Genomic DNA, 57,671 nt, shown 5'->3' on the forward strand with positions numbered 1-57,671 from the left:
ATAGCAGTGAAGTCCACAGCTCTGTGTTCGGGAAAAGATATGTACGTCAATTTCGAGCACCTACCTTGTCCTTTACCGATCCATTATTAGAATAAAATGCCGGACGTTCCGGTAGGGAGATCTTAACGATTTGTCCCGATTCTCTTGCCTGCAGACAGCAGTCGGAAGTTACGGCCGCGACGTATCCATCCCATGCTGTCGGTCCGTTGACTTCATCTTGCAGCGTTGAAAGGATCCAATCCTGCAGCTCAATGTCATAGGCTTCGATGAAGCGCTGCTTCCAATCGGTTAAAATTTCGGTCGAAAGCTTCGCGTCGCTTCGCAGAACCACGCTGGAAGGATCTGGCAAGTTCGCGATTCCTCTTTCCCCTACGACCTGGCATTGAATGTCGTATCCGTATTGGCAATTGACGAATATTTCCCCGTCTATGCGAGTCCCATTCGCTGTTTCCAGCAGCACGATAAGCGGGTCCTGCAAATGGTTCGACGCATGTTTTGTTTTTCTAGGCGAAACGATTTGAACGGAAACATAGTCATCGTTAAGCAGCCAACGAAGTACATCGATCTCATGGATGAACGTATCGACGATAGCCATGTCGCTCGTATAGGAATCGGGAACTGCCGGATTGCGGTGCGCACAGTGAACCATTAGCGGCTCACCTATTGCTCCGCTGTCAATTACCTTCTTAAGAGCCCGATACCCTTGATCATAACGACGCATATAACCGACTTGCACTAACGGCTTACCGAATTTCATTTCAGCTTCGACAATACGCTTGCACCCTTCAGCCGTCGTAGCAAGCGGCTTTTCGCAAAACACCGGCTTCCCAGCTGCAATCGATGCCAGCACAAATTCCTCATGGGTTGGCCCCCATGAAGTTACCATGACGGCACCGACTTCCGGGCTTTGAATCAGATCATGCCCATTATCATAGATTTTGGCTTGAAGTTTTTGGTTAAGTACGACTTGCCTTGCCTGATCGGAATTCACATCCGTTACCGCAACAATTTCGGCACCGGTTAGCGTATTCGTAATTCTGCGAATATGATCTTGACCAATAGCTCCTGTGCCGATGACTCCAATTCTTACTACCATGTAGGTTTCCTCCTCAAATGTACATCCGGCATGGTTTCCATACCTCGATTCAAAGACCCGTCTTCTCTTTGATATACCGCCGGGCCTTAAGCGCATATTCAAACGGATTCGCTTTTGCGGGATCCTGTTCGGCTTCTACTACAAACCATCCCTCGTACTCATATTCCGCAAGCTTGGCAAAGATCGGAACGAAATCGATGATGCCGTCTCCCGGAACGGTGAACGCACCTTCCCTTACCGCTTGCAGAAAGCTAAGTTGATCGGCCTTTACTTTGTCTACTGCTTCTCCACGAATGTCTTTCAAATGTACGTGTTTAATTCGCGGCAAATAGGTTTCCAGAACTTCATAAGGATTTTCCCCGGAAAACACAAGGTGGCCCGTATCATACAGCAAAGAAACGCGATCCGGATCGGTCATTGCCATGAGCTTGTCGATTTCCACGGCCGTTTGGACTCCGGTTCCCATATGATGGTGGTACACGACAGTCATATTCTTGTCTTTGGCCAATTCCCCCAACCGGTTCAATCCGGAGGCGAGTGTCTGCCAATCGTTATCGCTAAATACGGGTTTATTCGCAAATAACGGTATGTCCAACCCTTGGATACTGTGGCCTTGTTCCGAGACGACAATGACCTTGGCGCCCATCTCGTAAAGAAAGTCCCGATGCTGGACAAAAGCGTCAACCGTCTCCTGAAGCGGCTTTGTCGTTAAATAGGAACTGAACCAGGCACTGGCGATCTCCAGATTGCGTACAGCAAGAACATGTTGTAACGTCACAGGATCACGTGGATATTTGTTTCCGACCTCGCTTCCCGCAAATCCGGCAAGAGCCATTTCGCTGATGCATTGCTCGAAGCTGTTTTCCCTCCCGAGCTCCGGCAAATCGTCGTTTGTCCAAGCGATCGGCGCAATCCCCAATTTAATCTTATCTTTCCGGAACATATACCCCGCCTCAATCCTTATTTATTGACTGCAAAAAAATTTCGAATTGCCGCTTCTGTTTTTTCTTTACCCACCTGAATCGTTCTCGCTGCATCCCATTCCCAATATTCCGGTCTAAACAATTCGATAGACACCATTTCGCGGTAACCGATCTCCGCCAAAGTACTCATAATCTCATCCAGGTTAACTCCGCCGTCCCCGGGCCAGACACGATGATGATCTCTTAAAGCCCCAATAGGCAGATCCTCACAGTCGTCGATATGGAATACAAAGATTTTCGACGCATCGGCACCTTTCAAATCCTCGATTCTCGAGCCCATAGCATGGAAATGGAAGCAATCAAGGACAATCCCGACATTATCTCTATTCGTTTCTTGGATGATCTCATAGGCCTGACCAAAGGTATTGACCGAGCAATTCGGGTAGCCGATAAATTCCAGTGCCAGCTTGACACCATAGGGCTGCGCAATGTCTGACAACTCCCGCAGCGCTCTGACTGTTTCTTCCTGAATTTGAGTTATCGTATAATCGCCGATATCCAAGTTCGGAACGGCAATCACCGTTTTGCAATTAATGATCTCCCCAATTTGGCAGGCGAAGAGCAGTTCATCCTTGATTTCCTGAAAGCCTTCTTGATCCCGATAATTAATGAATACCAACGCATTGAAAGCAAACGGCTTGATTCGATTGTGGTCGAAGAATTGTTTTAAATCTTCAACCGTATGCTGCTGCAAATATTCCCTAAGCTTATCAAAGCGAATTTCTATCAAATCGTAGCCATTCTTTTCGCACAGCTCCAAGTCATTCTCAAGTGTAGAATTTTGCAGAGTAGTGGCTTGATTAAACGCAATTTTCATCGGGATTCCTCCAAGTTAATCGATTACTCAATAATGTCTGGCCGTTTTCAGCTTGCTCTCCTTCAGTTGAAAGGCCTCTTGTATGCTCTCGTTATTCGATACGGCCGGGATGCCTACATGCCACCACGACTCATAACCGTTCGTCATCGTCTTCGGCAACACTTTAATGTCGATAAGGGTAGAGACGGTCTGTTTTTTCGAATCTTCAATCGCTTCCCGCAATTGTTCCGAGTTACGGACCTTATACGTTTTCACTCCGTATCCGGCTGCGCTTTGCGCAAAATCGATTGGAATCAGGTTGCCGTCGAGTTGATTCGTCTGAGGGTTGCGATAACGGAATTCCGTACCGTAGCTTCCCATGCCATTCTCCATTTGCAAATTGTTGATGCATCCGTTTGACGCATTATCGAACAGGACAACATTGATTTTCTTACCTTCTTGAATGCTGGTTACCAGCTCGGAATGCAGCATAAGGTAGCTTCCGTCGCCAACCATGGCGTAGACTTCCTTCTCCGGCTCGGCCAGTTTAATGCCAAGTGATCCGGAGACCTCGTACCCCATGCAAGAATATCCGTATTCCAAATGATAGGTATTGGGACTACGGGATTCCCACATTCTTTGCAGGTCCCCGGGAAGACTTCCCGCCGCCGCAATAATAATCGAATCATCAGCGATAAGCTGGTTCACCATAGCGACAACTTCGGTTTGCGTAAGCGTGGATTGAAAAGCGTCCGCAAATTCAGGCAGCACTTCATCCAGTTGACCTGGAATTTCCGGCTTAAATCCTGAGGCAAAGAAACGAATTCCGCTTAATCTATTCAATTCCGCTTTCCATGCCGCTTTTAGAGATTCGATCTCGCTGGAATAGCCCGAGGCGTAACCTGCGTCTGATAATTGTTTCTCCAAAGCTTCAAGAGCTAACTTCGCATCCGCTACGACCTTAACGGAATCCAATTTGAAGGCATGATATTCGGAAACGTTGATGGACAAAAACTCTACTTCGGGATTCTGAAACAGCTGCTTCGAGGAGGTGGTGAAATCGGAATAACGCGTACCGATCCCAATGACCAAATCCGCATCTTTAGCTAGAACGTTTGCAGCCATGTTGCCGGTAATTCCAATACCCCCAACATTGTACGGATGGGAGCTTTCGACCGCACTTTTGCCGGCTTGCGTTTCCCCATAAGGAATATGGAACTGCTCGGAAAATCTTTTCAGAGAATCTGCTGCCTCTGAATACCGAACGCCGCCGCCGCAGATCAGGATCGGCTTTTTCTTTCTTTGTATCAATTGCACCGCATCGCTTATCTCCGCGGGAGTCGGAATGCGCCGATCAATCCGGTGAACTCGCTTTTTAAAAAAATATTCGGGATAATCATAAGCTTCCCCTTGCACATCTTGAGGCAGGCAAATTGTGACTGCTCCGGTATCAGCCGGATCGGTAAGAACGCGCATCGCATGAATCATAGCCGTCATTAACTGTTCTGGGCGGTTGACCCGATCCCAGTATTTGCTGACTGCGCGAAATGCGTCGTTAGTAGTCAAAGTAAAATCATGAACATGCTCCACCTGCTGCAGTACAGGATCCGGCTGCCTGGAGGCAAACGTATCGCTTGGCAGAAGCAAGACCGGAATATGGTTAGCAGAAGCCGTTGCAGCGGCGGTTACCATATTGGCCGCTCCCGGTCCCACGGATGAAGTACAGGCCATAATTTGTCTCCGATGCTTTTGTTTGCCGAAAGCAACAGCGGCCTGCGCCATTCCTTGCTCATTTCGCCCCTGATATACTTCAAGATGTCCAGGATCTTCTTCCAACGCTTGCCCGATTCCAAGCACGTTGCCATGTCCGAAGATAGCGAATATCCCTTTTACGAATTTCTGTTCTTTTCCGTCGAACTCCACATATTGCTGATTTAAAAATCGGACCAGTGCTTGCGCAGTCGTTAAACGAACTGTTATCATCTCTCTCCACCCATCCTGCTTATCGAAGCAATTCATTATGAATTCGATTGAGGTTATAGCGGCAAGATTCATCCGCTCTTTCTTCCTCGCCGAATACGGCAAGGGTTACGATGCCATCAAACTTGATTTCACGCATTTTGTTGAAAAGCATATCCCAATTGATATCTCCTTTACCGATATCAATATGTTGGTGGACCGTACAATTGGACCACGGCGGATTCACTACATAACGCAGACAAGAAGATGCTTTATGATTAAACGTATCTGCGATGTTGATATGCTTGAGTAATGGACCTGCATAGTCGAACATCGCTGAAATATCTCCTTTCCCTTCATCATAGAAAAAGGTGTGCGGTACTGCATAGAATAAACCTATGAAGTCTTTATCCAATGCGCGCAGCAGATCTACAGCTTGATCGTTGCGCTCAATGAAATCAAAAGGATGTGCTTGAATGTGAAGTTTGATGCCTTCACGTTCGATGATCGGTAAAATTTCTTCCATAGAACGCATAAACATTTGCTCGCACTTATATGGCTTATCGTTGTGTCCCGTAAACTCAGAGTTCATAACTTCCACACCAAGCTCTACAGCAATTTCAATGCAGCGCTTCCAGTTACGTACGGCTGCTTCACGATCCTCATCCTCCGGGCCGGCCCAATGCTGCATCGGCAACACCGAGGACAATTGCACACCCGTATCGCGGAGCGCGTTCTTTAGCTCCCGAATACGATCCTTATCGACACGGGGATACTTGTAAAAAGGCATGAAATCTTCACGCGGGGAAAGTTCCATATATTCGAATCCCAATTCCGCCGTCTTTTCTACCATTTTTGGAATCGGAAGATGCCGATACATATAGGGATCCAATGCAATTTTCATTTCCAACAACCTCCAAAACATATTTTTGAATCAGCTGTAAGCAAGTTCCATTATCTTTTCCTGATTAGCTTCGGCCCGAGTCAGCTCGCCCTTCTTTTTGCCTTCATGCATAACCATAACCCTGTCGCTCATGCCCAGCACCTCCGGCAGCTCGGATGAAATCATGATAATTGCTTTTCCTGTTTGTGCCAGCCTAGACATCAATTTGTGAATTTCCGATTTGGCACCTACATCGACGCCCCTGGTTGGTTCATCTAAAATAAGAATATCCGGATTGCTCAGCAGCCATCTCGCTAACAATACTTTTTGTTGATTGCCGCCGCTTAAATTTTCAATTTTTTGATCTAAGCTCGGGGTTTTGATACTCAGACGTTCAACGAACAGGTTGCACATCTCTTTAATCAAATTTTCTTTCAATAGTCCCATTTTGTTGATGAACTCATCGATGCTGGATACGATCATATTTTCTCTAATGGTTAATGGCAGAAACGCCCCGGTTATTTTGCGGTCTTCGGTCAAAAGGCCAATCTTATGCTTGATAGCGTCCCTAGGAGATTTGATCGCGACTTTCCTCCCGTTCACATGGATTTCACCGGAGTCCGGAGGGAATATCCCGAAAATACTCTCAATGACTTCCGTCCTGCCCGCTCCCATGAGCCCGGCGATACCTAAAATCTCGCCCTTCCTGACCTCAAAGCTAATATTTTGAAACTTCCCTGAGCGGGATAAATTTGTTACGGATAGCGCAACTTCCCCGATTTCTGCCTCTTCTTTATGAAACACCTGCTTGATCTCTCGGCCGACCATCATACGGATCAACGTTTCCTGATTCGTCTCGCTAGCAAGATTCGTCCCAACGTACTGGCCATCTCGAAATACAGTGATTTCGTCGCAAATACGGAATATTTCATCCATTTTGTGAGATATATAAATGACAGATACACCATTTTGTTTCAAGGAGTTGATGATTTCAAACAGTTGGTCTACCTCTTTGTCTGTAATGGCCGAGGTCGGTTCATCCATAATAATCAAATCTGCGTTATGGGATATCGCAGCAGCAATCTCCACCATCTGAATGTTGGCGATACTAAGATTTATCATTTTGGTTTTGGGGTCGATATCGATATTTAATTGATTTAGCAGTTTCCGCGTTTCTTCAATCATTTTTTTCTTGTCAATCAATCCGGTGGGGCCTGTTAGTTCGCGTCCTAAAAACACATTCTCGGCTACGGACATTTGCGGAATCGGCGTTAATTCCTGATGGATCATGGAAATGCCCTTGGATAAAGCATCTTTTGATCCGGATAATTTGATTTCCTTTCCTTTGAATGTAATCGTCCCGCTGTCCGGTGTATAAATTCCGAAAATAATTTTCATTAGCGTCGATTTTCCAGCTCCGTTCTCGCCCATTAGTGCATGTACGGACCCTTTTCGGATCTTGAGCTGGATATTGTCAAGCGCTTTGACGCCCGGAAATTGTTTCGAAATATGATCCAGTTCCAAAATATACTCTTTGCTCATATTGGTCATCCTTTCACAACCTGAACTGCCGCACGGTTTCCTGCAGCTTAACGGCTGTATTGATCAAGATATTCGCATGCACCGAATTTTGCTGCAGAAAAGCAAGCTGCTCTTCCGTTGCGGATGTCACGTTTTGCGTACCTGCGGCAATCTTCCACGTCAAACCTGACATTTGTTCCATCGAATGTACGATTTCATTGGAGCGTAAGGAAAGAAAACTTAAACCTTCCGTTACCTAGTCAATCTGTTTACGCACTGACACTCGTCGCGTTTTGCTGTTACCGTCGGTTTATTTCCGCTTGTTTTTTCTGGAGTCAAAATAAACGGCAGTAACAATAATGAGGCCCTTTACAATTTGCTGCCAGTAGGAAGAGACGTTCAACAAATCCAAACTGTTATTCATAACCGCAATGATTAAGGCGCCGATCACCGTTCCTCTAATCGTTCCGATACCGCCTGACAAACTGGTTCCGCCGATAACTGCTGCCGCGATGGCATCAAGCTCATAATTGAGCCCTGCCGTAGGCTGCCCTGAAGCAATTCTGGAAGTAACGATGATTCCAGCGAGACCTGACAGCAATCCGGCATAGGTGTAAATCAAAATTTTGAATTTATCTACATTCACCCCGGCAATGACGGCCGCCTGCTCGTTTCCGCCGATCGCATATACGTAGTTACCGAACTTCGTCTTATTCAACAACACGGACGAGACTATACATACGACAACAAAAATAATGATGGGTACCGGGATCCCCAGCAAATCCCCTTGGCCGATAAATTGGAACGGTTCCGACAAATTGCCGATAGGTCTGCCGCCGCTATACAGCAGGGCCGCGCCCCTGGCCGCCGTCATCATGCCAAGCGTGACGATGAATGAAGCGATTCTTCCTTTGGCGATAATAAAACCATTAATCAAACCTGTCATTAAACCAATCCCAAGACCGATGAATATGGTCAAAGCTAGCGGAAACTGTCCCGGGTGAGCGGCGCTAGCCGTGACAACCGCAACAAGCGCAACGACCGAACCCGATGATAAATCGATACCTGTTGTAATAATGATCATGGTAACGCCGACTGCAATAATACCGTTCATCGTCATCTGCCTGACAATGTTCAGTAAATTCTCGGAAGACAGAAAGGTAGGCGATAAGAATGTCATGACCACCATCATAATCAACAATATCAACAGCATGCCGAACTGGCTTAGGAACGTGCGCGACCTTACTTTGAGATTTTGCTGTAAATCCGTTTTCCTTCCCACTTCAAACGTTTCATTCATTGCAGTTATCCTCCAGTACTTTGCAATAATCAGAGCGAAATTGGGATATGGGACATACGAAAGGACAATTCCAAAATGAAGTGTCCTTTCATATACAACTCAGAAGTTATTTGTCGCCGTCAGATACTCTTGCCGTATCCCATTTTTTCTGAATTTCGTCGACATTATCTTTTGTTACCAAAACATAAGGAACATAGTTCGTTTTGTTAACCTGTTCACCTTTAGCCAGTTTATAAGCCGTCTCCATTCCACCTTTCCCTTGTCCCATTGCATCCTGGAATACGGTCGCCTGCAATTCACCGCTCTTGATAAAGCCTAATCCGACCGGCGTTCCGTCAATGCCGAATACCTTGATTTGATCCAGCTTGTTCGCAGCTTTTAGCGCCATGATCGCACCAATCGCCATTTCGTCATTATTGGCAGCTACCGCATCGATATGCTTACCGGAATTAAGCCAGTTTTCCATCAGGCTCATGCCCTTAGCCCGATCGAAATCAGCGGATTGATCCAAAACAATTTTGATGTCGGGATATTTCTCCTTGATTACCTGCTTATACCCAGCCGTTCTTTGAATCGCAGCTTCGTGGCCGTTTGAACCTTCCATCACCGCGATGTCCCCTTTGCCACCCAGAACCTTCCCAACCTGAGTCATTTCTAGAATGCCCGATTCAATCGATTGACCACCGACGTAAGCACTCGCCTTGTCCACGCCATCAAAGGTTCGGTTGATAATCACAATCGGAATCTTAGCCTTGTTTGCCTTATCAACGATTTGTTGGATCGATACTGTATCTACAGGCACAATCGCGATAGCGCTTACTTTTTGGGAAATAAAAGTCTCAACTTGACTCAATTGCTTATTTGCATCGTTCTGGGCATCAACATAAGTTGCATTGAAGTCTTTATGAGCATCGCCAAAGTCTTTCATCGAACCGAGAAGATAACTAAGCCATTTGTCATTAAAGGTCGGCATGGAAACACCGATGGTAAACTTGCTCGCTTTATCTTGCGGTGCCGACGTACCGGATTGAGCGGCAGGTTGTGAAGTCTTGGAACCGCATGCGCTAAAAATCATTGCCGAAACTATCAATCCAATAAGTACAAACATTCTTTTCCTAAGTTTCATTGGATGATTCCCCCGTAGCTTAGAGTTTTGTTTGCTGTCTGACCCGATGCTAGATGTTTACTTATGTAAAGCCACTTACTATAAAGAGCCTCACCCCCTTTCATAATTCAGAAACAAAACAGACAGCGATACTACATGGCTCTAAATTTCAAGAAAGCTCACATTGTATACGCTTCCATTAAGTCCATACCTGTTTTAATGCCTATTCCCGAGAGGGGAAGCAGCCACTTTTACCAGGAATTAGAACTGCACTTTTTTTTGATTACGCTTACAAGCAATTTTAAAAGTAAACCCCTAACATGTTTTGCGTTACTCACAAATGAAGGAATTTGAAGGAAATCGATTACCCAAAATACATAAGAAAAGCTATCTTTTTTTGCTGGAGTACAATTTACCTATATGGGATGCACTCTAATAATCAAAGAGATCGACAATTATATGTTGGGGTAATCGGTTTCCCTCTTGTTGTTAATCTTATCCCATTTTTAAGATCTTTGCAATATTATTTTTCCATCTTCGATCTTACTCTTCACTTACCATATTGTGAAACAGAATTACGTACAACTAATTCGGGTAACATTTTAATTTTTTGCTTAGCATTGCCTGATCGATCGATTTTATCGACGATCATATCCATCGCCTTATGCCCTAATTCATTAATTGGCATGGCGATAGAAGTAAGTTCGGGAGTAACAATTTTACAAAGTTCGGTGTTATCGAACCCAATAATGGATAAATCCTTAGGAATTGAAAGTCCTAGTTTTTTTGCAGCTTGCATAACTCCGATCGCCATAATATCGTTGCAACCGAATATCGCACTGACCCCATTTTTGTTCATCTTAAGCATTTTTAACGCGGCTTTCTCCGCATCGTCGATTTTCGATCCTTCGATGGTTTCCACTAACGCTCTGTCCAACTTTATTCCGGCATTGCTAATCGCGCTTTCGTATCCCCTAATCCGTTCCCAGCAGCTTATTGAATCTGTAGCAATAACACCTATCCGGGTATGCCCATGAGAAATTAAATGCTCCGTAGCCAATACTCCCCCTAGATAGTCATCTACGGTAACGCTGTCAGTAATAACGTCTTGACGCTCGTGAGCGAAAAGAACAACTGGGACCTGATCAGCCAGCAATTCTTGAAGCAATTCTTTGTTTGTGAATTTTGAAGCAATGATAAAGCCATCTACCCTCTTTTGTCTTAGCAACGATATGTGCTGTTCTTCTTTGTCAGGATCGTTATCCGTGCTGCACATAACAACACTAAATCCGAGTTCTCGCCCGCGGTCTTCAATATATTTCAAATACTGTGCATAAATTGGATTATCCATATCCGGGATCAAAAGAGCAATTTGATAAGTGCATTTCCCTTTCATTGCGGACGCCAAAACATCAGGACGATAATTAATTTCATTCATTATTGTCCTTATTTTATCTCTTGTTTTTTCGCTAATTCTGCCCGTGTGATTGATCACTTTGGAAACAGTGGCAGAAGAAACTCCCGCAGCTTTTGCGACATCGTATATTGTAGGCTTCATATTGTTCAACATTCCTATTCAAGTTATAGTGTTTGGAATAGAATATAGCCGGTCACCTCATCATAATGGGGAAATCGGTTACCCTCTTCTTATTTCACATTATAACATTAAGGACATTTTTAGAACAGTGTAATAATATTATCGTCTAGCACGCCTTTATCCTGTGTGGGGAGACGTAATAGACTGTCTTAAGCGAGCGTAATCGGCACGTCACCATCACGATTAAAATCTTTGTTTTTTCTTCTTGTTGTTTTAGCTCTTGTATGAGCCAGATTGGATAAATGCTTCGATTCCTTGAACAGTCAAATCGTTCGCAACCTTTCAATAAAAACTATTTGATGTAATAACAGAAAGTATCTAATTGCAATACAACAAAAGCGTCATAAAGGCTTTGGTGCAACTATTGAAACTAATCAAAGTCGCCACCATATTGTTGTTTGACTATGCTGTCAAACCAAACAATGTATTGATTAATTCATCTGCGGTGAGGGCAGACGAATGATTGCATTCGACCTGCCCTTTCCTTATCATATGCATGACTTCAATTCCCGCGATTGTCTTCTCGGCAGTTTTGAAAGACTTGAATCCCAACATTGGTTTTACTATTTTCTTTACGAATCGATGATCTTGTTCAATAATTTCTGTTGACGTAGTAATGTTTTTTGATTCATAACTTTCTCGTCCTCTAATTGCTAAACTGGAGTAGGATAAGCTGGTTTTTTATCGACGGTGATCACGCGCGGTGATTGATTATGAGGTGAAGTCAACGCCTTTTTGAAGAAACGTTTGGCCTCAGGAACATCTCGATTTTCAGACAGCATGAAATCAATCGTGTTTCCGTTTGAATCTACTGCTCTATAAAGATATTTCCACTGTCCTTTGACTTTTATGTATGTTTCGTCAACGCGAAATGAATCGGTTTGTTGGCTTCAAATAGGGACGGATTCGCCTATCTAATTCCGAGCCAAACTCATGAACCCATCGCATGATCGTTGTATGAGCGATATGTAAACCCCGTTCTTCCATCATCTCTACTAAATCACGATAACTTAGACTATATTTCAAATACCATCTTACCGTTAGCAAGATAACCTCTGATTCATACTGCTTCCACTTAAACAAATCTAATTCCGTTTCCAAAATAAATGCCCCATTCCATGACTTCATTTCAATGATGTTATCATGAATTAGAGCTTTGCACCACAACCCCCGAATAACGTCCCGGTAAAGACACCGGAACGTTACTGCTACAATTATACTATCCTATGTGTTAAAGACCGTCCGCAAGCCCGTAAGCGTCTTGCTCTACCTCGGTCACACCCTCCCATGTTATAGGATCCGCAAAATGCAGGGCTATGATGGTATCGATCGAATCCCTGCCTTCCACGGGAACCGATATTTCGATCGCCGTCTCTGTCTCTTCCACAATGGCATTATTAGAAGTAATATTTTCCCATGCGGCGATAGACTGACTCAACTTAGGCAAAACCAATTTTTCGCTAGGCCAATCGATAATGTGAAGATACACAATATTTTGCGAATAGGTTGCTCCTCCCCATTCCCCCAGAATGAACGGCCCTCCACGGGTTTCATACAACGTATATCCATAACGCTTTAGCCAATCTCCCGCCTGCCTGAGCAAAGCAATTTGCCTATCCTCTATCGCACCATCCCCCGTTGGACCGACATTCAATAAATAGTTTCCGTCGCGGGTAACCGTATTAATAAGATGGTGAATGCACTCCTGCAATGTCAGCATGGGCGCATTGGGGATATAGCCCCATGACTGTGTCAAACAATCGTTGGAGTCCCATGGTTTATCCGTTCGCATGCCGCCAATTCTACGTTCCCGTACGTGAAAGTCTCCTTTCCAACCAGAGCGATTATTGATCATAATGCCGGGTTGAAGCTCACGTACCATCGCATTTAATTTCTCCGACTCCCAGAAGTAATTGACTTTGAAATAGATATCGTCCGTGGCAAAGTCATCATTCCTGTACCAACCCTTCTCGACTTCCCAGTTAATGCCCCCATGCGCGAGCCATTCCCCATCATACCACAGGAGGTCGATTTTTCCGTAACCCGTCATCAACTCTCGGATATGCTCCCAACACTGCTCTTTCATTTGCAGCGCACTTTCCATATACATCTCCGGAAAGAAATATCCGGGAAAGCGCCAATCCATTGGCGAATAATACAATCCGACCTTGAGACCCTCAGCTCTGCAAGCTTCCACGAATTCTGCAACCAAGTCTCTTCCGGCAGCCGAATTCACACTATTGAAACTGCTAGCTTTACTCTCAAATAGGCAGAATCCGTCGTGGTGCTTGGTTGTCAAAACCATATACTTCATGCCGGCTTCTTTCGCCGTACGTGCCCATGCTTTAGGATCAAAACCTTTAGCGTCAAACTGTTCTGCTAGACTGGCATATTCCGATACATCCATGCGTTCGTTAAACATCACCCATTCGCCTCTGCCGAGCAGAGAATAGAGGCCCCAATGAATAAACATCCCGAATTTCGAATCGCGAAACCATTGCATATCCGCTTCCGATAAAAGAGGAACTTCAACTGGAACATAATTTTTCTTCATTTCATGGAGCAATTTCACGCTTAATCTCTCCTATCTACCTATTTTTTTTCGCACTTAACCTTTAACACTGCCCATCACAATTCCCTTGGTGAAATACTTCTGAAGGAAAGGATAGATGACGAAAATTGGCAGCGCGCTTACAAATATTTCTGAAGCCTTGATCGACTTTGAATTCAAATTAGCGAAAATCTTGATTTGATCTGGCGTCATATTGGAAGTATCAGGAACGGTAAGCACAGTATATAAATACGTTTGCAGTGGATAGCCTTCCTTATTGCTCATGAATATAAAGCCGTCAAACCAGTTATTCCAGTGAAATACAAAGGCGAACAGAAGAAGCGTGGCCAAGGAAGGCTTGCATAAAGGCAGCAATACTCTTACGAGTGTTTGAAAGTGGCCAGCCCCGTCCAAATAGGCGGATTCCTCGATCTCTTTTGGAAGACTTCGGATAAAATTCATCATGATTAAGATGTGGAACACTTGTACTGCCGGAACAATAACAAGAGAACCCAAATTGTTGTATAATCCAACCCATTTCACTACCATAAACCATGGAATGAGGCCGCCGCTGAACAACATCGTAATAATGAAATACCAGATAAAGAAAGGCCGGCTGCGGAATTCGCTCTGCTCTCTAGATAACGGATAGGCGGCAAGAATGGTGCACACCATCATCGCTATAATACCGAGCACTGTTCTTTCTATAGAAATCCATAAAGACCTATAAAAATCCGCATTGCTCAAGATATAACTATAGGGCTGGAAAGTAAATCCTTTCGGCCATAAAAAAACTTCCCCTGCGGATACGTAGGTGTTGGAACTGAACGACATGCAAAGTATGTTCCATAAAGGTACGAGACTGATCAGCGTACCAATTGCAAGCAAAGAATAATTGGAATATACGAACAGTTTCCGGCCAAACGATTTGTTTTCATAACCCATTACTGCATCCGAATGGCTCATCTTCATTCCCTCTCCATCGGCCGGCAGTGTCTAGAAAACACGATATCCGGTCCATTTATTAGTCAGCCAGTATGATACGGAAATCATCAAAAAAGAAACGATGGATTTAAACAATCCCACAGCTGTCGCAATGCTGAATTGCCCCTGCTGTATGCCTTGCCTGAAAGCGTAGGTGTCAATAATGTCGCCGGATGAATAAACAACCGGACTGTATAAATTCAGAATTTGATCCTGACCGGCGTTCAAGATGTTGCCCAGACTGAGAATGCCGACCAGTATTACCATGGGCGTTATAGCGGGAAGCGTTAAATAGATTGTCTGCTTCCACCTCCCTGCGCCATCGATTACAGCAGCTTCGTACATGGATACATCTACCGACGTCAGCGCCGCCAAGAATATGATTGTGTTATAGCCGATTTCCTTCCATAAGTCGGAAACCACGACTGCATACGGAAATTGACTCGCCGTACCGAAGAAGAATGTCGGATGCGATATACCGATTTGATTCAGAAGATGATTGAACGCACCGTCTTGCGGCGAGAAAAAATCAAGCAATACGCCTCCCACAACGACCCAAGAAAGGAAAAAAGGCAGGTAAGTAATCGTCGTCGCCAGCTTCCGAAACCAATTCTTTGTAACTTCATTTAAAAGCAGGGCAAAAATAAGCGGGACGAGGAGCTTCACAACGATTTTCATAGCCGAAATGAAAAACGTATTACCAATCACGCTCTTTGTGTCCGGCGATATAAATAAAGTGCGAAATACGTCCAGTCCGACAAACCTGGAATGGATAAGCGAATAGAGGAACCCGTGGCTGGAAGGCACGAAATCCTGAAACGCCATGACGATCCCTGCCATCGGGATGTAACTGAATACAAAAACAAGAATTGCCGGAATCATAATCATTACATATAAAGGTAGTTCTCTTTTCATCTGCGATCTTTGCACGGTGTCTCCGCCTCCTGCATTTAGCGGTAAAAAAGAAGCGGAAAGCCGCAATTGCCTAAGCAACTCCCCGCTTCTAACAGCTTATTTCACTTCACTTTGAACATATTGCAATATTTCCGAGCCGCCTAATTTACCCCAGTTTTCCGCCATTTTATCCCACTCATCAACTGATGCCTGACCGTAAATGATTTTCGCAACCATTTCCTCGGCCATTTTCTTGTACGTCGGAACTTTTGAAACCATCAAGTCGCTAGGAACTTTGAAGAAGGCATTCTTCATTACGTCCTTCTCCTGAACGTCTTGGAAATAGTATTTCCCTGCAGTGCCGTCAGCACCGCTGTAATTTTGCCATGCTGTCCATCCGTTCACATAGGTCGGATCTTTTTCAAATTTCTGTTCGTCGTCGTAGAACTGCTTTTGCTCGACATTCAGTTTCGATGGATCCTTGGCTTTGATCGCTGCGGATACAGCCGCGTAATCCTTAGATAGCTTGTACGGATCATTTACAACAAACGGTGCGCTTTGTACGGAATTGCCGAGATTATTGGTTTGATCCGGATTGGCGAAATGGACGGGATCTGCTTGAGCACCGTAAACTTTCTCCACATACCAGTTGATCATCTTCACGATAGCTTCCGGATTTTTCGCATTCTTGGAAACGGCTACGTAGACGTTCCCCGGGCGATACCCATACGGCTGTACCGGCTGTCCGTCACCGGAAGGCATATTGACAACAATCCAATCCGCTTTCGGATCTTTAGTTCTCAGATCGGGCAGCGGCCATAGAGCTTGCCACCAGCGACCCGTGAACATGCCTACTTTGCCTCCGGTAATATCTTGAGCCAGCTTGCCGCCAGCATCGTCAGTACCAAAGCCCTTGTCTAAATACCCTTTTTTGTACATATCCTGAAGCAACGCCAGCGCTTGCTTCACGCCAGGCTTGCTGCCCGACCAGACCACTTTGCCCGAGCTATCTTTCTCATAGAATAAGGAACCGTCAAACCAGTCGCCAGGCTGAGCATGGAACATTTCGAACACGCTATCGGCGCCGCCCCAGTCTCTTATCAGATTGTCCTTGCCGGCGATGCCGAATCCGTAAGTATCCGCTTTGCCGTTTCCGTCGGGATCCCCGTTTGTGAACGCGTCAGCGATTTTGACGAAATCCTCCACGGTTTTTGGCGGTTGCAAATGAAGCTTGTCCAGCCAATCCTTGCGAATCCATAGCGATTTGATATCCGCTCTTATTTCACTAGCTGACAAAGGCAGCAAAAACTGTTTGCCGTCTTTAGTAATCGTACCGTTCATTACGGTGCCGCCGTCGCTGTAAAGAATTTTCTTCGCTTCCGGAGAAAGATATTTATCAAGATACGGCTTCAGGTCCAAAAGTTGATCGCCTTTAATCAAGGTGCTTGCTTGCGTTCCCGTTATTTGCGGCAACAGATCCGGAAGATCGGAGGAAGCGATGGACACGTTCATTTTGTTCTCGAATTGGCTGGCATCGGATGTCCAAGCATACTTGATGTTGACACCTTGGTCTTTGAGAAAATTGGTCCAGGAGTTGTTTTCGAGCGATTGTCCATCCTGGTACTTCATGTTTTGATTCGTGCGTTTTACCGTCGTGATGGTAATAGGTGTGGTGTACTTGCCCATAGGATCTGCCGTAGCGGAAGATGGTGCAGGTTGTGTCGTAGACTTGCCCGCCGCATCTGCGGTTTTGGAACCAGTGCCCTCGTTATTGCTGCAGGCATTCAATACCGAAAGCGTCAAACCGGCTGCAAGAAGAACTGAAAGCGTTCGCAGCTGTTTTCTCATGTAAATCCCCCCGACTGAAGTATGAAAGTAGCTTACATGTCTAAGTATAGAGTGAATGCGTTTCCATCTCTATTCGCATCTTTTTACCTTTTTAACGTCTTTTGACCTGTTTGCAGCCGTTTCGCTAATAGGAAACAAACGACTCTCTGAATTCCTGCGGAGTTTGCCCGACAGCGTTTTTAAAAAAGCGCGTGAACGATTGTTGAGAATCATACCCGACTTCCAGCGAGATTTCATGTATTTTTTTCGTGCTCTTTTTCAGTAAATCTTTGGCCTTTTCGATTCTTTTATCCGTTATATAGTCGGATACATTCTGATCCGTTGCTTGTTTAAAGAGCCTTGACAAATAGGATGAATTTAAATAAAGAAGACCTGCCAATTGGGTCAGAGAGAGGTCTTCGTGCAAATGTGCGTCGATGTATGTCTTTAATCGGGAGATCGAATCCTCCTCGCTCTTGTTCGCTTGTTCCGTCTGCAGCGCAAACAACGCATCTGCAACACGCAGCAGATACTCCGCTGCCGCATTCCAGCTCGGGTGATCGTCCGTCCGGAATAACGGGTGCAAATCGACGATTTGTTCCATAGCCTCTGCCAATTCAAAACGGTTCATAAAATGAGTCAGCAATACCGCAGTACGAAAATAGATTTCGATCGCCGGCATATCATCCCGGCTTTGCGCTTCGCGTACATGATCCAGAAGCAGATCCAGCGCTTCGACGAATTCCCGCTTCCGCCCCAGCTCCAGATGCTCCTCCAGCAACTTGAACTTTCCTATCTGTTTTAAAGCAGCCTTGCTTCCGGCGGACCGTTTCTGCTCCGTCAGCGGCAGCGATCGATCGCACAAAATCATTTCCGTCCCCATACCGATCCGGTTGTTCAGCATCTGCTTGAGCATTCTATACACTTCGGAGATTTCCGTAAATGAGAAGAAATTCCCACTTATTGCAAAAGAAACGGTTACTTCGAGCGAGCTCCTAATTACCGATTGCACGCATTCCAATGCCCCGGTCACCAAGGTGACAGCTCTTCTCCTATCGGAAGCCTCCATTTCTGGAGGTATTTGCAAGAGCCATACGGAAGTAGCATGTTCAGCGATAAATCCGAAGCATGAAAGAGCTTGAGGAAAGTAGCTAGCGGCAAGTGCCTGAAGAACATAACGGCGATCGTTTCTGTCAGCGGTGCCGGCTTTAGGCGGCTGTGAATCAAACCGGCCGATGATCATCAAGGTAGGGTTTGATGCTGATAACGGAATTTCCAGCTCCTTCAATTGCTGATCGGCTGTTTCCGGAACATCATAGTAGCCGTAAAGGCAATCTTGCATCATTTCATTCTGAAGGAGTGGCCGTGCGGCTTCTATTTGCTGTTTAGCTTGCTTCATGTAATCCGATAATCGATGGCTTTCCTCAATTTCCTGCAGAACCTCCCGAATGGTACCGACAATTTGATCGTCATTCGCCGTCTTCAGCATAAAGCGCACACCACCTTGCTGTATTGCGGCGTAAACATAATCGAATTCTCTATACCCTGTCAGAAATACGACACGGCAGGTGGGCCAGTTCGCCGTTATCCGATTCAGCAGCTCTAGCCCGCTGACGCCGGGCATCTTGATATCTGAAAGCACGACATCGATCTTGGCAAGATCCAGCCATTCCTGCGCTTCTTTGGCCGAATAAGCCTTGTATACTTCCAGCTCATCCGGCATCTCCTGACGGAATAGATCCGCCAGCATATCCGCAATTAAAACTTCGTCGTCCACAATCAAAAGTTTATACATGGGTTCATGCTCCTAACTCTGCATCTATGGGGATCGTTAAGGTTACTTTTAAGCCGCCAACCTCGCTTCGACCAAGGCTTAGGCCGTTTTGTCCGCCGAAACGGTACTGCAATCTCTTATGAATGTTGAGGAGTCCTGTGATTTCATGAATTGCCTCGGAGTGGGATAATTCTGTTTGCAGTCTTTCCAGCTTTTCATCCGTCATCCGCTCGCCGTTGTCTTCTACGATGATGAGGAGCGCACTCGTCACCTTATGAAAATGAATGGCGAGCAAGCCGTTCTCTTGCCTGTCTTCGAGGCCATGCTCGAAAGCGTTCTCGATAATGGGTTGAAGAATCAGCCTAGGTACCAGAATAAATTCGAGGCCGTTTGGAAGCTCATCGAACCGGACACGAATTCGGTTCGAGAACCGCATCGCCTGAATTTCAACATAGGTTCTGGCGTGCTCCACTTCCCTTTCCAAAGGAACCTCATCTGAAGAGCTCCGCGTCACGAATTGAAAATAGTTGCCCAAATGACGCGAGAATAGTTCCGCCTCCTCGTTATATCCGTATTTAATCCACCTGTGGAGGACAAAAAAGCTGTTATATAAAAAGTGCGGATTGATTTGTGTTTGCAGCTGCTTGAACTCCGCTTGCTTCAGCAGCAACCCCTGCTTGTACACTTGGTCGATCAAGGCGTTGAGATTGCCGATCATGGCGTTGAATCTGGTGAATATGTGACGAAACTCATCCTTGCGGCTGTGCTTGATTTCGACTTTCATATTGCCGATTTCAACTTGATAGAACGCTTTAACCAATGTCGTCAGCGGCGCATGAATAAATCTGTACAACAGCAAGGCGAAGAACACAATCACAAACAAAGCAGTCATGGAATACAGCCCGAACATCCATCGGTAATGGTTGATCTTCTCGTACAGTTGGTCGACCGTCACATATTTCACGATGGTCAAGCCCCACTGCTTGCTAATGCCATAAGTAAGTGCATAATGTTGCTCGTCAATAGAAGCTGGTACATAACTGGATCCGGCACCCGAGTTCCGGTTATCGCGATTCCGAACGTACGACGGCAATGGATCGGCTTCAGTTTGGGATTCATCAACAAATACGGCGATGCCCGGTTTCCCACCGATTAGAAACGCGTGGCTTCCCCGCTGGGTCTGCAGTTCATGCAGCATTTGCCGTATGTCACTCTCGGACAAAACGATTGCAACGACTGCAGAAGGTGTTTGAGAATCCTCCGTCAGGACAATAGAAGATGAAGCGAGTAACTGTAACTGCCCGTTTACATGATAAAGCTGCGCGTGAGGCTCGGCAATGATGGCATGAATGAGCTCTTCATCGGACTCGCTCATATTGTCAATGATTAAATTGCTGACTCTTTTATGAAGCGCAGGCAGAAACACTTTCACCTCGCTTACATACCTGCTGCTGGATTTAATCGCAACGATTCGTTCCTGTACGCGCTTCAAGTTCATATCCCTCTCATAATCGGACAGCTCCGTATAAGCAACCTCCAACGAATTCAGACTCGTATCGTTAAACAGATCGAATTGCAACAGCCGGATCCGCTGCAGCTCCCTGTCCAAATTATCCCTGTAAAAATCCACTTGCGCTTGGGACGATGTTGTGATGTCATCTTTAACTGCTTGCAAGCCCCAATTATAAACACTATAACCTAGACCGAGTAGCGGAAATAAAACAGCGAGAAAAACGAAAACAAGCCTCGCATAGATCGAATGCCCCGATGTTTTCATCCTGTAAAGCAGATTGTTCATTCGCATTTGGAAATAATCCGCCCCCCTTCGACATGGAGTTTTTGTTTTACATCATATCATTGAAAGATGGAATTGTCCGTAGCAAAATCCCCTTCGCAATCAATGCAGTTATCTGCATGATCCCGGAGGGGATTAACGTTTCTTTATTAAAATGTTACTCTGTCAAATACGGCTTCATTTTTCTTTATGACTGCACTATCAGACAGTGTGCGGATGTATTGGTCCAGTTTTGCTCTCTCTAAATTCTCTTTTACGCTTTCCTTTACATCGCTAAACGCACTATAACCCGAATCTTCCTTATCGACAACTTTGATGATCTCAAATGTACTGTCCGTTTGAAACGCTTTGCTGATCTCACCAGGTTTCAATGCCTGTGCTGCATCGAATATTTTCAGCAGCGTACGATCACGCTTCGGAAAGTGGTCCGGCTCGAATGTATACGTACTAAGTGAACCGTCCTTATTGAATGCTTTGGCAACGGTTTCAAAGCTCTCCCCATTCGTCAGGCTTTTTACCGCTTCTTGAATCCTTTTTCCAGCTTCATCTTCGCTCAGATCCGTATCTCCGTTTGCAAACCGAAGTTCAATCTTCAGGATTTTTATTTTATCAGGAAGCTTATAGTTCTTAGCTTTAATTTCTTCATAATATTGTTTCAGATTATCATCGCTGACGTCTATGATCTTTTCTTCTTCCAAATGTTTTGTCACAACGTCATCGTTCTTGCTATCTAAAACAGTATAATACTGCATCAAGTCAATTTTCTGAGGACCGTAAATGGTTTCTTTTTTTTCTACCTTCGATTTCCTATCTGAGTTTTCGCTATAAAGACCTTTTTGAATCGATGCATAATCGGTATCCGAAATTAATTCATATTTTTTATCAAGGGAAAGCTTTACTTTTCTTTGGACGATTTCCTTTAAAGCAGTTTCCCTTAAAACAGCAAGGGGATTTTGCCCGTCAATGCTGCTGTCCCAGAACGCATCATTGTCAATGTAATCGTGTTTCTTAGAGAACTCCATAAACACGCTTGCCTTCAGCCTGATCATCGTATCTCTCAGTTCCATAACCGAAATGGGTTCGTTATTAACAGAAGCTGCGGTCTCCGTAGCCTTAAGCTCTGGTTGCCGCATGAAGAAATAAACAGAAATTGCGCAGCTAATCAATACTGCAGCAAGAAGTGCCCCCTGGAACAGTTTGTGCTTATAAATCGATCTCTTTCCAGCCATTCCACCCACCACCTGTAACTATTAAATTTCAGTCAAACAGGCTGGAAGCCTGTTTGACTGAAACGGGGTCATTGCTTAATTCTTAGTGAACGATACATCATCCATATAAACAAATGGATAATTGCTGCCATTATCGACTTGCGTCCAGAAGCCAATCGTGCATTGCCCGTTCGTAACATTAATATTGGATACAGTCACCTGTTGGTACGTTGACGAGTCAGGAATCGCTGCAGACAATGTGCTTCCGCCAAAGTCCTTGGCCTCCAATTGACTGGCAGTGAACCCGTTTCCGCTTCGTCTTACCCAAGCGCTCAAGGTATAGGTGCCGTTGGTCAGTCCTGTAAACGTCTTGTAGGTGTAAACATTCCAGCTTCCCGTCTGACCGTTATAGTGCGTCAGATGATAGGTACCGCTATGGGACCCTCCGGTACTTTCGGTATAAGAAGCGCTGGTCGTGCCAGTGCCGCTCCATTCCGTCCATCCCGTTGGCGTCTGCGTAGCTGCTCCATCCGCTTCAAATCCCGGATTTACTGCCAGATTTGTGCTGCCAGCGGTGATATCAACCCGATCCACGGATACATAATAATTGCTGCTTGCGCTGGATTTCGTTCCCGTTACGCGCACTTTCAGCGTATGCTGTCCACTGGACAGGACGCCGCTATCGTACAGCGTAACACCGGTAGTACGGTTGCTCAGATAAGTGTCTACTATAGTCTCCGGTCCATTGTCGATCGAAACGGCAGCTTGGCCTCCGTTCGTATCGGCAGTGCCCACCCATTTGATCCCTGTACCGTTGAACGGAATTTGGAAATAATCGTTTGCACTCGAGGAGTAATGATCTCCCGCCGAGCCTGTTGTCCAGCTTCCCGAATATTGGAACTGTTTGCTGCCTGTGCCAGTTACCGTATCTTCAACACTGGAAAGTGTTGCGGTATCAATGCCTGGTCCTTCGTAAGCGCCCATGTTGTGCGTGCTTCCTAAGGCATTCCCATAATAGTCACGGGAACCGATGTTCAAGCCTTCCAAAGATGCAAGGTTAAGCCCTGCAGAGAGCGCTGGGGAACCGGTCTTCAGTTTATAGGCCGTAACGGCAGTGAGATAATTGTGATTGATGATTTTTTCACCGTTGCCTGGATTAACGAGCATCGGATCTGCGTTCTTGCCTACGAGGACGTTATTGATCTTTTCCTTTCCGGTGCCATTTACCCATGCCGAAAAGCTTGTATAACCATTTGCAGTGAAACCGCCGTTGCTCTGCCACCAGATATTTCCTGTGTATGTGCCGGCGCTGGTGGCGGGATCGTCTTGTAAGATCTTCGTGCCTGTCGTCTGGAAGATGTTGTTATGGAAGTGTACGCCAGACATGTCCGTTGGATTCGATGGTGCGTTCCAATCTTGTACGTTGAGGACAGAACTAGCTGAATAGATGGTGTTGTTATAAACCTCAAAATTAAATTTCGCATTATTAGGTTTGGAAGCTACCGCAATCCAAATGGGGCTAGGCCACGCATGGTTATCAAGCTCGCTTATATTATACCGGTATACGTTGTTGCCTGATCCTCCGTCCGTTGGCGAATATGAAGTGAAAGCCGGCCCGTAGTTGGCGTAGGAATAGGTATATTGCTGCGTGCAGTTGTTGCCGTCGATGTCATAGCCGCCGCCGTCTGCCCCGCTGGTGGACGTGTTTTTAAAGGCCAAGGAATTTTGGATTAAACAACTGTTTGAAGACCAGAAGAAGATACCTTCCGGTCCGTTCCCGTGCCCGGCCGGCTGGTCCCATCCGTTATAAGAAGCTGAACTGTATTCGATGGTGCTATTCGTGGTGTATAACAATTCGATTCCGTCGCCCGACTCATTTGAAGCTAGCGTAGGGTCTCCGGGATTATTATTGGTTACGCTGTTTCCTACGTAAATGTGATCGCTCATTGCGCTCCACGTGCTCTGATCAGCTAAGATACCCGCTCTTCCGTTATCATGCGCATTTACATAGGTGATATTGATGTGATCCGATGTTACAAGCCTAACGCCGGCATACTGAAAGCCGCTGGCTTCCATGTTAGTTACACTGCAATAGTGGCAGGATGTGAAGTCTACACCTTTGCCGCCCGAATTCCCTGAATTTCTTCCGTTACCGATCACATTGATATTTTTAATGTCGATCCCCGTAGAGCCATTCAATGTGATGGCCGAACCTGTTCCGCCGTTAATGGTGGCCCTTCCGCCGCCATAGGAGTCAACTGTCACTCTCGTAGTGCTATTGCCCCCGTCGCTGCTGTTGAACTGCAAGTTGCCATTGAAGGTCGCCCCACCCTGGAATAGGATGGTATCGCCAGGGGCAAAATTAATACCGTTCACCTTGCCGATCGTTTGCCACGGGGAACTTGAGCTTGTGCCGGCGTTGTTATCATTGCCGCTTGGACTTACATAATAAGTCGTTCCTGCTGCATTTACGGCGGCAGGTGCGCAGAAGACACACAGGTTGAATACAAGAAATGCTGCTAAAACAAATTGAGCTTTGAATACCTTAAACATTTTCCTCTCATCCCCACATCTCAGACTTTTACTGCACTTTGCGAAGCTTCATCTCAACTTGTATATATCACCTCCCTTTCGTGCCGTTCTTCGCCTCATAACTGTACTAGGCAATCATGATACAGGAGAATAACACATTGAAAAGAAAAATTATTTAAAATTTAGAGCAGCTTCTTAGCTTGACCTTTATTGAAGTGCCCATAGACCTAAGAATAACCCGAAAGCGTTTTCAATTCTGTTCGCATTTCTTTACTTTTTTAACGATTGTTTGCCTAATTAACACTCTAAAATCAAAGGTTTAGACTTTTCTTGTGCTATCATTTACCAGATCAGGTTTCATTTTTGTTACTTATTGCTTGATTCATACCTCGCAACACCCGGAATTGCTCCGGTGTAAGTCCCTCGGCCAGCCGAAACCTTCGAATAAAATAAGAGCTTTGCGAGAATCCCAGCCGCTCTGAAATATGCTTCACGGTCCAATCGGTAGAGGACAACAACTCCTTGGCTTTTACCAACCGGCTTTCCAATAAAAATTCGACTGGCGGTTTCCCCATGACCTGATGAAATTGCCGGCTAAAATAATAGGGGCTGTAGCCTGAAAATGCGGCCATTTGTTCCAGCGACAGAGGTTCATAGCACTGTGCGCTGATCCAATCGGCTACCTTCAACATCTTTTGCCTCAATCCTCTGGCCGGAGCTCCGAATAAATCCTCGCCATTTTGCAGCAATTCAACGATAATTTCATACAACAAGGCAGATATCTGCGTCTCCTGCTCTTGTATGAACGACTCTCCATGCGCTAACAAGCTATCGATCAAACCAAGTAATCGCGCGGTCCCTTCCCAATTAAACAGCCACACTTTTCCACCCATCTTCCCTTCAAATAATGTGTGCAAGCCCACACCAAAGAAATGAACCCACTGTATATCCCATGGGTCTTCCGCATCCGAATGGTACTCTTGAGGCATTTCCGCTCCGTAAAGAAAGCCTGTTCCTGCGGTAAGCCTCACTTTCTGGTTCCCTTGCACCACGTATCCCGTTCCGCTCACAACTACATGCAGATTGTAATAAGGCATCTGAGAGGCTGTTCTTTTCTCCTTGTGATTCGTTTCCCCATAATAATGTCCGAACGACTCCGGATAGCAAATATATCGGCTGAAACGGGGATGGGGCAAATAGTGGTTAATCCTCATAGATCCTCCTGGATATCGCAAAATAATACTATACTTCGCAAAATCATGTGATTTACCATTCATTTTTTAAAGAATAAAATGTTTTATAGGCACTATTATATCAACAAAATAATAATACTCATAGTCTGAAAGGATGTGCCAACGATGTGGTTTGGCGTGGATTATTATCCGGAACATTGGCCTGAGGAGCGCTGGCCTCTGGATGCGAAGATGATGCGTGAAGCGGGAATGAACACCGTGCGTCTTGCGGAATTTGCATGGGCATTGCTGGAGCCTGAGGACGGCTTGTACGATTTCGCATGGCTCGATCGGGCGATCGATGTGCTAACGCGGGAAGGCATTCAAATTATATTAGGAACTCCTACGGCCGCTGCGCCCAAATGGCTGATGGATAAATACCCGGATATGTATCCTGTAGACATCTACGGACTCACCAAGGGTTTCGGAACAAGAAGACATTATTGCCCCAATAACAAAATTTACAGACAATATTCCGTGATTATCGCAAGAAGGATGGCCGAGCATTACAAGGATCACAAGCATATCGTCGCCTGGCAGATCGACAATGAATTTGGAGGAGCTTGCTATTGCCAAAGTTGTCTGCAAGCCTTCCGACTGTGGCTGAGGAACAAATATGGCACGATTGATAAGCTTAATAAAGAGTGGGGCACAGTATTCTGGAGCCACACTTACCGGCACTGGGATGAAGTCATCCTTCCCGCTTATTCGTCTAGCGATGGCTTCAGCCAAAATGCCGGCGCCCGGCAGTTGCTGTCCACGCCGTATAATCACAATCCGGGATTGTTGCTAGATTACCAGCGCTTCTTCTCAGACGCAACGGCGGAATACCAGCGCCTGCAGATCGACGAAATTCGGGCTTGCAGCAACTTGCCGATTACCCATAATCTGATGGGACACTTCAGTGAGCTGGACTATTTTGACCTTGCCAGGGATCTGGATGTCGTCTGCTGGGATAACTATCCGAACAATATGTGGGGCAAATCCTCCTACACCCAAGTGTCGATGGCGCATGATTTAATGAGGGGACTGAAGAACAAGAACTTCTGGATGATGGAGCAGCAGAGCGGTCCCTGCGGTTGGCACATGCTGGGCGACACGCCAGAGCCCGGACAGCTCCGGTTATGGACCTACCAGGCGGTCGCGCACGGAGCGGAAGCCATGGTCTATTTTCGCTGGAGATCCTGTACGGTGGGCATTGAGCAGTATTGGCACGGCATTCTGGACCATGATGGTATCGGCCGCAGAAGGTACAGGGAAATCAAAGCTATCGGGGCGGAAATATCAGCTCTCAGCGATCTAATCGTTGGGTCTGAGAATGTAAGATCCGCAGCGCTGATCAAGTCTTACGACAACTTCTGGAGCCATCGCGGACAGCCGCATAATGTGAATTTCGATTATAACGGACTGCTTGACGCATATTATTCGGCAGTCGCCAAGCAGCATGTGAACCTCGACGTCACCAGTGTAGAGAGCGACTTCTCCAAATACAAGCTTGTGATGATGCCGGCGTTCAATCTCGTAACAGAAGCAATCGCAGCGAAATGCGAAGCTTTTGTCGAACATGGCGGCGCTCTCGTGCTTACCTTCCGCTCAGGCACCCGCACATGGAACAATCAGATGACCACGCTGACGATTCCCGGCTTGTTCAAGCAGCTAGCCGGGGTAGAACTGGAAGAATTCGATTCCGTCAACTTCGGCAGAACGGTCCGCGTTCAGAGCGCTTTCGGTGAAGGCACCGCCTCCGTATGGTGCGACGTGTTGAAAACCGATGGCGCAGAGGCCATAGCGACGTATGCCAGTCATTATTATGCAGGCGAAGCTGCGGTAACCGTCAACTCATTCGGGAAAGGCCGCGTATACTATGTGGGATGCGACCTAGACGAAGCAGCATTGGGAGCCTTGATGGAGCTGATTGTGAAAAAGGAAGGCATCCCCACCACCCTGTCTGTTCCGACTAATGGGCTTGAAGCTATCGAGAAAGTGAAGGACGGCCAGGCCTTTCTCATGCTGCTGAACCACAACAATGAGCATGTGGAGTGTCCGCTTAACGGCATCTACGAAGATGCAATGAACGGTACAAAAGTGAAGGACCGCATCACCGTGGCTCCTTACGGCGTGCATGTCTTACTGAAGCAATAATCGACTAGACCAAGACATGCAAATAGGGCCCAACCAAGCAGGTTCGACTGCGGGTTGAGGCCCTTTTGCCATTACCACTGTTCTTTTATGGAACCAAGAGTAATCCGTTTGCGTTGCAAATAATAAAACTGCCAAGTATAACCTTTCTTTATTAGATAAGCTTTGAAGCCAATCCAAGCAATTTATTGATCCAGTCAACAACGGAAATAGCAGGTTATATTTTAATCTGCTGTTTGCTTAGTATATGAAAGGCTTCAATTCCCGCTATTGTTTCTTCGGCAGTCTCTCCTTCCCGATGCAACGAGCTGCGAAAGTCGCCAGCTTCGTCCCCTTGCTCGGTGAGAACGACTCAATCGATTTGATCTTCCCAATCGTTCCGATAGAGAGTAAATCCTCCAGATCTTCAAATTTATAAATGGGGGTTGGGGCATTAAATCCGTTCAACTTCCTCTACCGACGGCTGCTATTTTAAGACTTTACGGACATGATGCGTCTGCGCTGCATGCGGTTAACGCACCACGGAGAATGGTTCAAAACATTGCTTAAGTTGCGATCACCTCGGGCTACATTGCGAATTTTCGTGATATTCTTACGCCCAGCACATGAATAATTCCGTTCAAGGGTAAACAGATGGCCAAGCTGTGGTTTAGAAAATTCCAGTTTTAACGCAAGAATGAACTTGACGATAGGCAAGTAGAGGGATACCTTAAGAGCGGGACATCTCCTTTTCTTGGGAATTGTGGGCTTGGTAACCGACAATTAAGCAACAAACTTTTCCATTCCTTCGTTTTCGTATTCATATTGACGAGCTGATCGCCCGCTGGATTTGACCCATTCGTTTCCAAGGCCGAAAGCGGCCATTATGAGGCCTACTAAGCCGTTTGAACTGAATTTATTGTTTACAATACCGAAGGAGAATCTGCTTTTGCCGTTGCCGTCCAGATCCTGCGTCGGAAACACCCTGGACGCCATCCGCAAACCCATCCACCGTCGTCGGCATTTTCAGAACTAGCTTCAAGCATCAACCTAATACTTACGGAATTGAAATTGTCCAACAACCTCCAGAACTTGTTCATACCATTCAATTCGTATTTAGAAAGAAGAAGAGGGCATCCCCTCTTCACCGCTTCGCTTTATAAAACTCATGATAAAGCTTCATGAGTGCCCGCTTCTCAATCCTTGAAACATAGCTCCGCGAAATCCCAAGCTCCTTCGCAATCTCCCGCTGCGTCCGTTCTTCCCCGCCAAGTTCCAAGCCAAACCGGCCAACAACGACTTCCTTTTCCCGGTCATCCAGTATATCTAAATTTTTATAGATCTTCGACTTCTCAATCTTCAGCTGCACCTTATCCACGACATCATCGGCTTCCGTCCCGAGAATGTCAATCAAGGTGATCTCGTTCCCCTCTTTGTCCGTGCCAATGGGATCGTGCAGCGACACATCCTTGCGCGTCTTCTTCAACGAGCGAAGATGCATGAGGATCTCGTTCTCGATACAACGAGCCGCAAATGTAGCCAATTTCGTCCCTTTGTTCGGCGAGAACGATTCGATCGCTTTAATCAATCCAATCGTTCCGATGGAGATCAGATCCTCCAAATCTTCCCCTGTATTGTCGAATTTTTTTACTATATGCGCGACCAGTCTTAAGTTATGCTCAATCAGCATGTTGCGAGAGTAATCATTTCCCTCCGCCATCAACCGTAGATGCTTCTCTTCTTCTTCCTCGGTAAGAGGTTGTGGAAACGCATTATTTTTGACATAGGATACAAGCAAGGTTAGCTGCTTGATTAACAAAGCAATTGCGCCAAACAATCCAGGCATTCCAGCCACCCCCTTGAGGTTTTGCGGATCATCGCTGCTTCGGAAGCCTCCGCGTAGAGATTAGTATTAGTCTATGTGGGTGAGGGCCTAGAAGTGCACGTACACAAAAGATTACCTGAATTACACAGTTAATTTAGGTAAAGCATTTAAGTTCGTCCTCTATTTGAACTAACCCGCAATCCAGGTCACGTTCTGATAATAAGCTCTGCCTCCAAATAGATTAAGACCGAAATTTCCACTGCTGAATTGCGAATCATTGACATCGATCACTGGCGTTGAACTGCCGTCAAAGTAAACTTTGATGTTCGTTCCGCTGGTCACAATTTTGACATGATAGGTTTTACCTTGCTGCAACAGCATCGGCACTCCGGCAATAATTTGCGAGCTGGTAAAGCTGCCGTTCAGTTTGTAGAGCAGTCGCAGTGTTTTTAAGCTTGGATCCACATTGAAGTAGTAGCCGTTCGAGCCGCTGGCATCGCCTCTGAAAATGATGGAGCCCGCCCCTCCGAGCGTATCCAGCTTCATATCAGCTTCATAGGTGAAGTTACCGCCTGTTACTGTGGACATATAGTTGCTGTCCAGATCAAAATAGCCGGCAATCCCGTCCGCAGTCGGAATCCATTTCGCTTGATTGGTCGAAGACCATCCTGTCAAATTCGTGCTGAATGCAGGACCGACCTGTACGACCGTAGTACCCACAATCGAGCCGGACTGCGTAGTTGCCGTAATAATGGCTCGCCCTGGACTGATGCCGCTGATATTGGCACTGCGGGAATCCACGGCTGATACGGTCGCAATAGAAGCATTGCTGCTGCTCCAAATCAAATTCTTGTTCGTTGCGGAACGCGGCAATACCGTCGTGTAAAGCTGCTGCGTCGAGCCAACGCCGATTTCCAGTTTTGGTTTATCCATCACAACTTTTTGCGGAATGGTTCCGCTGGCCGGTTCGTTGCGCCATGTATTTGCAAGCGGATACACATTCATGGAAACTACAGTCACATTGCCGCCTGTCGAATAGAAATTCAAGCCGTCACGGGCCGAATCCGGCAGGATAATGTCGGAGAAGACGACCTTGCCATCATTGCCGAAGACCTCTACGGAGGATTCGTCGACATAGATGTGCATTTTCACACGGTTGCTAACCGGATTCACAACGACGTCATTTCGTGAAGCGAAATTGGCCGTGAAATCAGTGCGACCTGAATTCACGCGGTCCAGGAACATCTTGGAAGCAGGTGGCTGATAACCTACAACGGTTTTCTGATTTCCAAGCTCTCTTAGACTAATTCCGAACTCAGATGCTGCACCGGTTGCAGGGAGCTCGAATTCAGCCTCAATCTCGTAGGCGTTACCGGACAAGCCGGATAATAGATTCGTGCTTGCAGGTGTTATGGTTACGTTGTTAAACGTTGTGGCTGTGCCACGCAGATTATTCATTTCAATAACCGGCTTCTGAGCAAGGCGCACACCTTCAGGATACGTTACCAGTGTTAGCTCGCGCGGTATCGACAATTGACCGTGGAACGGAACCGTTGGTTCACTGAATGGATTATCCCAGTTGCTCATCCAGCCGATCTCAATTCGGCGGGCATTCGATGGAATGTCCGAAAAAGTCACAGCGGCATACATATCTTTGCCATATTCGCTTCTAAGCGCAGTGCTGGCGGGATTGTCGCTGGTAAAAGTCGAACCGTCGAAGGAACCTACGAAATATTCAGACGAGGAACCATTCGTTTGCGTCGCAGGACCTGTGCTGATCGAAAGCACCCATTTCTTGTTCGTCGCCACCCCATCTACCCCAAGCTGGAAAAAATCAGGGCATTCCCATGTACCGCCATGCAGATAGGCACCGAAGCCAAATGAGCTGGTATATGTCCAGGTCAAAAGGTTGGTGGACGTGTAGAAGCGGATATTGTCCCCTCCCGATACCACCATCACCCATTCGTTATGATCGCTATCCCAAACAACCTTAGGGTCGCGGAAATCCCATCCGCCATTCACGCCGCCGGGATTTTGCACAATCGGATTCCCTGAATACTGCTGCCAGGTTCTCCCTTTGTCGGTGCTGTAGGCGAGGCTGATTTTCTGATTGCCGCCGACTTTGTCGGGATCATAATTCGTATAGAAAGCAACGAGTCCGGAGCCACCGCCAAACAGTCGTGTTACATTATTCGTATCCACGACCGCCGAACCTGACCAGGCATTGCCCAAGTCATTAAAAGGAAGAGCGATAGGAAGACGTTTCCAGTGCATAAGATCGGTGCTTACCGCATGCGCCCATCGACCTTCATCCTGATGAAAAAGATGATATTCACCTGCATAATATACGAGTCCGTTGGGATCGCTTGCCTTGCTTGACTCCTGCGTATAGTGATATTGAGGACGGTACAATTCATTCGAGTAAGCACTTAAATCCGTAACATTCACATTTTGAAAATAGGCCGTTCCGTTATACGTATTCAGTCCTATGCTTCCGCTTGAATACGTGCTGTCTGTCGCATCGATGGCCGGAGTCATATAACCGTCTACATATACTTTGATGGATGAACCGCTTGCGACGATCTCGACATGGTACGTTTTCCCAGTATCAATCGTACGGGCTGAAGCGGCGACCGTCGTCCCGCTGCCCGCTTTGAATAAGCGGATTTGATCCAGGTTAGGATCAATGTTCAGCACATATCCGCTTGTTGCATTAGCGTTTGCGCGGAAGAGCAGCCCGGCAGTTGCGAATGGTGAGCCGGCATCCACTTTCAAATCGCCTTCAAGCACGAAATCGAAAGCTGTATTTGCTGATATTCGAAAAGTGTCGGCGGCTCCGGCGCTCACTCCTTTCACTCCGTCCAGATCAGGAGTCCAGTTTCCGTTAATGGACGTCCAGCCAGTTAAATTCGTGTTAGCGTCGCTGATCAGAATTTTTTGGAATTTTGCGCTGCCGTTAAAGACATTCAGCCCGACAAGGCCTGACGAATAAGCAGAATTCGTAACCGTCAAAATTGGATCGTAGCCATCCGCCTGCAAATAATTGGTTTGCAAATAGACCTTGATGACATTTCCTTCGGCTTTAACCTTCACATGGTAAACTTTTCCGATACCTAGGGTGACAGCTTGTGTACCGAGCGTAGCATTGTCACTGATATTAAACAAACGGAGTCTGCCGAGATTCGGGTCGAGTTGCAGGCCGTAGCCTTGCGTCGCGCCGGCATCGGTACGGAAAAGCAGAGTGGAAACAGCATATGTATCTTCAATGAGAACATCCGCTTCATATGTAAAATTGTCCGAGCTTGTTGATGAGATCGCATATGCATTTTGTCCGCTAGCAGCCGTCCCTCTCCAGCCTTGCGTTGTAGGCGTCCATGTGCCTGAAGCCGTATTCCATCCGGTTACATTCGTTGTCGTTTCATATTGGTAGACATTCTGGAAATAAGCCGTTCCGTTATACACATGGTAGCCCAGGTTCCCTGTGGAATACTTCGTATCATTGACGGAAATTACCAATACGCTATCTAAGTATACGTTGATGAGCGAACCATCCGCAGCGATCTTAACATGGTAAGCTGTTCCTGTATGAATCGTCGCTGCGTATGGAGTCCCAACATCAGCGCCCGTAGCGAAGTCGAAGAGCCTCACACGATCCAGATTCGGGTCAACGCTGACCACGTACCCTTTGGATCCGTCTTCACTGGCTCTGAAGGCAAGAGAGCCTACGCCGAATGCAGAGGCGCTGTCTATCGTCACATCAGCTTCGTACACAAAGTTTGTTCCAGCGGTTGTCGTCGAAATCGCGAAAGCGTTCGCATTCGCTGCGCTTACTCCCTTTACTCCGCTCCCTGCCTGGATAGACCAAGTTCCGGATATTGGTGTATAGCCTGGCATATTAGAGTTGAGGCTTGAAGCGTACGCTGTCGTAACGCCTAACGATGCCGCACTAGTAACGGCAATAATTAGAAGAGCTCTCAACATCCATTTGAACCCTATTCTCATACATTCTCATCTCCTAAATTATTCGAGTAACAATAAATGTAAGCGCTTTTATTCCTTTGTGATAAGGAGTAAGAAAAGCGCTTCCTCGCGCTAATCTCGCAATCGATGACCTGACGGAATCGTATTCCTCGACCTCCTGCCGTTCCATTTCCGCTTCAAATTCATAGGAAACGCCTGTGAATATCACCACCAAACCTACCTTGCCACCAAAAAATCCACTCGTATCCTTCTCGTCTACAACTGCGCTGCCGGACCAAATCTCCCCCTGAGGGTAGCGGGCAAGCGCCACAGGAAGATGCTCCCAATGAATAAGATCTTTACTTACAGCATGCCCCCATTGACCCGTATTTTGATAAAATTGGTGATATTCGCCCTCAAAATTGACCATCCCGTTCGGATCGCTCATGTTGCCTGATAATGGGGATAAATGATACTGCGGACGAAATTTTTCTGTGTAATAATTCGGATTACTGTCGTAGATCATATTGTACCCGAAGCACCTAAGAGAAAGATTTCAAAATGCTCGCGTGCTGCCTTTCAATTTCTTTGCATCAGTATCCAATGTCGACGTCCTAAGACGGCGAATCACACAAAAAAGCCCTCTTAGCACAGAGGGCTTATCAAGACAACCTATTTACGATTGGATCTTCTTCACAAATTCTTCCCGGTACTCTTTTGGGCTTTTCTTTTCCAGAAAAATTTTACCCTGTTTTTGGTCGAATAACTTGATTTTCACTCCAATACAGATGAATGCAAGTATTAGAAACAATACACCGCTCCATACAACCTGGTGTGTTCCTTTCTGGGATAGAAACCAGCCCCCCGAGGCGGTGCCTAATGCAACACCCAAATTTCCAAAGGATACAAACAAGCTATTGGCAAACTCAGGCGCTTCATGGGCCTCAGAGGTTAACCAAGTTTGGCTTACAATGAGGCCGCTGGTAAAAACGGCTCCCCAAGCAATGATAATAAGGATGGCCGCAATCGTATGACCTCCAGCATAAAATAATAGCAAATAAATGATTCCGAGCAATACAGGATAGAAAATGGTTGTTTTAATGATACTCTTATTTAACAGTTTAGCTGTTTGTAGATTGCCCACAACGCCGCTCGCACCAAATAAAATTAACATGACACTGATCATTTTACCATTCATGCTTGTCACTATCTTGAGATATTCAGCAAAATAGGCGTATACCGAGTACAATGCTGCAAGAATGAAACTGGCGGTTGCAATATTAAGCCATAATTTCGGTTTAATTAAAATTTTCAATTGTTTCCCATAGGATAGTTTTTCTTTTACCGGCATGGATGGTATCCAGTATAATATGCCAATAAATGTGATTGCATTAATAAGAGCGGAAAAGAGAAATGCAGCTTCGAGTGAAAACTGATCCCCAATAAATGATGTGATTGGAACACCTAATACCATCCCCACAGTTACTCCTATAAAAACTCTGGCAACAGCCGAGGCGCTTTGTTCTTGTGGCACAGAGTTTGCAGCTGCCGCAAAGGCTACGGAGAAATATACCGGATGTAGAAAAGCGGGTAAAATTCGAAAAAGCAATAAGACAGTGTAGTTGGGGGCGAATGCTGAAACAAAATTGGAAACTGCAAAAATGGCAAGAACCCCGGCTAAAATTTTTTTGCGGTTCATTCCTGAAAATAATAAAGTCATGAATGGGCCAGAAATGGCAATGATCAGAGCAAATATGCTTACAAGCATACCCGCTTGAGAAACGCTAACATGGAATTGATTTGTAATCTTAGGTAAAATGCCCACAACGCCAAGCTCGGTATTAATAATTCCAAATATGCCGAGGGCGATGATAGATGTGAGAAATGACTTTTTCATATGGATATGAAATCCCCCTCCAAGTCTATTTATCTAATGCATATTGATTCTCCATCTCCTTATAAATAACAATTTTATCTGCAAGCAAATTTAAATTTTTCTGAAGTTCAAACATGTTTTTTTGGACTTCTTTATAGTGTTCTTCGAGAAGTATCCTCCTTGCTGTTAAAGTTGAATCACCCTGCCTCCGTAGCTCGGCGATTTCTAGCATTTTGGTGATTGGCATTCCAGTAGCTTTCAGTCGATTCAAAAATTCAATCCAGGTAATATCTGTTGAAGAATAATAACGATATCCATTTTCATTTCGGCGGATTGAACCAAGAAGACCAATACTTTCGTAATAGCGAAGCGTGTGAACACTGAGACATGTAACAGCAGCAACCTGTCGAATCGTTAATAACTTTTCCATGTACACAGTATATACTTTCGAGTTAACTCGAAAGCAAGCACTTATTAAATAATTCTCCAAGCAGCAATCCCAGGAGGAAATTAGATATAGCATCTGCCCCCTTCAAATCAGTAACGATGAAAAACATCATTGTGGGCTCGATCCCATTTTCTCTTACGTCTGTAACGATGGAAAACATCGCTATTCACTCGTTTCCATTTATTTTTACGACTGTACCGATGAAAAACATCGTTAACGCATCAATCAGCGTCACATAAGTCGAACTCGCTTGGAACGGTGAGCTACACGTCCTCCCCTGAAACTTATACGTTCCATAACATGTAAAAAACCTCCGATCCCTGACAGGACGGAGGTTTCTCGTATGATCCGCTTTATTTTATACCTGAAATATTATAATTCTCGATAATGTGCTTCTGGAAGAAGAAGAAGATAATCATAATCGGAATGACCATAAACGATGCGCCCGCCATCTGTAGCGCGAAGTTGGTGCCGTGCTGTCCTTTCAGCAGCTGAAGGCCGACCGAAAGCGTATACAGCTTCTCATCGTTAGCGATGATGAGCGGCCAAAGGAAGCTGTTCCACCCCCCGATGAACGTCAGGATCGCCTGCACGGCGAGAATGGGCTTCGACATCGGCAGCACGATTTGCGCGAACAGCCGGTACTCGCTTGCCCCATCCAGACGTGTCGCTTCCATGATCTCATCCGGAAGCGTCAGCATGAACTGGCGGAACAGGAAAATGCCGAAGGCGCTTGTGAAGCCAGGCAGCACGATACCGAGCATCGTGTTCGTCAAATTGACGCTGTTCAGGATGAGGTACACCGGAATCATCGTAACTTGCCCGGGAATCATCATTGTGGCGAGCACAAGCAGGAACATTTTTTCCCGGCCTTTGAATTTATATTTGGCAAAGCCGAAGCCGGCCATTGCATTCAGCAGCAGTCCGACGAAGGAAAGAAGCGTTATCAACAGTGTGTTGAACAAATACTGGCTGAAATCCATTTCCGTGAAAAGCTTGCCGAAGTTGTCGAACGTAAACACTTCCGGCCACAGCGTCGGCGGCATGCGTTTGATTTCCCCTTCCGTCTTAAAGGAGGAGAGAAGCATCCAGATGAACGGCAAAATCATCGCAACGCCGAACACGGTCAAGACAATGCCGGCGATCCACTGCTGAAGTTTTCCTTGCGGGCTTCCGGTCCGGGTAGACGTTTTATTCACAGGTGATGACATACTTGTTCGCCTCCTATTCCTCGGCTTGCTTCCGCTGGAGTCTCAGCTGGAGCATAGTGACGGCAATAATAATAAAGAAGAGTACGAACGATCCGGCTGCCGCATAACCGAAGTGGCTGAACTGGAAGCCGTTCTGGTAGATGAACAGGGATGCGGACACGGTGCCGTTAAGCGGTCCGCCCTGAGTCATGACAAAGGGCTCTTCAAAAAACTGCAGCCAGCCGATCATCGTCGTCACGCTGACAAAGAAGATCGCAAAGCGCATCATCGGGATCGTAATCCGCGTCAGCTGTTGCCAATTGCTTGCCCCGTCGAGCTGCGCCGCCTCATAGTACGACCGGTCGATCCCTTGAAGCGCGGCAATGAATATGATCATATTCAGTCCGATGCTCCGCCAGAGCGCCAGCAAAATAAGCGACAGCTTGGCAACGGTCGGTTCGGTCAACCATGGCACCGGGTCAGCGCCGAGTGACGTCAGGATGTAGTTGAACAGGCCAATGCGGGGGTTGTAAAGGTAGCTCCACACAACGGCCACGGCAACTACGTTGGTGACGGACGGCAGGTAGTACACGCCACGGAATATCTTGAACACGCGCGAGCGGCCGAAGTTGATCAGCAGCGCAACACCGAGCGAGCATACAATGACCAGAGGTACGCCGACGATGACATAGAAGAGTGTGTTCCGCAGAGCCAGCAGGAAAACAGGATCTCCTAATACATCGACATAGTTTTTAAGCCCGACAAAATGAATGGTCGAATAATTGGCAAGACCTGCGAGGCCCATGTCGGTCAGGCTGATATACACCGCAACGAGTATGGGCAGCAGGGAAAAAACAGCAAGCAGAATAAGGGTCGGACCGATAAATACATAAGGCGCAGCCTTTGAAGGTCCTTTCATGAACTCACTTCCTTTTTAAGTCATAACCTGGCCTGGCTGCAAAATCAGCCGACTGCCGAAAAGCTGCGGCAGCCGGCACCGGGCCGATTAACCAAATTTACTTATCCAGCAGTTGCTGGGATTGCGCGTTGAAGTCTTTCAACTGAGCATTGATGTCCGCCTTGGCACGGTAAATCTGCTCAAAGGTTTTCAGGAAGTTCTGAGAAATATTATCCCACGATTTGACGAGCGGCATGGGCTCGGCGTTTTTCAACTGCTCGCCGACAACGCTCATGTTGGCATCTCCTTTAAGCTGCGGATCTTCCCACGCCTTCATATTCGCTGGAAGTTCGCCGGTTTGCTTCATCCAGGCCAGCTGGTTTTCCGGCTTGCTCAAGAAAGAGATGAACTTCATCGATTCGGCTTTATGCTCGGTAAAATTGAAAACGGTCAGGTTGGAGCCGCCGAGGGAGCTCATATTGTTTTGCTTTGACGGAAGCACGGCTGTCGCCCATTTGCCGTCAACATTTTGGACTTGATCCTTGACCGCTTTGATCATCCAAGGACCACTGATGAACATCGGCACCATGCCGTCTCCACCGAACGTCTGGGAGATGTCCAAACCGAGGTCTACCGGAGCGTAGCCGTTTTGGAAAAAGCCGTTGAGATACGCCACTGCATCGCGGAACGCAGGCTGATCGAACTGGGCCTTGTTGTCCGTAATCAACTTGGCGTTATTTTGACGGGCGAACATAAAGCTCAGCGTAGGCTCCTTCGGATCCAGGCCGATGCCGTATTTATCCTTGCCTCGTTCAGTCAGTTTCTTGGAAGCGTCGAGCAGTTCATCCCAAGTTTTTGGCGCATGATCATACCCGACCGATTTTAGCACATCGGTGCGATAAAATAGAATTCTTGTCTCAGCGAGCCACGGCACGCCGAAAGTTTTGCCGTCGAATTGGTTGGAAGTTACGGTGCCCTTGAAGAAGTTCCCGGCCGCAAGTTCCGGATATTTGGACAGGTCGCCCGTCAAATCAGCCAGCGCGCCAGCCGCTGAGAATTCCGGCATCCAGGTTGTGCCCATTTGCAGCACATCCGGTCCTTTTTTGGAAGCAACTGCCGTCAGCAGTTTGTCATGGGCACTCCCCCATGGAATAGCCTGCACCTTTATCGTAATGTCCGGATTCTCTTTAGTGAAGGCCTCTGCCATCTGTTCCATCGGCTTGCTGCTGTCGCCCATAGCCCAGACGGAGAGCGTGACTTTGCCGCCTCCTCCGGATTTGTTATCGCCTGATGAACATCCCGCCAGCGTAGTTCCTATTAGCATGACTGCCGCTATGGCGGCGCTTGCAGTTTTCTTTTTCATCTGTTTTCCTCCCCTGATTTAAGTTGTTCCAAGCTTCATAGAAACGTTTCGATATGAATTATAGATCAATTTGAAATCGCATTCAAGGTTTTTTTATTGAAGAATTTTCCCTTCATCTATAGCCCGAAATCGAGCATATCCCATAATTTTTACGCTTATATACAAAATTATTTAATGTTTGACTTCATTTCACTACTTTGTTTATACTCTGTTTAACTCTTATAGAAACGTTTTTATTGTCCATTTACATATTAAATCATTTCCCCCCATCAAGAGGAGGTACTGCACAATGTCAATTCAACAAACCGCTTCGCTTCCGGCCGTCTGGCGGCTGGAATCCGGAGCTTTAACCTTCACCTTTCATACCTCAGGAGACCTGTATGAGGCGCTTGGAGGCGGAATCATGCTGAATCAGCTACTGAGCAATCCGCTGGACGGCTCGCTGAACAACCTTTATTTGAGGATCGTCCGGCCGGAGGGCTTCTCGGTCCATCCACTGCTCGGCGTTCGTTCGACTAGCCGCATCAGCCGCGGAGAACGCCGCATCACCTGGAGCGGCATCGCGGACGAAATCCGTTACGAGGTCTCTTTTCTTCTATCATCCCGCAATATATGGTTTTGGGAGGTCAACCTTCATTCGGAAGGCGCTTCCGTCCAGGCGGAGCTCATCTATGGGCAGGACGTCGGCCTTGGCGCTCCTGCCGCCGTGCGCAGCAACGAAGCCTACTGCTCGCAGTACATTGATCATGCAGCTTTCCGGACTGGTGATTTCGGCTGGGTCGTCTGTTCCCGCCAAAATCAGCCGCAGGCAGGACGTTTCCCTTATTTGCAGCAAGGCTGCCTGACGGGTGCGGCCGCCTTCTCTACCGACGGCTTCCAGTTTTTCGGTCTCAGCTTTAAGGATACTTATCAGCCCGAGGCGCTATCTCAAGACCAGCTGCCAAGCAAGGTGTATCAGTATGAATTTGCTTACACAGCTCTCCAATCCCAGCGGGTGAATCCGGTGCAAGGAGCCCGTGTCGTCTTTTACGGCATGTTCCGCGAGGATCATCCAGAGGCCGTGACGGATGCCGCTTTCGCCGATGAGCTTGCAGCAGCTTGGCAAGAGATGGACGCCTTGCCTGCCGCTGAAGCTCCCGCCAATCCGATGCCGCTCAAGTCGCCGGATCTCGGAGCTCCGCTCCAGTCCCGTCCGCTTACGGTGGCCGAGCTGCAGGAACGTTACCCTTCCCGACTGGAGGAAGAATGGGCCGACGGGGAACTGCTTTCCTTTTTCACTCCGACCTACGAACACGTCGTGCTGAAAAGCAAGGAGATGCTCGTCGAGCGGCCGCACGGCCATATTTTGATGAGCGGCGCACCTGACCGTGCAGGTGTTGAAATGCTGACCTCGACAGCTTATATGTACGGGATTTTTCATTCCCATCTCGTCGTCGGCAATACCACTTTCAATAAACTGCTCAGCAATACGCGGAATGCGCTGGGCGCCGCCCATGCCTCCGGACTTCGCCTGTATGCCCGGGTCGGCGGCAGCTACCGTCTTCTGGCCATGCCGAGCTTGTTCGAGATCGGCTTCAACTATGCCCGCTGGATCTACCGTCTGGATGAGGATACGCTCGAGATTACGAGCTATACGAGTTCAGATTCCCCCGATGCGGTGCTTGAAGTACGGTCCGAAAGCGGGCTGCCCCGGGAGTATTTGATTACTGCGCAGGTCACCATGAGCGACCGCGAGTATGAGGCTCCCTATGAGCTGGTAGAGCGCGAAGGCTCACTGCTCATTACTGCGGCCGAAGGTTCGCCGATTCGTGAAGCGTATCCGGGGCTCAGTTACCGGATCTTCGCCGAGGGCACCGGGCTCCGCAGAACCGATGAGCGCCGACTGATGCCGTCGCTCGTTCCCGGCCAAGCCCCGCTGCTTGTGCTGGAAACAGATGCTGCTGCTTCTTGGCGCCTTCTTATCGGCGGCCGCCTTTCCGGCTTCGGCGCAGGCGTGTCCAAAACGGATGCTCCCTCTTTTGAAAATGAGAAGCGGAAGTACCGCGAGGATATGGCCAAGCTAATGAAAGGCTTCGCCCTGGATCACCCGCAAGGCAATGATGCGGTCCAGCGTCTGAACATGTTGGCGTGGTGGTACACGCATAATATGCGGGTTCATTTTGCAGTTCCTCACGGGCTGGAGCAGTACGGCGGAGCTGCCTGGGGCACGCGCGACGTATGTCAGGGACCCGCGGAGTACTTCCTCGCGGTTCAGCATTACGAAGCGGTGCGCGATATTATTATGACGGTATACACGCATCAATACGATTCAAGCGGAGGCTGGCCGCAGTGGTTCATGTTCGACCGCTATCACCGCGTCCAACAGGAGGAGAGCCACGGGGATATAATCGTTTGGCCGCTCAAGCTTCTCGGCGATTACATCGCCGCAACGGGCGATACCTCCATTCTGGAAACCGAGCTTTCCTATACGGATCATCATACATTCGAGCTGACAGAAGACAAACAGACGCTGTATCGTCATGTGCAGAAGCAGATGGACTATATCCGCACCCACTTCCTGCACGGCACACGCCTTTCCGCCTACGGTGACGGCGACTGGGACGATACGCTGCAGCCGGCCAGCGCGGAGCTGCGTACCTTTATGGTCAGCAGCTGGACCGTGGCGCTGACGTACCAGGCCGTGCGGCAGCTCGGCACCCTGCTGGCTTCGTTTCCTGCTGCCGACAACGCCTCCAAAGAGCGTGCGGCATTCGGAGTGGAACTGTTGAAGCTGGCAGAAGGCATCTCCGAGGATTTCCACCGCTATATGAATCCGGACGAAATCATTCCGGGCTTCTTGTATATGGAGGATCCTGCGCATCCGGACAAATGGCTCCACCCGACGGATACGCGCACCGGCATACAGTACCGTCTGCTGCCGATGACGCGCAGCATCATTGCCGGGCTGATCACGCCGGAGCAGGCCGAAGCTCATTACAGGCTGATCAAGCGCGAGCTGAGTTTCCCGGATGGCGTACGGCTGATGAACCGGCCGGCCTCCTATGACGGGGGCGTCAGCTCCCGTTTCAAGCGCGCGGAGCAGGCGGCCAACTTCGGCCGCGAAGTCGGGCTGCAGTACGTGCATGCCCATATCCGCTTTATTGAAGCGATGGCGGGGCTCGGCAAGTCCGAGGAAGCTTGGAGGGCGCTACAGGTCATCAATCCGGTCGGAATTCAAAAAGCCGTGCCGAACGCGGAACTGCGGCAGAGCAATGCGTATTTCAGCAGCTCCGACGGCAAGTTCGCAAGCCGTTATGAAGCTGCGGAGCGCTTTGACGAGCTTCGCAGCGGCTCGGCTCCCGTCAAGGGCGGCTGGCGCATCTATTCCAGCGGACCCGGCATCTACATGAACCAGCTGATCTCGAACGTGCTCGGCATTCGCCAAGCCGCAGGCCGCCTTCAGCTGGATCCGGTGCTTCCGGCCGAACTGAACGGACTTAGCCTTCGCTTCGCGGTAGCCGGCCGACCGGTACGCATCATGTACGCGCTCTCCGGCAGCGGTAGCCCGATCAGCCGGATTACCGTCAATGGACAAAAGGCCGCCTTCAGCAGGCTAATCGGTCCGTACCGCAGCACCGGAGCAGAACTATCGCTAGAGGAGCTGGAGACGCTCTGGCTGCCGGATGCAGAAAAATTGAATGAAATTGTGATTGAAGCCTGATTTCACGAAAAACAGTCAAGGTTTTGCCTGACTCTCCTTTTGTGTGTAAATCCATACATTTGCGACTTAGGAGGAAATTAGGTATGGCAACTGACCAGTTCAAATCAGTAACGATGGAAAACATCGTTATGGGCTCGATTCCATTTTCTCTTACGTCTGGAACACTGAATAACATCGTTAACGCATCGATCAGTGTCCCCAAGGGTCGAACTCCCTTAGAATGGTGAGCCCCACGTTCTCCCGTGAACAAGAAAAAATTGTCTGCAAGATAACGCTTATGATAGAGAAAGTTGTGGTATATTTGAAAAACAAGCCGTCTTTAGGAGGGATCCCGATGGTCAGCATCAAGGATATTGCCAAGCAGGCCGGAGTGTCGATCTCGACGGTCTCCTACGCCCTGAACGGCAGTCCTAAGGTTACACCCGAAACAAGCACCAAAATTCTTGCCATCGCCAAGGAATTGAATTATATTCCCAATGCTGCCGCCCGCCAGCTCAAAAAGCAGGAATCCCGAATTATCGGGGCGTTCCTGACCGACTTCACCGGCGCCTTCTACGGCGACCTGCTCCAAGGCATGAAGGAAGTACTGAACCGCAAGGGCTACGACTTGATCGTCTGCAGCGGCATGCAATCCCACCGGCTGCTCCCGGAGCGTATGATTGACGGGGCCATCATTCTGGACTCCACTTTCTCCGATGAGGAGCTGCTGGATTATGCGGACCGCGGCCACAAGCTCGTCGTCCTCGACCGGGAGCTCAATCATCCGGCCGTGAACCAGGTGCTGCTGGACAATAAGGCCGGCGCCAATCTGGCGATGGACTATCTCATCGATAGCGGCCACCGCAAACTGTATGTCGTAACGGGACCGCCGGATACGTTCGACTCGCGGCAGCGGATGATCGCCGTCCGCCAGACGCTGGACCGCCATCCCGATATCGAGGCGGTCATTATCGAAGGCGACTTCAACAAAAGCTCCGGCGAAGAGGCCGGCCGCATCATTCTGGATGCTTACGACGGCCCGGTCGGCGTGTTCTGCATGAATGACGAGATGGCGATCGGCCTGCATAACTATGCGGATCGACGAGGCTTCCGGGTTGGCGAGGATTTCTCGCTCATCGGTTTTGACAACATTGATCTGACCCAGTATCTTCAGCCTCGGCTCTCCACCATCGAGTATTCCAAATACCGCTGGGGGGGGATGGCCTCCGAGCAGTTACTCCGCCTCATCGGCGGTGAGGAAGTGGAACATGAGAGGATCTATGTCTCGCTGATTAAAGGTGCTTCCGTGAAAAGCAGGAATACCGATTAATCGGCACGAACGGGAATCTCCTCCTGGACAAATACAGCATCATGCGTACAAAAGGCTCGAACAGCCCTTCATCGGGGCGTTCGAGCCTTTTTTGACCAGTGTCGGTTGGGGATGAAGCGGCCAATTAATTGGAGCTTTTCCCATAGCCATACTGCTTTTCTCAACTCTCTTACAGCTCACAGCGCGCCAAAGGCTCAGCCAACCGAACCTTATGCTTCGTATGAAACGCATCCCTCACGCCCGGCTCCAAAAAGTCGTCCACGTAATGCATCAAAACCATCTTCTCCTGAATCGTCTCCGGAAGCGTCAGCAGCTCATCCAAAGAGGTGTGCGACGGGAGCGTGTCATCCTGCATATGGCATTCATGAAAGATCGTCTCCACATCATCCGCGATGCTCTGAATGTAGCCAACATCCAGACGCGTATCCCCGCTGAAATAAAAAAGCGGCTTGCACACAAGCCCATAGCTGAGCATCCCCGGCACGTGCAGCGTTTGAACGAGTTCGAACATAACGCCGGCAACCGAGAAGCGATCCTCCACACACTCGATATCAAAATAGTCCTCAAACGCGAGCTTCCCTCGCGTCGTCAACTCAAGCCCATGGCGAAGGCACTGCCATAAATCTTCCTTAAGCCCCGCAGGCACAAACAGTTTTGGCTTCGCCTTTCCCGGATAAACCCGGTGGAACAGCGCCAGCTTTTGCAGGCCATTGATATGATCCTCGTGCAAATGGGTTATAAAAAGGTTTTCGATCTGGTTCAGTTTCATCCCTAATTGATGCAAACTTAAATGGTTTGATTCCGGAAAATCGATGCATAAATTCGTCTCCGCGAACGTGAGTAATGCGCTATTGTGGCCTTGAAGCACGCTAAATCCGTCCCCGCAGCCTAAGAAGGTCACTTTCATCGCAACCCCTCCATTTCCATATGGGATTCTAGTTGAATATGTATTATGATGTTTGAGAGAATTTAACATTTTGGGAGGACAACATGAACAAAACGATCAAGCGAAAGCCGCAGATCCAGCTGCGCTCCTCGCTTTTCATCCTGATGATCTCGCTAATCATTGTACTACTTACGGACAGCGTATTCTACTATTATACGAAGCGCATGCTAACTTCAGAGTTGGAAACGAAGCTGCAACTGATCGCCGACAACGTCGCGATTTCGATACAACACTCCAAAACAGGTGAGAAATACGTCGAAAACCTGATCGGTCAGAACCTGCGAACCGCTTCCATCGCCGCACTCTACAAGCTAAGTCCGGACATTGAAAAAGTGACGAATGAAGAGCTCGCCAAGCTGAGCAGCGAATTGATGGTCGATCATATCACCCTCATGAAACGAAGCGGTGATGATATTATCGGATACAGATCGTCGGATCCTAACGAAATCAACATGAGCACCAAAGCGTGGAGCCGTGACTGGTTTAAAGCGTTCAATCAGCTCCTGGATACGAAGGAAACGAATGTCCAAAGCGGTCAAGCGCTTCCGCATTATTGGTCAGGACCGCTCAATACCTCTTCAACGAATCCACAGTCTATTGATAAATGGGGCTATTATTACGATGGCCGCACGAATTACATCATCGATCCGTTTGTTCATGATACTTTCTTTAAAGATTATCAGCGGGAGACAGGCGTCAACGCCGTGATTAATGAAATCATTCATGGTTATACGGATCATGGAGCCAAGGAAATAACCGTTTACAACACGCCTATTTTTTTGAAGAAACAAAAACCGAATAGCAGCCAGGGCTACGTGTGGTTCACGGACCGGGAAATCTTATTCGGCTCTTACGAAATGAGGGATGACCGGGATCAGGAATATGTACAAGCCGTCAACGATTCCAAGCAAAGAAAGCAATTTCTTACAACGATCGACGGGAAAACTTATCTGAAAATGTTTATCCCGCTGCAATTGGATTTCCCGGTAGTCATTGGGCTGACGGCAGATTATGGGAGGGTTCAGCAATCCATCCAGCAGCAGCAAACAAGCTTGCTCCTATTAATCGGATCAACGGCCGTGATCGCCTTTCTGCTCGTTATTGTCGCCGTCCGATTTGTCAATCGCAAGCGCGAAGCTACCGCTGAGAGCGTCCAAGAGGTGTACGTCGATAACATTGGCTCATTATTCCGCTCCATGAAAGAGCAGCGGCATGATTTCAATAACCATGTGGCCGCGATACATTCCCTTGTCCATCTCAAAGAATATGAGGAGCTGGACAGATACACAGGCGAGTTGATCGGTGAAACCAATGCACTTAACGATATCATTCAAATTGATGTGCCTTCTTTGAGCGCAATTGTTCAATCCAAAGTCATTCAGGCTATTGAACGTAAAATCAATTTTCATCATGAAGTTGTTAATTTGAGTCGTATCAGCCTTAGCGCCATAAAAGCGACCGATCTGGTGAAAATGCTCAGCAATCTAATTGACAACGCATTCGATGCCGTTATGCAATCCATGAATGATGCGGAGAAAGAAGTGAAATTACTCGGACGCGTCGAGGGTGCGCTGCTTATTTTCGAAATCATCAATCATGGGGATCCGATTCCAAGTGACATCATCGCCGATTTGTATGAGCCAGGCTTTTCAACAAAAATAGACTCGGGCGCCCATGCTGGTCTAGGCTTAAGCATCGTCAAAAAGCTCGTTGCCAAATACAACGGAACGATCGATGTAAGCAGTAACGAGAGTGAAACGCGCTTCACTATCTCTATCCCCGTATAAAAGAATCACGAACATTAATAGATTGACATTCAATAATGTTCGTATTATGATTATCAAGGCTATAACATACAGCCCACAATCATTAAAACGTTCGTATATCCTTGAGAATTGGCTTGAGGGTTTCTAGAGGAAGCCTTAACTTCCTAGCTACGACGGGTACTGCTTCCGCATACCTGTGTGGCTGGGATTTTTTGCGTCCAAAAGCCGGATTTCCACACCTGAACGGTGTTTGAAAAGGAGAGCGAAATCGAAATGAGAGCTTATGATTTCATCGTTGTTGGAGCAGGACCTGCAGGCATATTCGCCTGTTATGAAATGACGCTTAAGCACCCTGCCGCCAAAATTTTGCTAGTCGACAAAGGACACGATATTTATCACCGAAGCTGCCCGATTCTGGAAAATAAAATCAAGCTATGTCCGCCTCCTGCCGGGAAAAAAGATTTCTCCGGCTGCCTCCCTGCATGTTCCATTACAGCCGGCTTCGGCGGCGCAGGCGCATACAGCGACGGCAAATTCAATATCACCACCGAATTCGGCGGCTGGATGACGGATTATTTGGCACCATCCAAAGTGTTGGAATTGATTCAGTATGTAGATGATATCAATTTGCTTCACGGCGCAACTCCGAACGTTACGGACCCGACGACAGAAGCCGTCAAGCAGATCGAACAGCGCTCTTATGCCGCGGGATTGAAGCTGCTTCGCGCGCAAGTTCGGCACTTGGGAACCGAACAAAACTTGATGATTTTGAGATCCATTTATGAATATTTGAAAACACGCATCGACATGCAGTTCAAAGCAGAAGTTGATGATATTATGACCTTAAAAAGCGAAGATAAACATGTCATTACCGGCATCCGTTTGAAAGACGGCACGGAAATTCACAGCGACTTCGTCATGCTGGCTCCAGGACGCGACGGCTCCGCATGGCTGACGCAGGTTCTTAAGAAGCGCCGTCTCAAAATGTATAACAATCAGGTCGATGTTGGCGTACGCGTAGAAACCTCCGACGTCGTAATGCGCGAGATTAACGAGCATCTCTACGAGGGCAAATTCATTTACAACACGTCTGTCGGTACGCGGGTACGCACATTCTGCAGCAATCCTTCCGGCCACGTAGTCGTCGAAAACCATAGCGGCGTCATGGCCGCGAACGGCCATTCCTACAAGGACCCTGCGCTCGGGTCCAAGAATACGAACTTCGCGCTGCTCGTCTCGCACAAATTCACTGAGCCGTTCGATAAACCGAACGAATACGCCCGTGAAATTTGTAAACATGCGAACGATTTATCCAGCGGCGGCGTGATCGTTCAGAAATTCGGCGACATTATGCGCGGACGCCGCTCGACGACCGAGCGCATCCGCGAAGGCTTCTTGGAGCCGACTTTACAGGAAGCGGTACCGGGCGATCTCGGTCTCGTTCTCCCGTACAATACGATGAAGAGCTTGATCGAGATGATTCACGCTCTCGAGAAGGTCACGCCTGGCATCGCGGCTGAACATACGCTTTTCTATGGCGTAGAAGCAAAGTTCTACTCCGCGCGTCCGAAACTCAGCGAAAGCTTCGAGACCGAAATTAAAGGCTTGTTCTGCGGCGGCGACGGCGCGGGCATTACCAGAGGCCTGGCTCAAGCCGGAGCAGCAGGCGTCTGGATCGCACAAAATGTATTTGAACGAATGAACAAATAAATAGCGAAAAAAGGGCGAAAATGTCTGCATTTGTAGAACATTCGCCCTTCTTTTTTTCCTCGCAAAACCCTTTCCCTAAACTCATAAATATGGTAAAATGAAAGCGTTCTCAATTTGTAAGCGTTAACATTTTATATGAGGGGGAAGGACACATGAATGTAGCGCTCGATGTTACGAACACGTACGAAGATTTTACTCTCCAAAAGGATATTATGTATTTCCGGGTCGGGGAACATGGACTTGTCAGTTTCCATGGGAAAAACTATCACATCAAGAAACGGTTGTCGACCGAGCAAATGACGGAACTTATGTCGGACACCTCCTTTTTTAAGGTCAACACAGACTGCTACGTCAATACGACGAAAATAATCAATATCCAGGATGGCAAAGTGTTCTTTGAACTCAAAGGCGCCGAGCCCAAATTCACAACCATTACGAAGCTTCGGCAGCACCGCTTGAAAGAAATTTGGCAGCAGAATAGAACGCTGCAGAATGAAGAAGTTGTTTGAGACTTCCATCAATCCCTAATCGCAAACAAAAAGGAGCCACGACTTAGGTCGCTAGCTCCTTTTCTATTGTTCTTATGAAATTTTTGCCACTGCTTCTTGTTGATGTTCGCGGATTAGGAATCGTATGTAATCGACTGTTGTGTCTTTTACCTTTTTGGCTTCCTCCAAGGTAGCAAAGCTATACTCGGCATGATCCGTACCTTCGTATTTCTTCAGCTCTTCATAGTTCATTCCAAGCGTGGAGAAGTTATTTACGAGCTCGTACGGCGTCTTAGCATCCACATTTTTCACGAAAATGTCCTTGGTAAAGAAAGAGCCCTGCTTCTCGACTTTAAAAATAACACGAAACGGTCTGTCTTTATCCGAAACGAAACATTTGATGACAACATCGATTTCCATCGTTTTGTAGTCCGCTGACTTCGTAGATTCCTGCTGTGACGCTGGTTTATTCAGCCATTTCTTAAAAAGTCCTAGCATTGTCTGCTCCCCCCTTTCCGACATGAATCTACATCATATTGTAGAGGAAACGTCGAAACTTGACAACCCAATAAATGGATATTTACTTAAAAATGAGTCTAAACTCCTACGCCTATTTCTCTACAAATGGAAACAATAGCTTCTGGTTTTCGCTTGTGTACATATTTTCTTTGGTAATAACCTCCGAACCCGTATCCATCATCGCTTTAACCGCTTCGCCATTATAAACCTGGAGAGCCGTTTTCACCGCTAAATATCCCATGTTAAAAGGCTTTTGGACCATGGTCGCCTGCAGGATATCCTCTTCTAGGAATGCGATTTCATTCATTGAACTGTCAAACCCGACGAGCTTGGTGTTTCTTCCATGATCCATTTCCTTGAGCGCCCTCGCCGCCCCTACGGTTGAGACCTCATTCAATCCGAAAATACCGCGTATATCCGAATGTTCGGCAAGAAGCTGTTTCGTCTGTTCGTATGCGATTTCTTCATTGCCGTTACTATACAACGTGTCTAAGACGACTACAGAAGGATCGTTTTTTAATCCGTCACGCACCCCGTTTTCTCTGTCTAATTGTGTAGTAGATGTTTTGACAAAGCTGACAATCGCATATTTCGCCGGACCCTGCACGTATCGCTTCATAGTTTCCACCGCTTTACGGCCTGCCGCGTAGTTGTCTGTTGCAATGAAACTGGATGAAATGCCGCCCTCCAATCCAGAGTCAACTGTAATAAGTTTGATGCCTGAGTTGATGACTTTCCGGGCAGCGGGAACCAAGCGGTTATAATCCGTTGCCGCCAAAATGATCGCTTTCGGCTTCTGGGCGATCGCTTCTTCCACTAATTTCACCTGCTCATCAATATCCGATTCAGAAGGCGTACCCATCACTTTGATCTCCGTTTTGTACTCTTTGGCTGCCGCGAACACTCCTTGGTTCAAGACTTGCCAAAATTCAACGCGGGTGTCGATCGTTTTGGGAATTAAAATAAGAGGTCTGTTCTTGGACTCCATTTCTTTGGATACGATGAGATACGCCACCATGGACAGGATCATGAGAAGCACGATCACAATGACGACAGAGCCTATCCTTATTTTCATCCCTCTCACCTCAATTCGTCTGCTCTGCCCGGGGAAGTTCCGGAATACGCACCGTCACGGTCGTTCCCTCTTCCAACTCGCTCTCAAACTGCAAACCATACCCTTCTCCGAAATAGAGTTGAATGCGATGATTCACGTTATGCAAGCCGAAGCCCTTGCCTGAATCTGCTTGACCCGCTTTATGCATTAAATGTTTCAACTGCTCTTCGCTCATGCCGACACCGTTGTCCATCACTTTGAGTTCGATAAGCCCCTCCGTCTTGCGGCCTGTAATTCGAATGTGCCCCCGTTCGGGTAAATGTTTCATGCCATGATAAATGGCATTTTCGACTAATGGCTGCAAAATAATTTTCAAAATACTACAGGTAAGAATGGCAGGTTCAACCTCGATAGCGTATGTGAATTTATTCCGGTAGCGGATGTTCTGGATCGTCAAATAGTTTTGAATGTGCTCGAGCTCCACGGAGATCGGAATAAGTTCTTCGCCTTTGCTGATGCTGGAGCGGAGCAGTTTGGACAAAGCGGATGTCATCGTCACGACCTCTTTCACCTTGTCCATTTCTGCCATCCAAATGATAGAGTCAAGCGTATTATACAGAAAATGCGGCTGAATTTGCGCCTGCAGCGCCTTTAACTCACTGATCCGCTTCACTTCCTGATCCTGCACCGTTTGATTCATCAGCTCTTTGATTTTACCGATCATTAGATTAAACGTGCGGGATAGCTTGCTGATCTCATTCGTACCTTCCACATCGACTCGTATATCGAAGTTGCCTTTTTCCACTTGTTTCATATGCACTTCCAGCTGCTTAATCGGTTTGGTCAGCGTTACGGACAAAAGAATCGAAATCGCCAGCGCAATGATCAACGAGATCCCGCCCCACATCGCAGAGGTTAGCTGCATCTCCCTCTTATTCCCGCTAAGATCCTCCGAATCGGTTACTCCGACAATTTTCCAGCCAAAATTCGTTGTTCGGACCGTATAAATTTTACTTTGCTCCGCTTCTTTCGCTTGAAATGTGCTGTCGCTAACCTTAAGCAGCGTCGGGATATCCTCCGATTTGAGTCCAGTGTAAATGAGCTGCTGTTGCGGATGATAAATGAGGTCACCGGTCGGATCTAGGATGAAAATATAGCCTCTTTGTCCAAGCTGAATCTGATTGCACAGATCGTTAATGACGTTATAATTCAGATCGACCAGCAGTACACCGCTTGCTGACCACGGCGATGTTTTCGGCATTTGTTTACTGATCGAGACAACCCACTTGTACTCATTTTGATAAAGATGCTGTACATGCGAAGATGTGATAACTACGTCACCCTTGCTCTCGCTCGCTTTATCGTACCATTCTTGCGTAATCAACTCGGAGTAAGGCTTAAAGCGCCCGTTGCCGCGATCCGATACCAGTGCGCCATTAGAACCGGCGAACACAATGGATGCGATGTCTTTTCGGGAAGCGACGATGGCTTGAAAATAGCTGCTGATCTGGCTCGAGAGCTGCTCCCCTTCGGGACTATTCGCGTTCTTCAGTTCCAGATAACGTTTCAAATCGGCATTGCTCAGCGATAGGGCTGAAATGCTTTCCATATTGCCGATATACGTCTGTATGTTTTTGTTAACCTGTTCGATGAGCTGCTTCGTGTACTCCAGGGACGTATCCGTGACAGCCACGGTGGAAAGGCGGTATGCGCTGTAGCTTAAAATAACGGTCGTGCAAAGAATCAGACAAGAGAAAGCTAAGGCGATTTTCGTATGAATGCTTTTAAATTGAAAGGCGTGCCGCCGCATTCTCATAGACTGGGTTGACCTTTCTGCGAGGCTCGATATTCTTTGGGGGTCATGCCGGTATTTCTTTTGAAAATAACGCTGAAATACTGGGGATCGTTGTAGCCCACCATGGCCGCAATCTCGTAAGCTTTCAGCTGGGTGACCGCTAGAAGCTCTTTCGCTTTATCCAATCGGTACCGGGTTACATACTCAACGAAAGTCTCGCCAGTGAATGGTTTAAACAGGGCGCTGAAGTAGCTCATGCTCATATAAATATGATTGCATACCCGCTGAAGAGAGAGCTGTTCGTCCGCATAATGCTCATGAATGAATACCACAGCGGCTTCCATCTGAGCTTGGGAGACGGTCGTCCTCTTCTCGGCAAGCAAGTCTACCAGCTCCAAACAAACTCCCTCCAGCCAATCTCTAACATCATCCAATGTTTTTCTCGTATAGATTTGCATGAACGAATGGTCGCCGAGCACCGCCGAATCCTCAGATCCGGTTTCAACCAGCAAATTCATCAAGGCGACAAGCAGTTTATGCAGCTTGCCGTAGCATTTATCCATCGGACAGGCCGCCTTCTTCATCTCGTCGATCCAATCCCGGAGCGTCGCGGAGATGGCGCTTTTCTCTCCGGTCTTGATTGCAGAGATCAGCTTTTTCTCCGTCTGGACATCGCTCAGGGTATCAAGGCTGCGTCCAAACTCCATGTCGCCGATCGCAATGATCCGGTTTTTCCCGAGCAAAAAGCGGTAATCCAAAGCCGAAAGCGCTTCCTGAAATGCCTTGGGTACATCCTGCAATTCGTCGTAAATACGCCCGATGCCGACCGTTACGGTCATATTCAAATATTTCTCGATGCTGTACCTCGCATGTTCCGCCAGGGTTTGGCCTGTCATTTCAATGTGGCTCCGCTTGCCGGAAAGCAGCGCGACGAGCTTATCGTCACGGGTTCGAAATACGATTCCGCCATGCTCCTCTTGGGCAATCTCATGCAAAATGTTGTGAGCGGCAAATCGCAGCAGCTCCTCCTCCGCGACTTGATCACTGTAGAAATTCCGGTGAAATTCATCGATGTCGAGTGCAAGCACCGTAAAGCTGGGGCCGCCTATCGTGAGGCCAAACATCCGGCATTTGCGTTCGATCTCTTCGCGCTTCATGCAGGAGGTCACCAACCGCTCGAGAAACCGCTCCCGGAGCAGCGGCATACTTTCCTGGAATTGATGGCGGAGGAAGGTAACGTCTTCTTTTTGCTTGCGTTCCTCATCCAGTTCGAGTTTTAATTTTTGCAGAAATTCCGTAAATTCTGCAGCATTAATCGGCTTCAGCAGATAGTCCTTCACCTTGAGCTTGATGGCTTGCTTCGCATAATCGAAATCCTCGTAACCGGTTACAATTATGACTTTGACATCCCGGTATTTGGCGGCAATCAGCTGGGTAAGTTCAAGACCATCCATAAATGGCATGCAAATGTCTGTAATCACCGCATCTGGCTGCAATTCATCCATCGCTTCATAAGCATCCCGACCGTTGCCGAAATCACCGACCAATTGAAACCCGCAGGCCTCCCAACTCGTCTTTCGCTTGATGCCTTCTCTGACTTCATCTTCATCATCGATCATGATGATTCTATACATAATGGGGTTCACCTCAAGACGAAATCATAATCGGGTTCTATGTAAATATTGTACACAGGGCTGCCGGCTAACGGCAATAGAAGCTTATTCCCTTTCGATAAGCGCATATGTGCTAATTCTATCTGCAAATGGAGCAAAAAAAGTGGGGAAATCTCTGAAGAAAAGTTGAAAATCTTATGATTTCGCGGAAGGTTGACAAGATGAACCCGTGGGAGATGCTTAATCGAGCGAGGGGGAGCATAGTGCAGTTGAGTCACTGCAGGCTCAGTTGACGCGATGGGGAATTGCATCAGAGCAGATGCGATGGGAGCATAGTGCATTGGAGTCTGAAGGAGCCGTGCAACAAGTGCAGTGGACTCAAGGAGCTAAGTACAGTAGTGCAGTTACCCAGGGTCAGCGGATGTGATGGGCGCATAGTGAATTGGAGTCTGAAGGAGCCGTGCAACAAGTGCAGTGGACTCAAGGAGCTAAGTACAGTAGTGCAGTTACCCAGGGTCAGCGGATGTGATGGGCGCATAGTGAATTGGAGTCTGAAGGAGCCGTGCAACAAGTGCAGTGGACTCAAGGAGCTAAGTACAGTAGTGCAGTTACCCAGGGTCAGCGGATGTGAGGGGAGCATAGTGCAACAGAGAACAAGGGTCGTTAATAGCGTACTTGTTTGACGCACTTTTTTTGATAAACGCTCAAAATAGAGCTCGAAAGAACAAAAGTCTTTATTTTAAGAACAAAGTTCGCTAATTATGGTACTTTGTTCTCTAGCCTATTCATGGTGGATAAACCTCCATTTTTTAGAGACTCTAGAGAACTTTATTTGCGAACAACGGGCTGTAATGTGGGAGTTTGGTATAGCAGGTTCATCATTCTATTGCGCATTATCAAAGAAATATTGTAAAATATATCTAAATTAATATCGTACGGAGTGAAGAACACCCCGATAAGCTGTAGAGCCGCAGCTTTGGGGTGTTTTTTGCGTCTGTTTGAAGGGAGTTTGAGAGTTGAACACATTTGTTAAGCAATTTGTCGAGCAATTTCAGCGAGAAGCTCTACAAAGCGGATCGTTTCGGGCAAAATTGGGGAAGGCGGAAACAGCGTTCCTGGAGCACGTATGGGGTCCTGCTTTTCAATATGATTTTACCGGATTGAAAGCAGAGTACCGTTTAAAGATTTCAAGGGAGGCCAACGTTTCGCCGATTTTGTCTATATCCGAAATGGAATGAAGCTGGTCATAGAAATTGACGGGTTTACAACACATGCACGGGACCTATCTCCTAGCGATTTTGACGATCACTTGATGCGGCAGAATGATCTGGTCTTGTCAGGTTGGCTTCTTTTGCGATTCTCCGCTAATCAAGTGATTCAACGTCCAATTATTTGTCAGCGTCAAATTAAACAGGCGATCGGGCATTGGTGGTCTGTCTTGCGTGCGGAAGCCGCAGGTTCGACTGGCCGTACCGATGTGTGGCAATTGCGCAAGCAGCAAATTATCAGTCTCGCTTTGCACCAAGGTGGAATCATTCGTCCTGCTGACCTTACTTCTGCTCTAGGAACTCATCCCCGGACAGCGGCAAAATGGTTGAAAAGGCTCTCGCTAACGGGCGATATTCAAGCAGACAAACATCAAGAAAGAATTACACGTTATTGGATACCTCGTCTCGAGGAGATAGAATGAGCCTAAGTCCCCAAAAAAATCGTATGTCGATGATTGCCGTGCTCTGGACCTTCAGTCCGACCAATCCTTGAAGATTTTACTCCTCAAGGAACGGCCTCCTGACTATACTTTTATAGCATGATATTCGATTTCACCTGGACTTCATCGTACTTGGCGCTATTGACTTTCTCACGTGAGAGCAGTGTGCCGATGATCGCTCCAATAAAACCTAGCGGGATCGAGATGATGCCCGGATTCGTTAGCGTAAACCACGGTTCGCCGACAAAAATGGCCTTTCCGGCAACCGGATTCCAGACACTAGGGCTCATTGCCACGAGAATCAGTGCACTGATCAGCCCCATCAACATACCGGTTACCGCACCGGTTGTATTGAATCTTCTCCAGAATATCGTAAACAGAATGACAGGCAAGTTCGCACTAGCCGCAATCGCGAAAGCTACGGAAACAAGGAACGCAACGTTAAGCTTGGAAGCCAGCAATGATAAGAGAATGGAGAGCACCGCTACGCCAACGGAAGCCCAGCGCGCCACTTTCATTTGTTCCTTTTCGGTTGCCTGACCGCGTCGCAGAATGTGACTGTAGAAGTCATGCGCAAAGGCGGACGCTGCTGACAGCACTAAGCCCGTCACAACGGCGAGAATCGTCGCAAAGGCGACCGCCGAGATGAAGGCGAAGAAAAATTCGCCGCCCAGCGCGCGCGCCAGCAAAGGCGCCGCCATATTACCGCCCTTATCGGCGGCGAGAATGTTGTCGTAGCCGACGAATGCCGCAGCGCCGAAGCCGAGAAAGATCGTCATCACGTAAAAAATGCCGATCAGCCATGTCGCATAGACAACTGAACTTCTGGCGGTAATCGCATCCCTTACCGTGAAGAAGCGGATAAGAATATGCGGCAAGCCTGCGGTACCGAGCACCAGCGCCAGGTTGAGGGAGAGCGTATCCAGAGGGATTTTGTACTTGTTGCCCGGATTCAGGAAACTTTCCTTCAAAGGCGTGGCAGTTTTCATGCTCTCAAACATTTCCGAAATACTAAAATGAAACTTGGCAAAAACGATGAGCGATAGGATGAGCGTTCCGCCCATCAACAAGATCGCTTTAATGATCTGCACCCACGAAGTCGCCCGCATGCCGCCGAATACAACGTAAACCGTCATCAAAGCGCCAACGATCAAAACGGATTGCGTGTACGAGAGCCCGAGCAACAATTTGATCAGCGCACCCGCTCCTACGAGCTGAGCGATCATATAAAAGATCGAGATCGTTACCGTATTCAGCGCAGCAATTCCGCGCACTTTTTTATCGTCGAACCTTGCGGCGATCATATCCGCCATCGTATATTTACCCAGGTTGCGAAGCGGTTCGGCCA

The 57,671-nt window shown here is 47.5% G+C and carries 44 protein-coding genes, 2 pseudogenes and 1 riboswitch (2 of these 47 cut by a window edge); of the genes and pseudogenes, 9 read left to right on the top strand and 37 right to left on the bottom strand.

Going from position 1 to position 57,671, the window contains the following annotated elements; all coding sequences use genetic code 11:
• From iolC to ACFQZT_RS06435, 21 genes and pseudogenes are all read right to left on the bottom strand, one after another.
• On the bottom strand, positions 1–50 hold the 5' portion of the coding sequence (gene iolC, locus ACFQZT_RS06335; RefSeq protein ID WP_379297654.1) for a 5-dehydro-2-deoxygluconokinase. Its footprint begins 958 nt before the window's first position; the window shows 50 of its 1,008 coding nt (coding positions 1–50); it begins with the start codon at positions 48–50; its stop codon lies beyond the left edge, outside the window.
• Positions 47–1,096, bottom strand: coding sequence for a bifunctional inositol 2-dehydrogenase/D-chiro-inositol 1-dehydrogenase (gene iolG, locus ACFQZT_RS06340; RefSeq protein ID WP_379297656.1), 1,050 nt, complete (start codon positions 1,094–1,096; stop codon positions 47–49). Before iolG ends, iolC begins: the two co-directional genes overlap by 4 nt.
• Positions 1,097–1,145: 49 nt before the next feature.
• Positions 1,146–2,039 carry a myo-inosose-2 dehydratase gene (iolE, locus tag ACFQZT_RS06345; protein WP_379297658.1) on the bottom strand — a complete coding sequence of 298 codons (894 nt, stop codon included), beginning with the start codon at positions 2,037–2,039 and terminating at the stop codon, positions 1,146–1,148.
• A 17-nt stretch (positions 2,040–2,056) separates the two neighbouring features.
• Positions 2,057–2,896: a sugar phosphate isomerase/epimerase family protein gene (locus ACFQZT_RS06350; RefSeq protein WP_379297660.1), complete on the bottom strand. Its 840-nt coding sequence runs from the start codon at positions 2,894–2,896 to the stop codon at positions 2,057–2,059.
• A 27-nt stretch (positions 2,897–2,923) separates the two neighbouring features.
• The gene (gene iolD / locus ACFQZT_RS06355) at positions 2,924–4,858 is read right to left on the bottom strand and encodes a 3D-(3,5/4)-trihydroxycyclohexane-1,2-dione acylhydrolase (decyclizing) (RefSeq protein ID WP_379297662.1); all 1,935 of its coding nucleotides are present in this window, start codon (positions 4,856–4,858) and stop codon (positions 2,924–2,926) included.
• Positions 4,859–4,877: 19 nt separating this feature from the next.
• Positions 4,878–5,738 carry a sugar phosphate isomerase/epimerase family protein gene (locus ACFQZT_RS06360; RefSeq protein WP_379297664.1) on the bottom strand — a complete coding sequence of 287 codons (861 nt, stop codon included), beginning with the start codon at positions 5,736–5,738 and terminating at the stop codon, positions 4,878–4,880.
• A 30-nt stretch (positions 5,739–5,768) separates the two neighbouring features.
• Positions 5,769–7,259 (bottom strand): sugar ABC transporter ATP-binding protein, encoded by a 1,491-nt coding sequence (locus ACFQZT_RS06365; protein WP_379297666.1) that lies wholly within the window; start codon positions 7,257–7,259, stop codon positions 5,769–5,771.
• Positions 7,260–7,272: 13 nt separating this feature from the next.
• Entirely contained in the window at positions 7,273–7,440 is a 168-nt protein-coding gene (locus ACFQZT_RS06370) for a hypothetical protein (protein ID WP_379297668.1), read from the bottom strand.
• A gap of 108 nt (positions 7,441–7,548) precedes the next feature.
• Positions 7,549–8,538 (bottom strand): ABC transporter permease, encoded by a 990-nt coding sequence (locus ACFQZT_RS06375; protein ID WP_379297670.1) that lies wholly within the window; start codon positions 8,536–8,538, stop codon positions 7,549–7,551.
• 106 nt (positions 8,539–8,644) lie between these two features.
• A complete protein-coding gene (locus tag ACFQZT_RS06380; RefSeq protein ID WP_379297672.1) occupies positions 8,645–9,664 on the bottom strand; it encodes a sugar ABC transporter substrate-binding protein in 1,020 nt (339 codons plus the stop codon).
• A 529-nt stretch (positions 9,665–10,193) separates the two neighbouring features.
• Entirely contained in the window at positions 10,194–11,201 is a 1,008-nt protein-coding gene (locus ACFQZT_RS06385) for a LacI family DNA-binding transcriptional regulator (RefSeq protein ID WP_379297674.1), read from the bottom strand.
• Positions 11,202–11,642: 441 nt separating this feature from the next.
• Positions 11,643–12,368 (bottom strand): annotated as a pseudogene (locus tag ACFQZT_RS06390) (IS6 family transposase).
• Positions 12,369–12,471: 103 nt separating this feature from the next.
• On the bottom strand, positions 12,472–13,812 hold the full coding sequence (locus tag ACFQZT_RS06395; protein WP_379297676.1) for an alpha-L-fucosidase: 1,341 nt from the start codon (positions 13,810–13,812) through the stop codon (positions 12,472–12,474).
• A 36-nt stretch (positions 13,813–13,848) separates the two neighbouring features.
• Complete coding sequence (locus ACFQZT_RS06400; RefSeq protein WP_379297678.1) at positions 13,849–14,757, bottom strand: carbohydrate ABC transporter permease; 909 nt, start codon at positions 14,755–14,757, stop codon at positions 13,849–13,851.
• 30 nt (positions 14,758–14,787) lie between these two features.
• Positions 14,788–15,705 carry an ABC transporter permease gene (locus ACFQZT_RS06405; RefSeq protein ID WP_379297680.1) on the bottom strand — a complete coding sequence of 306 codons (918 nt, stop codon included), beginning with the start codon at positions 15,703–15,705 and terminating at the stop codon, positions 14,788–14,790.
• A gap of 81 nt (positions 15,706–15,786) precedes the next feature.
• Entirely contained in the window at positions 15,787–17,517 is a 1,731-nt protein-coding gene (locus ACFQZT_RS06410; protein WP_379297682.1) for a type 2 periplasmic-binding domain-containing protein, read from the bottom strand.
• 124 nt (positions 17,518–17,641) lie between these two features.
• A complete protein-coding gene (locus tag ACFQZT_RS06415; protein ID WP_379297684.1) occupies positions 17,642–19,291 on the bottom strand; it encodes a response regulator in 1,650 nt (549 codons plus the stop codon).
• 4 nt (positions 19,292–19,295) lie between these two features.
• On the bottom strand, positions 19,296–21,074 hold the full coding sequence (locus tag ACFQZT_RS06420) for a sensor histidine kinase (protein ID WP_379297686.1): 1,779 nt from the start codon (positions 21,072–21,074) through the stop codon (positions 19,296–19,298).
• Between the two features lie 140 nt (positions 21,075–21,214).
• Positions 21,215–22,294, bottom strand: coding sequence for a peptidylprolyl isomerase (locus ACFQZT_RS06425; protein WP_379297991.1), 1,080 nt, complete (start codon positions 22,292–22,294; stop codon positions 21,215–21,217).
• 75 nt (positions 22,295–22,369) lie between these two features.
• A complete protein-coding gene (locus tag ACFQZT_RS06430) occupies positions 22,370–24,826 on the bottom strand; it encodes a hypothetical protein (RefSeq protein WP_379297688.1) in 2,457 nt (818 codons plus the stop codon).
• 329 nt (positions 24,827–25,155) lie between these two features.
• Complete coding sequence (locus ACFQZT_RS06435; protein WP_379297690.1) at positions 25,156–26,019, bottom strand: AraC family transcriptional regulator; 864 nt, start codon at positions 26,017–26,019, stop codon at positions 25,156–25,158.
• A gap of 144 nt (positions 26,020–26,163) precedes the next feature.
• Between ACFQZT_RS06435 and ACFQZT_RS06440 the strand changes: the two genes are divergently transcribed.
• Complete coding sequence (locus ACFQZT_RS06440) at positions 26,164–28,179, top strand: beta-galactosidase (RefSeq protein WP_379297692.1); 2,016 nt, start codon at positions 26,164–26,166, stop codon at positions 28,177–28,179.
• A 279-nt stretch (positions 28,180–28,458) separates the two neighbouring features.
• Here ACFQZT_RS06440 and ACFQZT_RS06445 read toward each other — a convergent pair.
• The 10 genes and pseudogenes from ACFQZT_RS06445 to ACFQZT_RS06490 form a co-directional block, all read right to left on the bottom strand.
• A pseudogene (locus ACFQZT_RS06445) lies at positions 28,459–28,584 on the bottom strand (sigma factor); the annotation flags it as partial.
• A 354-nt stretch (positions 28,585–28,938) separates the two neighbouring features.
• Complete coding sequence (locus ACFQZT_RS06450) at positions 28,939–29,151, bottom strand: hypothetical protein (RefSeq protein WP_379297694.1); 213 nt, start codon at positions 29,149–29,151, stop codon at positions 28,939–28,941.
• Positions 29,152–29,299: 148 nt separating this feature from the next.
• Complete coding sequence (gene sigK, locus ACFQZT_RS06455) at positions 29,300–30,001, bottom strand: RNA polymerase sporulation sigma factor SigK (protein WP_379297696.1); 702 nt, start codon at positions 29,999–30,001, stop codon at positions 29,300–29,302.
• 168 nt (positions 30,002–30,169) lie between these two features.
• A complete protein-coding gene (locus tag ACFQZT_RS06460; RefSeq protein ID WP_379297698.1) occupies positions 30,170–33,982 on the bottom strand; it encodes a GH32 C-terminal domain-containing protein in 3,813 nt (1,270 codons plus the stop codon).
• A 13-nt stretch (positions 33,983–33,995) separates the two neighbouring features.
• Positions 33,996–34,466: a hypothetical protein gene (locus ACFQZT_RS06465; protein ID WP_379297700.1), complete on the bottom strand. Its 471-nt coding sequence runs from the start codon at positions 34,464–34,466 to the stop codon at positions 33,996–33,998.
• Between the two features lie 150 nt (positions 34,467–34,616).
• The gene (locus ACFQZT_RS06470) at positions 34,617–35,837 is read right to left on the bottom strand and encodes an MFS transporter (protein WP_379297702.1); all 1,221 of its coding nucleotides are present in this window, start codon (positions 35,835–35,837) and stop codon (positions 34,617–34,619) included.
• Positions 35,838–35,862: 25 nt separating this feature from the next.
• Entirely contained in the window at positions 35,863–36,246 is a 384-nt protein-coding gene (locus ACFQZT_RS06475; protein WP_379297704.1) for a MerR family transcriptional regulator, read from the bottom strand.
• Positions 36,247–36,617: 371 nt separating this feature from the next.
• Entirely contained in the window at positions 36,618–37,475 is an 858-nt protein-coding gene (locus ACFQZT_RS06480; RefSeq protein ID WP_379297706.1) for a carbohydrate ABC transporter permease, read from the bottom strand.
• A gap of 13 nt (positions 37,476–37,488) precedes the next feature.
• Positions 37,489–38,373, bottom strand: coding sequence for a carbohydrate ABC transporter permease (locus ACFQZT_RS06485; RefSeq protein WP_379297708.1), 885 nt, complete (start codon positions 38,371–38,373; stop codon positions 37,489–37,491).
• Between the two features lie 97 nt (positions 38,374–38,470).
• Entirely contained in the window at positions 38,471–39,715 is a 1,245-nt protein-coding gene (locus ACFQZT_RS06490; protein ID WP_379297710.1) for a sugar ABC transporter substrate-binding protein, read from the bottom strand.
• Positions 39,716–39,893: 178 nt separating this feature from the next.
• On the opposite strand from ACFQZT_RS06490, the gene ACFQZT_RS06495 reads away from it, so the two are divergent.
• The 3 genes from ACFQZT_RS06495 (at position 39,894) to ACFQZT_RS06505 (ending at position 44,724) form a co-directional block, all read left to right on the top strand.
• Complete coding sequence (locus tag ACFQZT_RS06495; protein ID WP_379297711.1) at positions 39,894–43,415, top strand: GH36-type glycosyl hydrolase domain-containing protein; 3,522 nt, start codon at positions 39,894–39,896, stop codon at positions 43,413–43,415.
• An 83-nt stretch (positions 43,416–43,498) separates the two neighbouring features.
• Complete coding sequence (locus ACFQZT_RS06500) at positions 43,499–43,642, top strand: hypothetical protein (protein WP_379297712.1); 144 nt, start codon at positions 43,499–43,501, stop codon at positions 43,640–43,642.
• A gap of 107 nt (positions 43,643–43,749) precedes the next feature.
• Positions 43,750–44,724, top strand: a complete 975-nt coding sequence (locus ACFQZT_RS06505) for a LacI family DNA-binding transcriptional regulator (RefSeq protein ID WP_379297713.1) — start codon at positions 43,750–43,752, stop codon at positions 44,722–44,724.
• Between the two features lie 169 nt (positions 44,725–44,893).
• Here the strand turns inward: ACFQZT_RS06505 and ACFQZT_RS06510 are convergent, their stop codons facing one another.
• Positions 44,894–45,631 carry an MBL fold metallo-hydrolase gene (locus ACFQZT_RS06510; protein ID WP_379297715.1) on the bottom strand — a complete coding sequence of 246 codons (738 nt, stop codon included), beginning with the start codon at positions 45,629–45,631 and terminating at the stop codon, positions 44,894–44,896.
• Positions 45,632–45,714: 83 nt separating this feature from the next.
• Between ACFQZT_RS06510 and ACFQZT_RS06515 the strand changes: the two genes are divergently transcribed.
• The 3 genes from ACFQZT_RS06515 (at position 45,715) to ACFQZT_RS06525 (ending at position 49,655) form a co-directional block, all read left to right on the top strand.
• On the top strand, positions 45,715–47,457 hold the full coding sequence (locus tag ACFQZT_RS06515) for a sensor histidine kinase (RefSeq protein WP_379297717.1): 1,743 nt from the start codon (positions 45,715–45,717) through the stop codon (positions 47,455–47,457).
• Positions 47,458–47,528: 71 nt separating this feature from the next.
• A riboswitch (purine riboswitch) is annotated at positions 47,529–47,627 on the top strand.
• Between the two features lie 82 nt (positions 47,628–47,709).
• On the top strand, positions 47,710–49,146 hold the full coding sequence (locus ACFQZT_RS06520) for an NAD(P)/FAD-dependent oxidoreductase (protein WP_379297719.1): 1,437 nt from the start codon (positions 47,710–47,712) through the stop codon (positions 49,144–49,146).
• Between the two features lie 152 nt (positions 49,147–49,298).
• Positions 49,299–49,655, top strand: a complete 357-nt coding sequence (locus ACFQZT_RS06525; protein WP_379297721.1) for a LytTR family transcriptional regulator DNA-binding domain-containing protein — start codon at positions 49,299–49,301, stop codon at positions 49,653–49,655.
• 72 nt (positions 49,656–49,727) lie between these two features.
• On the opposite strand, the gene ACFQZT_RS06530 is transcribed toward ACFQZT_RS06525, so the two are convergent.
• The 4 genes from ACFQZT_RS06530 to ACFQZT_RS06545 all read right to left on the bottom strand — a co-directional run bounded on the left by ACFQZT_RS06530 (position 49,728) and on the right by ACFQZT_RS06545 (position 54,636).
• Complete coding sequence (locus tag ACFQZT_RS06530; protein ID WP_379297723.1) at positions 49,728–50,132, bottom strand: hypothetical protein; 405 nt, start codon at positions 50,130–50,132, stop codon at positions 49,728–49,730.
• A gap of 112 nt (positions 50,133–50,244) precedes the next feature.
• Entirely contained in the window at positions 50,245–51,228 is a 984-nt protein-coding gene (locus ACFQZT_RS06535; protein ID WP_379297725.1) for a substrate-binding domain-containing protein, read from the bottom strand.
• Positions 51,229–51,238: 10 nt separating this feature from the next.
• Entirely contained in the window at positions 51,239–53,023 is a 1,785-nt protein-coding gene (locus tag ACFQZT_RS06540) for a cache domain-containing sensor histidine kinase (RefSeq protein WP_379297727.1), read from the bottom strand.
• Positions 53,020–54,636 (bottom strand): response regulator transcription factor, encoded by a 1,617-nt coding sequence (locus ACFQZT_RS06545; protein ID WP_379297729.1) that lies wholly within the window; start codon positions 54,634–54,636, stop codon positions 53,020–53,022. The genes ACFQZT_RS06540 and ACFQZT_RS06545 overlap by 4 nt, the downstream gene beginning before the upstream one ends.
• 995 nt (positions 54,637–55,631) lie before the next feature.
• On the opposite strand from ACFQZT_RS06545, the gene ACFQZT_RS06550 reads away from it, so the two are divergent.
• Both ACFQZT_RS06550 and ACFQZT_RS06555 read left to right on the top strand, forming a co-directional pair.
• Entirely contained in the window at positions 55,632–55,853 is a 222-nt protein-coding gene (locus ACFQZT_RS06550) for a hypothetical protein (RefSeq protein ID WP_379297731.1), read from the top strand.
• On the top strand, positions 55,850–56,305 hold the full coding sequence (locus ACFQZT_RS06555) for a hypothetical protein (RefSeq protein WP_379297733.1): 456 nt from the start codon (positions 55,850–55,852) through the stop codon (positions 56,303–56,305). Before ACFQZT_RS06550 ends, ACFQZT_RS06555 begins: the two co-directional genes overlap by 4 nt.
• 110 nt (positions 56,306–56,415) lie before the next feature.
• Here ACFQZT_RS06555 and ACFQZT_RS06560 read toward each other — a convergent pair whose 3' ends face one another.
• Positions 56,416–57,671, bottom strand: the 3' portion of a protein-coding gene (locus ACFQZT_RS06560; RefSeq protein ID WP_379297735.1) for a solute symporter family protein. Its footprint extends 271 nt past the window's final position; only the last 1,256 of its 1,527 coding nucleotides appear in the window; its start codon lies beyond the right edge, outside the window — the gene reads right to left on this strand; it ends in the stop codon at positions 56,416–56,418.

The organism is Paenibacillus sp. GCM10027628, assembly GCF_042676385.1.
Classification (GTDB): domain Bacteria; phylum Bacillota; class Bacilli; order Paenibacillales; family NBRC-103111; genus Paenibacillus_E.

Coding starts and splice junctions, on each gene's coding strand:
- ACFQZT_RS06500 (WP_379297712.1), top strand. CDS start 43,499: ATGGCAACTGACCAGTTCAAATCAGTAACGATGGAAAACATCGTTATG.
- ACFQZT_RS06540 (WP_379297727.1), bottom strand. CDS start 53,023: ATGAGAATGCGGCGGCACGCCTTTCAATTTAAAAGCATTCATACGAAA.
- ACFQZT_RS06365 (WP_379297666.1), bottom strand. CDS start 7,259: ATGAGCAAAGAGTATATTTTGGAACTGGATCATATTTCGAAACAATTT.
- ACFQZT_RS06490 (WP_379297710.1), bottom strand. CDS start 39,715: ATGAAAAAGAAAACTGCAAGCGCCGCCATAGCGGCAGTCATGCTAATA.
- ACFQZT_RS06530 (WP_379297723.1), bottom strand. CDS start 50,132: ATGCTAGGACTTTTTAAGAAATGGCTGAATAAACCAGCGTCACAGCAG.
- sigK (WP_379297696.1), bottom strand. CDS start 30,001: ATGCCTGGATTGTTTGGCGCAATTGCTTTGTTAATCAAGCAGCTAACC.
- ACFQZT_RS06410 (WP_379297682.1), bottom strand. CDS start 17,517: ATGAGAAAACAGCTGCGAACGCTTTCAGTTCTTCTTGCAGCCGGTTTG.
- ACFQZT_RS06375 (WP_379297670.1), bottom strand. CDS start 8,538: ATGAATGAAACGTTTGAAGTGGGAAGGAAAACGGATTTACAGCAAAAT.
- ACFQZT_RS06510 (WP_379297715.1), bottom strand. CDS start 45,631: ATGAAAGTGACCTTCTTAGGCTGCGGGGACGGATTTAGCGTGCTTCAA.
- ACFQZT_RS06450 (WP_379297694.1), bottom strand. CDS start 29,151: ATGGCGTCCAGGGTGTTTCCGACGCAGGATCTGGACGGCAACGGCAAA.
- ACFQZT_RS06425 (WP_379297991.1), bottom strand. CDS start 22,294: ATGGCTGGAAAGAGATCGATTTATAAGCACAAACTGTTCCAGGGGGCA.
- ACFQZT_RS06420 (WP_379297686.1), bottom strand. CDS start 21,074: ATGCGAATGAACAATCTGCTTTACAGGATGAAAACATCGGGGCATTCG.
- ACFQZT_RS06440 (WP_379297692.1), top strand. CDS start 26,164: ATGTGGTTTGGCGTGGATTATTATCCGGAACATTGGCCTGAGGAGCGC.
- ACFQZT_RS06465 (WP_379297700.1), bottom strand. CDS start 34,466: ATGATCTACGACAGTAATCCGAATTATTACACAGAAAAATTTCGTCCG.
- ACFQZT_RS06520 (WP_379297719.1), top strand. CDS start 47,710: ATGAGAGCTTATGATTTCATCGTTGTTGGAGCAGGACCTGCAGGCATA.
- ACFQZT_RS06505 (WP_379297713.1), top strand. CDS start 43,750: ATGGTCAGCATCAAGGATATTGCCAAGCAGGCCGGAGTGTCGATCTCG.
- ACFQZT_RS06475 (WP_379297704.1), bottom strand. CDS start 36,246: ATGGAAAAGTTATTAACGATTCGACAGGTTGCTGCTGTTACATGTCTC.
- ACFQZT_RS06470 (WP_379297702.1), bottom strand. CDS start 35,837: ATGAAAAAGTCATTTCTCACATCTATCATCGCCCTCGGCATATTTGGA.
- ACFQZT_RS06535 (WP_379297725.1), bottom strand. CDS start 51,228: ATGAAAATAAGGATAGGCTCTGTCGTCATTGTGATCGTGCTTCTCATG.
- ACFQZT_RS06545 (WP_379297729.1), bottom strand. CDS start 54,636: ATGTATAGAATCATCATGATCGATGATGAAGATGAAGTCAGAGAAGGC.
- ACFQZT_RS06515 (WP_379297717.1), top strand. CDS start 45,715: ATGAACAAAACGATCAAGCGAAAGCCGCAGATCCAGCTGCGCTCCTCG.
- ACFQZT_RS06485 (WP_379297708.1), bottom strand. CDS start 38,373: ATGAAAGGACCTTCAAAGGCTGCGCCTTATGTATTTATCGGTCCGACC.
- ACFQZT_RS06460 (WP_379297698.1), bottom strand. CDS start 33,982: ATGAGAATAGGGTTCAAATGGATGTTGAGAGCTCTTCTAATTATTGCC.
- ACFQZT_RS06435 (WP_379297690.1), bottom strand. CDS start 26,019: ATGAGGATTAACCACTATTTGCCCCATCCCCGTTTCAGCCGATATATT.
- ACFQZT_RS06385 (WP_379297674.1), bottom strand. CDS start 11,201: ATGAAGCCTACAATATACGATGTCGCAAAAGCTGCGGGAGTTTCTTCT.
- ACFQZT_RS06555 (WP_379297733.1), top strand. CDS start 55,850: ATGAAGCTGGTCATAGAAATTGACGGGTTTACAACACATGCACGGGAC.
- ACFQZT_RS06360 (WP_379297664.1), bottom strand. CDS start 5,738: ATGAAAATTGCATTGGATCCCTATATGTATCGGCATCTTCCGATTCCA.
- ACFQZT_RS06415 (WP_379297684.1), bottom strand. CDS start 19,291: ATGTATAAACTTTTGATTGTGGACGACGAAGTTTTAATTGCGGATATG.
- iolD (WP_379297662.1), bottom strand. CDS start 4,858: ATGATAACAGTTCGTTTAACGACTGCGCAAGCACTGGTCCGATTTTTA.
- ACFQZT_RS06380 (WP_379297672.1), bottom strand. CDS start 9,664: ATGAAACTTAGGAAAAGAATGTTTGTACTTATTGGATTGATAGTTTCG.
- iolG (WP_379297656.1), bottom strand. CDS start 1,096: ATGGTAGTAAGAATTGGAGTCATCGGCACAGGAGCTATTGGTCAAGAT.
- ACFQZT_RS06480 (WP_379297706.1), bottom strand. CDS start 37,475: ATGTCATCACCTGTGAATAAAACGTCTACCCGGACCGGAAGCCCGCAA.
- ACFQZT_RS06370 (WP_379297668.1), bottom strand. CDS start 7,440: ATGGAACAAATGTCAGGTTTGACGTGGAAGATTGCCGCAGGTACGCAA.
- ACFQZT_RS06430 (WP_379297688.1), bottom strand. CDS start 24,826: ATGTTTAAGGTATTCAAAGCTCAATTTGTTTTAGCAGCATTTCTTGTA.
- ACFQZT_RS06350 (WP_379297660.1), bottom strand. CDS start 2,896: ATGAAAATTGCGTTTAATCAAGCCACTACTCTGCAAAATTCTACACTT.
- ACFQZT_RS06525 (WP_379297721.1), top strand. CDS start 49,299: ATGAATGTAGCGCTCGATGTTACGAACACGTACGAAGATTTTACTCTC.
- iolE (WP_379297658.1), bottom strand. CDS start 2,039: ATGTTCCGGAAAGATAAGATTAAATTGGGGATTGCGCCGATCGCTTGG.
- ACFQZT_RS06400 (WP_379297678.1), bottom strand. CDS start 14,757: ATGAGCCATTCGGATGCAGTAATGGGTTATGAAAACAAATCGTTTGGC.